Source organism: Streptomyces fildesensis, from assembly GCF_016107395.1.
Classification (GTDB): Bacteria; Actinomycetota; Actinomycetes; order Streptomycetales; family Streptomycetaceae; genus Actinacidiphila; species Actinacidiphila fildesensis.
This window is the reverse complement of the sequence record NZ_JAAIKO010000006.1, coordinates 111,891-168,775: the sequence shown is the minus strand read 5'-3', so window position 1 is coordinate 168,775 and position 56,885 is coordinate 111,891. Positions and strand designations below refer to the sequence as shown.

Annotated in this window: 51 protein-coding genes (1 of these 51 only partly in view); 28 read left to right on the top strand and 23 right to left on the bottom strand. The window is 72.0% G+C overall.

Translation table 11 applies throughout. The annotated features are described in order from the left end of the window. The 3 genes from C6N31_RS12490 to C6N31_RS12480 form a co-directional block, all read right to left on the bottom strand. A protein-coding gene (locus C6N31_RS12490) for a GNAT family N-acetyltransferase (RefSeq protein ID WP_198357521.1) crosses the window boundary here: on the bottom strand, window positions 1-360 show its 5' portion. Its footprint begins 162 nt before the window's first position; 360 of the gene's 522 nt are visible here — the first part of the coding sequence; its start codon is at window positions 358-360; its stop codon lies off the left edge, out of view. A 44-nt stretch (window positions 361-404) separates the two neighbouring features. Beyond that, entirely contained in the window at window positions 405-1,205 is an 801-nt protein-coding gene (locus C6N31_RS12485) for a putative protein N(5)-glutamine methyltransferase (RefSeq protein WP_244809633.1), read from the bottom strand. A gap of 332 nt (window positions 1,206-1,537) precedes the next feature. Continuing rightward, window positions 1,538-2,239: a phosphatase PAP2 family protein gene (locus C6N31_RS12480; RefSeq protein WP_138355634.1), complete on the bottom strand. Its 702-nt coding sequence runs from the start codon at window positions 2,237-2,239 to the stop codon at window positions 1,538-1,540. A gap of 257 nt (window positions 2,240-2,496) precedes the next feature. Between C6N31_RS12480 and C6N31_RS12475 the strand changes: the two genes are divergently transcribed. The 4 genes from C6N31_RS12475 to C6N31_RS12465 all read left to right on the top strand — a co-directional run bounded on the left by C6N31_RS12475 (window position 2,497) and on the right by C6N31_RS12465 (window position 8,514). Beyond that, window positions 2,497-2,814, top strand: coding sequence for a hypothetical protein (locus C6N31_RS12475; RefSeq protein WP_138355633.1), 318 nt, complete (start codon window positions 2,497-2,499; stop codon window positions 2,812-2,814). A 73-nt stretch (window positions 2,815-2,887) separates the two neighbouring features. Continuing rightward, the gene (locus tag C6N31_RS12470) at window positions 2,888-6,385 is read left to right on the top strand and encodes a HEAT repeat domain-containing protein (RefSeq protein ID WP_232485102.1); all 3,498 of its coding nucleotides are present in this window, start codon (window positions 2,888-2,890) and stop codon (window positions 6,383-6,385) included. Next, window positions 6,382-7,602, top strand: a complete 1,221-nt coding sequence (locus tag C6N31_RS45535; RefSeq protein ID WP_306664970.1) for a HEAT repeat domain-containing protein — start codon at window positions 6,382-6,384, stop codon at window positions 7,600-7,602. The genes C6N31_RS12470 and C6N31_RS45535 overlap by 4 nt, the downstream gene beginning before the upstream one ends. A gap of 129 nt (window positions 7,603-7,731) precedes the next feature. Next, a complete protein-coding gene (locus C6N31_RS12465) occupies window positions 7,732-8,514 on the top strand; it encodes a glucosamine-6-phosphate deaminase (RefSeq protein ID WP_198357520.1) in 783 nt (260 codons plus the stop codon). A 65-nt stretch (window positions 8,515-8,579) separates the two neighbouring features. Here C6N31_RS12465 and C6N31_RS12460 read toward each other — a convergent pair whose 3' ends face one another. Beyond that, the gene (locus tag C6N31_RS12460; protein ID WP_138355630.1) at window positions 8,580-8,990 is read right to left on the bottom strand and encodes a VOC family protein; all 411 of its coding nucleotides are present in this window, start codon (window positions 8,988-8,990) and stop codon (window positions 8,580-8,582) included. Between the two features lie 94 nt (window positions 8,991-9,084). Continuing rightward, the gene (locus C6N31_RS12455; protein WP_187145145.1) at window positions 9,085-9,477 is read right to left on the bottom strand and encodes a helix-turn-helix domain-containing protein; all 393 of its coding nucleotides are present in this window, start codon (window positions 9,475-9,477) and stop codon (window positions 9,085-9,087) included. A 230-nt stretch (window positions 9,478-9,707) separates the two neighbouring features. Here C6N31_RS12455 and C6N31_RS12450 point away from each other — a divergent pair, with 230 nt between their 5' ends. Next, a complete protein-coding gene (locus C6N31_RS12450; RefSeq protein ID WP_307811348.1) occupies window positions 9,708-10,298 on the top strand; it encodes a DNA-3-methyladenine glycosylase I in 591 nt (196 codons plus the stop codon). Here the strand turns inward: C6N31_RS12450 and C6N31_RS12445 are convergent. Beyond that, complete coding sequence (locus tag C6N31_RS12445) at window positions 10,295-10,444, bottom strand: hypothetical protein (protein ID WP_164293935.1); 150 nt, start codon at window positions 10,442-10,444, stop codon at window positions 10,295-10,297. The genes C6N31_RS12450 and C6N31_RS12445 overlap by 4 nt on opposite strands. Before the next feature lie 248 nt (window positions 10,445-10,692). Between C6N31_RS12445 and C6N31_RS12440 the strand changes: the two genes are divergently transcribed. Then, entirely contained in the window at window positions 10,693-11,082 is a 390-nt protein-coding gene (locus C6N31_RS12440; protein ID WP_164293936.1) for an STAS domain-containing protein, read from the top strand. On the opposite strand, the gene C6N31_RS12435 is transcribed toward C6N31_RS12440, so the two are convergent. Continuing rightward, on the bottom strand, window positions 11,057-12,286 hold the full coding sequence (locus C6N31_RS12435) for a phospholipase D-like domain-containing protein (protein ID WP_138355628.1): 1,230 nt from the start codon (window positions 12,284-12,286) through the stop codon (window positions 11,057-11,059). The genes C6N31_RS12440 and C6N31_RS12435 overlap by 26 nt on opposite strands. Window positions 12,287-12,494: 208 nt before the next feature. On the opposite strand from C6N31_RS12435, the gene C6N31_RS12430 reads away from it, so the two are divergent. Together C6N31_RS12430 and C6N31_RS12425 are read left to right on the top strand one after the other, a co-directional pair. After that, complete coding sequence (locus tag C6N31_RS12430) at window positions 12,495-12,890, top strand: TOBE domain-containing protein (RefSeq protein WP_138355627.1); 396 nt, start codon at window positions 12,495-12,497, stop codon at window positions 12,888-12,890. Between the two features lie 94 nt (window positions 12,891-12,984). After that, window positions 12,985-13,683, top strand: coding sequence for a hypothetical protein (locus tag C6N31_RS12425; protein ID WP_138355626.1), 699 nt, complete (start codon window positions 12,985-12,987; stop codon window positions 13,681-13,683). A gap of 33 nt (window positions 13,684-13,716) precedes the next feature. Here C6N31_RS12425 and C6N31_RS12420 read toward each other — a convergent pair whose 3' ends face one another. Both C6N31_RS12420 and C6N31_RS12415 read right to left on the bottom strand, forming a co-directional pair. Continuing rightward, entirely contained in the window at window positions 13,717-13,971 is a 255-nt protein-coding gene (locus C6N31_RS12420; RefSeq protein WP_138355625.1) for a hypothetical protein, read from the bottom strand. 132 nt (window positions 13,972-14,103) lie between these two features. Continuing rightward, complete coding sequence (locus tag C6N31_RS12415) at window positions 14,104-15,144, bottom strand: GlxA family transcriptional regulator (protein WP_244809631.1); 1,041 nt, start codon at window positions 15,142-15,144, stop codon at window positions 14,104-14,106. A 141-nt stretch (window positions 15,145-15,285) separates the two neighbouring features. On the opposite strand from C6N31_RS12415, the gene C6N31_RS12410 reads away from it, so the two are divergent. After that, entirely contained in the window at window positions 15,286-15,933 is a 648-nt protein-coding gene (locus C6N31_RS12410) for an HD domain-containing protein (RefSeq protein WP_138355624.1), read from the top strand. Window positions 15,934-16,069: 136 nt separating this feature from the next. Here C6N31_RS12410 and C6N31_RS12405 read toward each other — a convergent pair whose 3' ends face one another. Further along, window positions 16,070-16,582, bottom strand: a complete 513-nt coding sequence (locus C6N31_RS12405) for a hypothetical protein (protein ID WP_138355623.1) — start codon at window positions 16,580-16,582, stop codon at window positions 16,070-16,072. A 66-nt stretch (window positions 16,583-16,648) separates the two neighbouring features. Here C6N31_RS12405 and C6N31_RS12400 point away from each other — a divergent pair, with 66 nt between their 5' ends. Beyond that, window positions 16,649-17,266, top strand: coding sequence for a PadR family transcriptional regulator (locus C6N31_RS12400; RefSeq protein WP_138355622.1), 618 nt, complete (start codon window positions 16,649-16,651; stop codon window positions 17,264-17,266). A 17-nt stretch (window positions 17,267-17,283) separates the two neighbouring features. Here C6N31_RS12400 and C6N31_RS12395 read toward each other — a convergent pair whose 3' ends face one another. Beyond that, on the bottom strand, window positions 17,284-17,817 hold the full coding sequence (locus C6N31_RS12395; RefSeq protein WP_138355621.1) for a GNAT family N-acetyltransferase: 534 nt from the start codon (window positions 17,815-17,817) through the stop codon (window positions 17,284-17,286). A gap of 172 nt (window positions 17,818-17,989) precedes the next feature. Here C6N31_RS12395 and C6N31_RS12390 point away from each other — a divergent pair, with 172 nt between their 5' ends. Continuing rightward, complete coding sequence (locus C6N31_RS12390; RefSeq protein WP_138355620.1) at window positions 17,990-18,340, top strand: hypothetical protein; 351 nt, start codon at window positions 17,990-17,992, stop codon at window positions 18,338-18,340. 87 nt (window positions 18,341-18,427) lie between these two features. Here C6N31_RS12390 and C6N31_RS12385 read toward each other — a convergent pair whose 3' ends face one another. Both C6N31_RS12385 and C6N31_RS12380 read right to left on the bottom strand, forming a co-directional pair. After that, the gene (locus C6N31_RS12385; protein WP_138355619.1) at window positions 18,428-19,414 is read right to left on the bottom strand and encodes an aldo/keto reductase; all 987 of its coding nucleotides are present in this window, start codon (window positions 19,412-19,414) and stop codon (window positions 18,428-18,430) included. 95 nt (window positions 19,415-19,509) lie between these two features. After that, window positions 19,510-20,079 (bottom strand): sugar O-acetyltransferase, encoded by a 570-nt coding sequence (locus C6N31_RS12380; RefSeq protein ID WP_138355618.1) that lies wholly within the window; start codon window positions 20,077-20,079, stop codon window positions 19,510-19,512. 212 nt (window positions 20,080-20,291) lie between these two features. Between C6N31_RS12380 and C6N31_RS12375 the strand changes: the two genes are divergently transcribed. Further along, window positions 20,292-22,277, top strand: a complete 1,986-nt coding sequence (locus tag C6N31_RS12375; RefSeq protein WP_138355617.1) for a protein kinase domain-containing protein — start codon at window positions 20,292-20,294, stop codon at window positions 22,275-22,277. 51 nt (window positions 22,278-22,328) lie between these two features. Here the strand turns inward: C6N31_RS12375 and C6N31_RS45120 are convergent, their stop codons facing one another. Both C6N31_RS45120 and C6N31_RS43725 read right to left on the bottom strand, forming a co-directional pair. Further along, window positions 22,329-22,457: a hypothetical protein gene (locus tag C6N31_RS45120; RefSeq protein ID WP_269289141.1), complete on the bottom strand. Its 129-nt coding sequence runs from the start codon at window positions 22,455-22,457 to the stop codon at window positions 22,329-22,331. 47 nt (window positions 22,458-22,504) lie between these two features. Continuing rightward, window positions 22,505-22,750, bottom strand: coding sequence for an STAS domain-containing protein (locus C6N31_RS43725; RefSeq protein ID WP_232485101.1), 246 nt, complete (start codon window positions 22,748-22,750; stop codon window positions 22,505-22,507). A gap of 519 nt (window positions 22,751-23,269) precedes the next feature. On the opposite strand from C6N31_RS43725, the gene C6N31_RS12365 reads away from it, so the two are divergent. Continuing rightward, window positions 23,270-23,755: a hypothetical protein gene (locus C6N31_RS12365; protein WP_138355616.1), complete on the top strand. Its 486-nt coding sequence runs from the start codon at window positions 23,270-23,272 to the stop codon at window positions 23,753-23,755. Between the two features lie 112 nt (window positions 23,756-23,867). Here C6N31_RS12365 and valS read toward each other — a convergent pair whose 3' ends face one another. After that, window positions 23,868-26,441, bottom strand: a complete 2,574-nt coding sequence (gene valS, locus C6N31_RS12360; protein WP_138355615.1) for a valine--tRNA ligase — start codon at window positions 26,439-26,441, stop codon at window positions 23,868-23,870. Window positions 26,442-26,650: 209 nt separating this feature from the next. Between valS and C6N31_RS12355 the strand changes: the two genes are divergently transcribed. Both C6N31_RS12355 and C6N31_RS12350 read left to right on the top strand, forming a co-directional pair. Beyond that, window positions 26,651-27,328: a chaplin gene (locus C6N31_RS12355; RefSeq protein WP_138355614.1), complete on the top strand. Its 678-nt coding sequence runs from the start codon at window positions 26,651-26,653 to the stop codon at window positions 27,326-27,328. Between the two features lie 371 nt (window positions 27,329-27,699). Continuing rightward, window positions 27,700-31,767, top strand: coding sequence for a Pls/PosA family non-ribosomal peptide synthetase (locus C6N31_RS12350; protein ID WP_138355677.1), 4,068 nt, complete (start codon window positions 27,700-27,702; stop codon window positions 31,765-31,767). On the opposite strand, the gene C6N31_RS12345 is transcribed toward C6N31_RS12350, so the two are convergent. Next, window positions 31,764-31,913 (bottom strand): hypothetical protein, encoded by a 150-nt coding sequence (locus tag C6N31_RS12345; protein ID WP_198357519.1) that lies wholly within the window; start codon window positions 31,911-31,913, stop codon window positions 31,764-31,766. The two genes, C6N31_RS12350 and C6N31_RS12345, sit on opposite strands and share 4 nt — an antisense overlap. 150 nt (window positions 31,914-32,063) lie before the next feature. On the opposite strand from C6N31_RS12345, the gene C6N31_RS45895 reads away from it, so the two are divergent. The 6 genes from C6N31_RS45895 to C6N31_RS12315 all read left to right on the top strand — a co-directional run bounded on the left by C6N31_RS45895 (window position 32,064) and on the right by C6N31_RS12315 (window position 39,210). Next, complete coding sequence (locus tag C6N31_RS45895; protein WP_307811347.1) at window positions 32,064-32,984, top strand: CAP domain-containing protein; 921 nt, start codon at window positions 32,064-32,066, stop codon at window positions 32,982-32,984. A 56-nt stretch (window positions 32,985-33,040) separates the two neighbouring features. After that, window positions 33,041-34,597: a sigma-70 family RNA polymerase sigma factor gene (locus C6N31_RS12335; RefSeq protein WP_198357518.1), complete on the top strand. Its 1,557-nt coding sequence runs from the start codon at window positions 33,041-33,043 to the stop codon at window positions 34,595-34,597. A 122-nt stretch (window positions 34,598-34,719) separates the two neighbouring features. After that, a complete protein-coding gene (locus C6N31_RS12330; protein ID WP_138359311.1) occupies window positions 34,720-36,189 on the top strand; it encodes an MFS transporter in 1,470 nt (489 codons plus the stop codon). 132 nt (window positions 36,190-36,321) lie between these two features. Further along, window positions 36,322-37,044 (top strand): ATP-binding cassette domain-containing protein, encoded by a 723-nt coding sequence (locus tag C6N31_RS12325; protein WP_198357517.1) that lies wholly within the window; start codon window positions 36,322-36,324, stop codon window positions 37,042-37,044. Further along, entirely contained in the window at window positions 37,041-38,756 is a 1,716-nt protein-coding gene (locus C6N31_RS12320; protein WP_198357516.1) for a hypothetical protein, read from the top strand. The genes C6N31_RS12325 and C6N31_RS12320 overlap by 4 nt, the downstream gene beginning before the upstream one ends. A gap of 37 nt (window positions 38,757-38,793) precedes the next feature. Next, on the top strand, window positions 38,794-39,210 hold the full coding sequence (locus C6N31_RS12315) for a hypothetical protein (RefSeq protein WP_198357515.1): 417 nt from the start codon (window positions 38,794-38,796) through the stop codon (window positions 39,208-39,210). A 4-nt stretch (window positions 39,211-39,214) separates the two neighbouring features. On the opposite strand, the gene C6N31_RS12310 is transcribed toward C6N31_RS12315, so the two are convergent. The 5 genes from C6N31_RS12310 to C6N31_RS12290 form a co-directional block, all read right to left on the bottom strand. After that, the gene (locus C6N31_RS12310) at window positions 39,215-40,222 is read right to left on the bottom strand and encodes a sugar phosphate isomerase/epimerase family protein (RefSeq protein ID WP_198357514.1); all 1,008 of its coding nucleotides are present in this window, start codon (window positions 40,220-40,222) and stop codon (window positions 39,215-39,217) included. A 135-nt stretch (window positions 40,223-40,357) separates the two neighbouring features. After that, entirely contained in the window at window positions 40,358-41,539 is a 1,182-nt protein-coding gene (locus C6N31_RS12305) for a Gfo/Idh/MocA family protein (protein WP_198357513.1), read from the bottom strand. A 101-nt stretch (window positions 41,540-41,640) separates the two neighbouring features. Continuing rightward, the gene (locus C6N31_RS12300; RefSeq protein WP_138359321.1) at window positions 41,641-42,693 is read right to left on the bottom strand and encodes a substrate-binding domain-containing protein; all 1,053 of its coding nucleotides are present in this window, start codon (window positions 42,691-42,693) and stop codon (window positions 41,641-41,643) included. A gap of 13 nt (window positions 42,694-42,706) precedes the next feature. Beyond that, window positions 42,707-43,849, bottom strand: coding sequence for an ABC transporter permease (locus C6N31_RS12295; protein WP_198357512.1), 1,143 nt, complete (start codon window positions 43,847-43,849; stop codon window positions 42,707-42,709). Continuing rightward, window positions 43,846-45,336 (bottom strand): sugar ABC transporter ATP-binding protein, encoded by a 1,491-nt coding sequence (locus tag C6N31_RS12290; protein WP_164298876.1) that lies wholly within the window; start codon window positions 45,334-45,336, stop codon window positions 43,846-43,848. The genes C6N31_RS12295 and C6N31_RS12290 overlap by 4 nt, the downstream gene beginning before the upstream one ends. A 272-nt stretch (window positions 45,337-45,608) precedes the next feature. Here C6N31_RS12290 and C6N31_RS12285 point away from each other — a divergent pair, with 272 nt between their 5' ends. From C6N31_RS12285 to C6N31_RS12255, 7 genes are all read left to right on the top strand, one after another. Next, window positions 45,609-46,859: an ROK family transcriptional regulator gene (locus tag C6N31_RS12285; protein ID WP_198357511.1), complete on the top strand. Its 1,251-nt coding sequence runs from the start codon at window positions 45,609-45,611 to the stop codon at window positions 46,857-46,859. A 238-nt stretch (window positions 46,860-47,097) separates the two neighbouring features. Then, the gene (locus C6N31_RS12280; protein ID WP_438817415.1) at window positions 47,098-50,331 is read left to right on the top strand and encodes a carbohydrate-binding protein; all 3,234 of its coding nucleotides are present in this window, start codon (window positions 47,098-47,100) and stop codon (window positions 50,329-50,331) included. A 27-nt stretch (window positions 50,332-50,358) separates the two neighbouring features. Further along, window positions 50,359-51,960, top strand: a complete 1,602-nt coding sequence (locus tag C6N31_RS12275; RefSeq protein WP_138355275.1) for a ThuA domain-containing protein — start codon at window positions 50,359-50,361, stop codon at window positions 51,958-51,960. Window positions 51,961-52,016: 56 nt separating this feature from the next. Beyond that, window positions 52,017-52,343: a hypothetical protein gene (locus C6N31_RS46895; protein WP_381587324.1), complete on the top strand. Its 327-nt coding sequence runs from the start codon at window positions 52,017-52,019 to the stop codon at window positions 52,341-52,343. Window positions 52,344-52,722: 379 nt separating this feature from the next. Continuing rightward, window positions 52,723-53,454, top strand: a complete 732-nt coding sequence (locus C6N31_RS12265) for a glycoside hydrolase domain-containing protein (RefSeq protein WP_232485127.1) — start codon at window positions 52,723-52,725, stop codon at window positions 53,452-53,454. A 247-nt stretch (window positions 53,455-53,701) separates the two neighbouring features. Further along, the gene (locus C6N31_RS12260) at window positions 53,702-54,925 is read left to right on the top strand and encodes an FAD-dependent oxidoreductase (protein WP_138355274.1); all 1,224 of its coding nucleotides are present in this window, start codon (window positions 53,702-53,704) and stop codon (window positions 54,923-54,925) included. Window positions 54,926-55,159: 234 nt separating this feature from the next. Next, window positions 55,160-55,624, top strand: coding sequence for a hypothetical protein (locus tag C6N31_RS12255; RefSeq protein WP_138355273.1), 465 nt, complete (start codon window positions 55,160-55,162; stop codon window positions 55,622-55,624). A 139-nt stretch (window positions 55,625-55,763) separates the two neighbouring features. Here the strand turns inward: C6N31_RS12255 and C6N31_RS12250 are convergent, their stop codons facing one another. Further along, entirely contained in the window at window positions 55,764-56,732 is a 969-nt protein-coding gene (locus tag C6N31_RS12250; RefSeq protein WP_138355272.1) for an NADP-dependent oxidoreductase, read from the bottom strand. Window positions 56,733-56,885 lie beyond the last annotated feature (153 nt).

Here is a 56,885-nt window from a genome sequence, read left to right as displayed (position 1 = left end):
GGCGCGCGCGAACACCAGCAGTGCGCGCAGCGCCTCGCCCGCGTAGCCGTGCCCCCGGGCGGCCGGGACCAGGCCGTAGCCGATGGTCACGCCGCCGTTCTCGTCCGCGGGGCCGTGGAAACCCAGCCCGCCCATCACCAGATCGTCCTCGCGGCGGCGGAGCTCGTACGCGCCGAACGGCTGGGGATCCCCGCTCTGCTCACAGGTGTTCAGGAAGCGCCGGGCGCCGGCGACATCCCCCTGGTCCGGATACCCCGGCGCCCACCGGGCACCCTCCCCGGGCACTCCCGCCATCACCTGCCGCGCCTCGACGACGCTCATCGGATGCAGCACCAGCCGCGCCGTCACAAGATCTTCCATGGCATCGAGGGGTATCACGCGCGCTGCCGGGAGCACACCCGGATTTACCCCGGCGGCCTGGTGCCGATGACGACGGTGGCGTACAGCTCCTCCGAAGTTGCCACCCGTGGAATCAGTCCGTCGCGGGCGACGATGCCGACGGCCTCCGGTACCTGCCGCTCGCTGGTCTCGAAGAGCAGATGGCCGCCCGGGGCCAGCCAACGGGCCGCTTCCGCGGTCACCCGCCGCAGGACGTCCAGTCCGTCGGTACCGCCGTCGAGTGCCACCCGGGCCTCGTGGACCCGGGCCTCCGTGGGGAGCAGTTCGATCTCTTCGGTCGGTACGTACGGCACGTTCGCGAGCAGGATTCCGACCCGGCCCCGCAACGGACCGGGCAGCGGCGCGTAGAGGTCCCCTTCGTACACCTGGCCACCGACGGCGTCGACGTTGCGCCGGGCGCACCGCACCGCGGCCGGGTCGATGTCGGCGGCGTACAACTCCACCGGGCCGGGCCCGGAACCCGGGTCCCCGTTCCGGTCGGACACCAGCGCGGCGCCCAGGGCGCCCGAGCCGCAGCACAGGTCGACGACCACGGACCCCGGCCGGAGCAGGGCCGCCGCCTGATCGACGAGGAACTCGGTGCGGCGGCGGGGCACGAAGACCCCGGGGTCGACGACGAACCGGTGGCCGTGGAACTCCGCCCAGCCGAGGACGTGTTCGAGGGGCAGACCGACGACGCGCCGTTCCACCATGGCGGCGAGTTCGGCGGGGGTCCGTGCGGTGGAGACGAGCAACTCCGCCTCGTCCTCGGCGAACACACAGCCGGCGGCGCGAAGCCTGGTGACGATGGCGGGGAAGGGAAACACTGATGGTGAAGCCGGCACGATGAGCCTTTCGGAACGCCTCTGGGCGCTCCCGCGGGTCACCTATGCCTGACGGTGAGCCGCACGGCCGCGAAGGGGGAGCACCCGACCTGATACAGCGGTGATGGGTCCCACCTCCTCAGTTGATCATTGGTAACGACGGCAACACTGTACCTGACCCGGGCCGGGCGGCAGCGGCACCCCGGTGAACGCGACGGCCCGCCCGGGCGCCATGTACGAGGACGCGGTGGCACGGGCCAAGGCCGCCTTCGATCTCGTCGAGAACGGCCTGCGGGGCTACGCCGTCCGCTGACCGGCGGCAGGGTGACGCATCGTCAGTTCGGGGGCCTGCCGCCATCCAGGCCACGGCGCGCGAAGTACCGCGCGTAAAGGGTCGCGCCGAGACCGATCCACGCCGCGGCCAGTAGCCATCCGGCAAGGACGTCGCTCGGCCAGTGCATGCCGAGGTAGACCCGGGTGCCGCCGACGGCCGCGGCCCAGCACAGCAGAACGGCGCAGCACACTCGCGCGACCGCCGGGCGGCCGCGGACGGCCGCGGCCCAGGCCAGCAGACCGGCGGCCATCGCCGAGGTGGTGGCGTGCCCGGACGGGAAAGCGAAGCCGGACGCGTGGCCGGCCCAGTCGCCGACGGCCGGCCGGGCCCGGCCGATCGCTTCCATCAGGCCGTACCGGACGGCCTGCCCGACGCCGAGGAAGACCGCGGCCCCGAGTACCGCGTACATCCGCTGCCGGGTGTCACGCCCCACGATCAGCCCGGCGGCCACCGCCATCGCGTACGGCCAGAACCCCGTACCGCTCGCGGTGATCCGGCGCGCCACGGTCAACGCGAGGTGCGGCCGGTGGACCATCGACCAGGTGTGCGCGGCCCCGTCCCCGGGGAACGGCGCTCCGTGGCGGATGAGGACGAACACCGCCAGCAGGACGAAGGCCCCTGCGCAGACCGCGGCGGCGGCCAGGGAGAGCGGGAAGTGGGCGCGCGGCCGCGTATCGCCGGGGTCGACGCGGTTCGCGATCATGCCGGCCTGCCTCCTCACCCACCGAGCGCCCGGCACGGTCCGTTACCGGCGGCCCGCGGCGGAGCTGTCTGTCTACAGCACTGTAGACGATTGGAACGGCCGGACCGTTCCCGGGGAACGATCGACGCGGACTCCCGTCCATGGCCCGCCGCCTGCGGGAATGTCGCCCAGGGGCCGCCGCGCACGCTGTGCCCCGTCCGGGCGCTTCACCGGCACCGGCCTGGTGGGAAATGCCCGGCAGTGGGTAGTCGACGCTCATGAGTAATTTCGTCGTCTCCTTGCCGGGCACCCTGAAGGCGCCGCTCACCCCTGAGACCAGGGGGAAGATCCTGGCCGCTCTCCAGGGCACCGATCCCCATGAAGTCGCGGAGGGCGAGTCCGCGGATCTCGACGCGCTGAGCCTGAACCCGGACACCTCCACGTTCACCCTCCGTCTGGAAGTGGAGGCGGAGAACAGCGGTACAGCACGTGCGGAGGCCCTCGCCCTCGCCGAGAGCGCGCTGCGCGGCGCCGGTCTGGACGAGCAGTCCGCGCCCTTGGGGAATCCCGTGATCACCGCGATCGATGTGAACTAAGGCCGGGTCCTCCGGATACCTGCTACCGGAAACCGGCTGGTGGAGCCGGAATCGCCGCGGCTAGCATCCGGTGATGACGACTCCGGCAGACCAAGATTTCCACGATGCGCTCCGCCGGGCCGACATCGGCCGGTTGGCGGACCGGTTGGACGTGCGGGACTGTTCGCCGGACGTCTTCGGACGTCTCGTCCGGCACGAGAATCCCCGGGTCCGGTACCTGGGGCTGACCCTGCTGAGCGAGCGGCTCGCCTCGGACCCCCGACCCGACGACGTCGAGTCGGCCGCGTTCGCCGCGCAGCTGCCGGGATCGGCGGCCGGACCGCCGGAGGCGGCGCTCGTACTGGCAGGACTCTACGAACGGCTGGGGCCGCACCTCGACGGGCGGCCCTGGCCGTTGTGGCGTGCGGCGCCGCTGCCGGTGCGGGTGCGGATCGCCTGGCTGCGCGCGGAGCTCCTCAACGATCCGGCGGCGCTCCGCGAGGAACCGCCGGGAGAGCTGCTGTACCAGGCCGTACGGGGAGCATCCGTCGCCGACGCGCACCGACCCGGGCAGCTCGTGGACGAGCTGGCGCGCACCGACGACCCGGTGCTGACGGCCGCGGCGCTGCGACTGGCCCGGCAGGGCCTGCACGCCGGGCTGCTGGCTCCGGCGCTGGTCCGCGAACAGCTGATGCGGCTGCTCGGTGCCGGAACCACGGACGTCACCGACGTCACGGCCGACGTGCTCAAGGAGCTCGCCGAGCCATGGGCGGCGCTGGATCCGTTGCCGGCCGGGCTGCTGGCCCCCTTTCTCGGCCCGGCTTCGGCGAACGCCGGGCCGGCCGCAGCCGAGGCCGCGCTCACGACCGCGGCCCGGCACGGGCACCGCCACCACCTCCTGCGGGTCGTCGACGATCCCGACCTGTCGCCGGCTCTCCGGCGGCGCGCGATGGAACTCCTCGGCGACCTGGCCGACCGTGCTGACATCGCCCGCCTGACCGCGAGCGCCGCGCAGGACCCGCTGCTGTTCGCCGCACCGGCGGTGACGTGTCTGCGGGGTCTCCACCGGCGCGGGCACTTCCCCACGGAGACGGACGTGCCGGCCATCGTCGGCCTGGCGTTGGCCGATCACTCGATTCCGGCCGGTGAGCTCGCGACGATCATGTTCACCTGCCGTCGGACCATGGCCCATGTCCTGCTGGAGCGGGAGACAGCCGCCGCCGACCCCGACCGGCAACGGAGGATGGACCTGCTCGTCGCTCTGTCCGAGCAGGGGTCCGGGAGCGAGGAGCCGCGGATCGGGGAGGCGATCACGCGTCTGCTTCCGTCCGCTCCCGAGCCAGGACCACTGCTCGACGCGATCCGCAGGCTGCGGCACACCGACGCCGAGGACACGGTGATCGCGCACCTGACCTCGGTGCCCGCGGCTGCTCTCGACGCCCTGGAAGCCATCGGCGGGCACCGGACGGTGGCGGCGCTGCGGGAAGGGCTCGGTCTCGCCGGAGCGGAGAACCCGGGGGTCATCGCACCTCACCTGCGCGCCGTACGCGAGCGCGCCCTGGAACTGCTCTGGCTGCTGACGACCGATCCGGAGCAGCGGCGCGCTCTCCTCGGCCGTCTCGACGCCGCCGATCTCCCCCGCCGTATCGCGGCCGACCTCGGCGGCCCGGACGAACAGGAGTTGGCGCTCCTGAGCTCCCATCTGGACCCGGACGAGCCGGTCGCCTCCCTGTGCAGACTGGCCGCCCACGCGGCCGTCGGCACCCTGCCGGTCGTCGCGGACCTCCTGCTGCGCGTCGTGGCCGATCTCGCGGCCGAGGAGGCGAGCGGCGCGGCGCGGCCCGTCCGCGACCGGCCGCCGGCCGGCGAGCCTGCGGTTCCCGACGAAGTCCTCAATGCCGTGTGTGCTCTGGGGGTTCGTCTCCACGAACGCGGGAGGATCCGGCCTGCCTGTCTGCTCGACGCCACGACCGCGCGGGCGGCCGGTCATGCGCTGGTCGCGAGCATGGCGCTCGATCTGCTGGACCGGCCGGGCGTGTCGGACGGTGAGCGGACGATCCTGCTCGAACTGCTGCTGCGGGTGCCCTACGCGCGCACCCGCCGACGGGTGCACCGCCTGCTGCGGAATCGCGACCCGCAGGTGCGCAAGCACGTGATCGCGCTGCTCGCCCGTGACACCACCGGCGACGACGCCCAGGCGCTGTCGGCGTCGTTGATCGCGCTGACCGCCACCCGGGACGTCCAGGACATCCAGACGGTACGGCAGGCGCTGCTGGCCCTGGGCCATGCGCGGGCCCGCGGGGCCGCCGGTGCGGTCGCCGCGTGTCTCGACCATCCGAACATGAACATCAAGAAGACCGCCGCCGGGGTCCTGGCCCTGGTGGGCACGCCGGCGACGGTGCCGAAACTGCTGTTCCGGCTCGGCCACCACGACAATCCGGGGCTACGTGACGCACTGGTCGCAGCGTTGCGCGCCATCCTCGGCGCCGCGTACGCGGCGACCGTCCTCGCCGCCGCCGAGCACCCTCCGGAGGACGATTCCGGGCACGACTCCGGGCCCCGATCCGGTCACCACGGGGAAGACCGCACCCGGGGACTGCTGCTGGCGGGCCTCGACGGCGAGTTGTCCGCACGCGCGGTCCGCGCGCTGGAGCACCAGGCCTCCCCTGTCGCACCCGCTCTGCTCGCCCTGGTGGCAGCCGGCCGGGTCCACCTCACGGCCGGAACCGTCGAGGATCTGGCAACGGCCATGACCCGGCACGGAATCGACGTACCTCCCGGCAGCCGGCCGGCGGGGGACGGCCAACCGGACCGCGACGTACGGTCGTTGACGACCCGGGGCTGGGACCCCTCGGTCGCCCTCCGTATCGCCGAGCGGCCGGATCCGCCGACCGCCGGGCAGTTGACGGCGCTGCGCCCGTTGTTGGCTGACTGGCTCCGGCTGGCCACCGCGGAACCCCGCGTCCGAGGCCCTGTCCTGCGGTTCACCCTGCGCCTGTGCCCGGCGCCGTGGACGGACGACGAGCTGACGGTCCTGTCCCGCTCCACCGGAGTCGTGCTCGACGAACTCGCCGGCGGACCCGGCGCCCTCGCGGCCGCCGATCGCGACGCCCTCCTCGCCGTTCTCGAAGCCCTCGCACCGAAGCTGTCCGCCGTCGGGAGGTCGGTTCTCGCCGACGCGGTGCGCGCGCTGCCGCCCGCTCCGGCAGGCGACCGCTGCACGCTGACGCTGCTGCGCCGGTGCGGAGCGGTACTGCTGCGCACCGACCTCGACCAGGCGCTCGCCGCGGCCCGGCTCGGTGCCGACGCCTGGCAGGCCGAGTCCGCTGTCCTGCGGGAGGCATTCACCGTCCTTCCGGACCCTCACTCCCCCGCCCGGGCCGGCACCCGGGAGGCCGCCGAGGCATCCGCCGAGGTCGCCGCATGGCAGGGCGCGCTGGACTCCGCGTACGCGCCCCGAGCACCCTGGCACTGGAGGAGCTGCGCCACCGCAACGACGACGTCCCTGGCTCCCGGCAGCGGCTGGCCGCGCTGGTCGACGCGTACGCCTTCGCCCGCCCCTGCGCGCGCGATGCGCTCCTCGACTGGATGACGGATCTCCAGCCGCTCGACGCACCGGCCTGGACCCTCGCCGAGACCGCCCGCGAGGCAGTCCCCGCACCGCGCACCGTACGGGTCGACGACCTGGACCAGCCCCGTTCGACCGCCCTTCGGGAGCGCCTGCTGACCCTGCTGGACTCCGCCGACCGGGACCGTCGGGACACCGCCGCGGGGGCGCTCCTGGAGTGGCCCGAGCCGGAGACCCGGCTTCTCGTACTGCGGGCGTTCCTCCGTGGCCGTGTCACGGTGCGGGTAGGCGGTGAGGTGGCGCGTCTGCTGACCGGCATCGGCCTGGTCGAACTGCGCGGCCCGGAGATCCTGCCCGACCGGGTGGCCCGCGTGGCCGGGCAGCTCCACCAGGGGGATCTGCTTCCGCTGGTCCCGCTGCTGCTGGAGTACTGGGAGCAAGGCTCGCCCGCGTTCCGTCCGACCGCCCGTGACCTGCTCCGCCGGGTGCCCGCCGATGCGCTGGCCGAGCACCTGGCCGGCCGTCTGGACGCCGGCGCCTGGGGATTCCTCGATCTGCTCACCGGCCGTGCGCCGCTGCGCACCCCCGCGCTGGAACGGATCTGCCGGCGGCTGCGCGCCGAGGGCCACGACGCTCTCGCTGACGGGCTCCTTCTCGTCGAGGGCCCCCTGCGCGGCCCGGACGCCGGGCCGCAGGACGCCGCCGCTCTGGCGGCGCTCCGCGCCCGCGCCCAGGACACGCCGGGAGGAGCCGTGCCCGGTCCGTCCCGGGACGAGATGATGAACCTGGCCCGTACCGGTACCCCCGACCAGATCCGCCGGGCGCTCACCCGGCTGGCCGGGGCACACCCCGACGATGCCGAACTGACGGAACTGATCGGCGAGTTGCTGCGCCATCCCCGGCCCAGGGTGCGCCTGCACGCCCACCGGACCTCACGGACGGTGCTCGACCGGCGGACGTATCTGCGGCACACCTCGGTGCTGCTGGACGACCCCGAGCCGAATGTCGTCCGCACGGCGGTCCTGGCCCTGAGCCACGCGCGCTGGGAGCCCGCGATCCCCGCCATCACCGGACTGCTGGAGCACGCCCATCCCGTTGTCCGGAAGACAGCGGCCGAGGGGCTGATCGTCATGGGCGCACCGGCGGTCCCCGCTCTGCGGTACGCGGCCGACCACGCCCGACCGGACCGGCGGACGCGCTATGCCGACGTGCTGGAACGGATCCTGGCGGCCGGCGGATAGCGCGTGACCTGGTCGTGAACCTTTGCCGTACCGCGGGTTCCGAGTGCTGGACCGCCGCCCCGTCCGCCGCCCTCCTCCGGTAAATTGGTCTACACCACGATATGTATGCCTCAGAACGGTGGAATCAGCATGGAAGTAGTGATCGTTCCGGACGCCGAAGCGGGCGGCGAACTCATCGCCTCCGCGATCGCCGGCCTGCTCGCCCGCAAGCCCGACGCCCTGCTCGGCGTTGCCACCGGATCGACGCCGCTGCCGATCTACCAAGCGCTGGCCGCCCGGGTCCGCGCCGCCACCCTCGACGCCTCGCGGGCACGCATCTGCCAGCTCGACGAGTACGTGGGCCTCCCCAAGGGGCACCCCGAGTCCTACCGCTCGGTGGTGCTTCGCGAGGTCGTCGAGCCGCTCGGACTGACCGAGGCGTCCTTCATCGGCCCCGACGGCACCGCCGAGGACGTCGCCGCCGCCAGCTCCGACTACGACCGCGCGCTGGCCGCCGCGGGCGGTGTCGACCTGCAGCTGCTCGGCATCGGCACGGACGGGCACATCGGGTTCAACGAGCCCTGCTCCTCGCTCGCTTCCCGCACCCGCATCAAGACGCTCACCCAGCAGACCCGCGTGGACAACGCCCGGTTCTTCGACTCGCTGGACGAGGTTCCGCACCACGTCATCACCCAGGGCATCGGCACCATCCTGGAAGCGCGCCACCTGGTGCTGCTGGCGACCGGCGAGGCCAAGGCCGAGGCCGTGGCGCTCTCCGTGGAGGGCCCGCTGTCCGCGATGGTGCCGGCCTCGGCGCTGCAGCTGCACCCGCATGCCACCGTCGTCATCGACGAAGCGGCCGCGTCCGGCCTCAAGCTCGCGGACTACTTCCGCGCCACGTACGCGGCGAAGCCCACCCGGCAGTTCCTCTAGTCCGTGCCATTCCAGCGGCTGCTGTCCGACAGCAGCCGCTGGAGCGGTCGTGGCCCGGAGGGGCCTCAGGCCTTCGGCTGGGTGAAGCGGATGCTGTTGCCGAAGGGGTCGCGCAGGCCGCAGTCGATTCCGTACGGGCGGTCGGTGGGTTCCTCGGTGAACTCGACGCCCCGGCTCAGCAGCGTCTCGTACGTCTTGCGGCAGTCGTCCGTGCTGAAGATGAGGTGGCCGCCCATGGCGCCCTTGGTCACCAGCTCGCGGACCTGCTGTGCCGTCTCCTCGGACATCGCCGGAGTGCCCGGCCTCTCCAGCAGGATCTGCCGCTCGGGGTGACCCGGGATGCTGACGGTCAGCCAGCGCATGAAGCCCATGTCGATGTCGGCGCCGACCTCCAGGCCGAGCTTACCGACGTAGAAGTCGAGGGCTTCGTCCTGGTCGAGGACGTAGATCTGTGAGTGCGTGATTGCGGTGAACATGTGCATCACGCTACCGAGCGGGCCGGGCGAAAACTTATCCAAAACTGCTCGGTCTCCGGAGGGGCCCGACAGCGCCGACGGGCAGTGACTGCGGTCAGGCGCTCGGCCGCGTCCACGCCATCGTGAAGCACGTCGGTACGTTCGCGGCCGCCGCCTCCTTGCGGTACGTCCTCGGTGACCGGCCGACGATGTCCCGGAACGTGCGGCTGAAGGTCCCCGGGCTGCCGAAGCCGACCTCGAAGCAGATGTCCGTCACGCTGTGGTCGGTCTCCCGCAGCAGGAACATCGCGCGCTCGACCCGGCGGCGCTGCAGATAGCGGTGCGGCGTCTCCCCGAACGTGGCCCGGAAGGTGCGGGCGAAGTGGGCCTGCGACACATGGGCGATCCGGGCCAGGGCCGCGACGTCCAGCGGCTGCGCGTAGGCACGGTCCATCGCGTCCCGGGCCCGCAGCATGCGGCGGTTGGTCTCTTCTGCTGCGCTGCTCACGGCGCCATCACACCACGGTTCCGCGGCGTCCGGAGAAGATCCGGCGGCCCGTGCGCGCCACCACCCCGCAGTGCGGTGTCGCGCACCCGCGACTGTCAGTGCCCCGCAGTAGCATCCGGTGTATCCGGACCACCGGCGGCCGCCCCGGGCCGGCAGTTCCGGGGCGGCGGCCGAGTCCGTATGCCCTGCCCGACATTCCCTGCCCGACCCAGCAGCCCCGAGGACAGCCCGTGAGCGCAGCGACCGCCGGTACCGTCAACCGTTGTGCCTGGTCCGAGGGCTCCGAGCTCATGGCCGACTATCACGACACCGAATGGGGCGTCCCGTCCCATGACGACGCCTATCTGTTCGAGCTGCTGCTCCTGGAAGGCGCCCAGGCGGGTCTGTCCTGGTCCACGGTGCTGAACAAGCGCGAGAACTACCGCAAGGCCCTCGACGGTTTCGACTACTGGAAGATCGTCCGGTACGAGCAGGCCAAGCTGGACGACCTGATGACCGATGCGGGTATCGTCCGCAACCGTCTCAAGGTCGCCTCCACGGTGAAGAACGCCCGCGCCTTCATCGCGACACGCGAGGAGTTCGGCTCCTTCGACACCTACCTGTGGCAGTGGGTCGACGGCACGCCCGTGGTCAACCGTCCCCGGCCCACGGATCCGCTGCCGGCGCGCACCGATCTCTCCGACCGGCTGAGCAAGGACCTGAAGCGGCGTGGTTTCACCTTCGTCGGCACCACCATCACCTATGCCTATCTCCAGGCGGTCGGCGTCGTGAACGACCACGCCACGACGTGCACGGCCCAGGGCCGGCCCACGTCTCGCTAGGCGCGGATCTCCCCTTCGTCGTCGAGCGGGCAGGCCGTGGGCCTGCCGTCGTCGTCACCGTGGTAGATACGCCCATCGTCCTGATCGGTTTCGGTCCCGCTCGGGAGGCCGATGTTGTCGCCGCAGTGACACACAATGGTGATCATCGCTTCTCCTCGGATGTGCTCTGGACACTGTTCTGGGACGTGCTCCGGGAAAGGCTCCCGAAAGGTCTCCCGGAAGGCCGGGGGACCACTCACCACTCCATCCCAGTCCCCGGCCCCGGTCCTGTTCTGCTGGTCCGGCCGGGTTCCATCGGTGCACGAGGGCACAAGTGTGCGAAGCGCCTGACCGGAGGCGGACCGCCTGGCAGAATGACGGCACGGGGCAGTCGATCTTCGAGTGGGAGTGCTCCATGACGCGCTTGCAGGCGCGACGGATACACCGTCATGACGGCGTGGCCGTCCTGGCGGTCGTCGGTGAACTGGACCTGGACAGCGAGCAGGTGCTGGCCGATGCCACCGCATCGGTGCTGGACACCGGCCAGGTGCGGCTGATCCTGGACTGCGGCCAACTCAGCTTCTGCGATTCACGCGGACTGGGGCTGCTGCTCAGCCTGCGGCAGACCCTGGACGACCGCGGGGGCTCCCTGGTCCTGGCCGCGCCGAGCGATCAGCTGCTGCGCACCCTCGAACTCACCGGCGCCGACCAGGTCCTCACGCTGACCGACGGCGTCGAGGAGGCCGCCGGACTCCTGCTGCCTCCCGGCGCCACCGGCATCACAGGAAACGCCGGATCGGGATGACCGCGACTTCCTGAAGCCGCTGCATGGAGGAACGCCGGTTCCACGAGCCGGATTCGATCAGTTCGCTGACCGCCCGGTCCTCCTCGAAGTGCCCGTCGAGGGTGGCGGTGAAGGTCTCGTCGAGAACGGCCAGCATGACCTCTTCGTCATGGTCCAGCGAGCGCCGGTTGAAGTTCGTCGACCCGATGAGCGAGGCGACATGGTCGATGGTGATCACCTTGGCGTGCATCATCGTCGGCTGGTACTGCCAGATCTTCACTCCGGCCGCGACCAGCTCCTCGTAGAAGTTCTGCCCCGCCAGCTGGCACACCCGCTTGTCGGTGTGAGGTCCTGGCAGCAGGATCTCCACCTCCACCCCACGCCGGGCCGCCTCGCACAGCAGATGGATGAAGAAGGCGTCGGGTGCGAAATACGCGGTGGCCAGGCGCAGACGTTCCTGGGCCGACTCGATGACCACTCGGATCAGGGTCTGCATGTCCTGCCAGCCGAAGCTGGCGGAGCCGCGCACCACCTGGACGATCGCGTCGCCCTGCGGAGCGTGTTCGATGAAGCGGTCACGGTCGTCGAAGAGGTCGGCGTGGCACTCGGCCCAGTTCTGGGCGAACGCCGCCGCGATACCGTCCACCGCCGGGCCGCGCACCTGCACATGGGTGTCGCGCCACTCCTTCTCGTCGCGGGCGTCGCCGCACCACTCCTCGGCGATGCCCACGCCGCCGGTGTACCCGGTCGACTCGTCGACGACCAGGACCTTGCGGTGGCAGCGGTGGTTCTGCTTGAGCGGTGAGAGCCACAGCGGCTTGCGGAACCAGGCGACCTGCACCCCGGCCTGCTCCATCTCGTCCAGCAGTTCCTGCTCGATGAGCCGGCTGCCGAATCCGTCCAGCAGCAGCCGGACCCGCACGCCCTCGCGGGCCCGGCCGGCGAGCGCGGCCGCGAACTCCCGGGCGATCGCACCGCGCCAGTAGACGAAGGTCATCATGTCGACCGTGTACCGCGCCGCCCGGATGCTGCCCAGCATCGCCGCGAAGATCTCGTCACCGTTGCGCAGCGGCACCAGGGCGTTGTTCTCGGTCGCCGCGATACCGATGAGCCGCTCCAGCCGGCGCCGTATCCGCTGCTTCCGTTCCGGGTACGACAGCTCGCCCGGCACCGTTGGCGCACCGGCCCCGGGCAGCGTCTGCTCGTGGTCCTCGACGGTCGTCATGCGGATTCTCCTGCGTAGAGAGCTGCTGAGGTGTGTGCTGCCCCGCCGTACGGCACCGATGTCCGGATCTCGGAGCGAAGTGAGCCGTTTGGACTGGGCCAACGTACACACCTGCCGGTGCTGCCGCCGAAGTTGGCCGTGCCGTGGCGCGTCCGGGATCCGGCGGATCGGAAGCCGCCGGCGCGCGGCGCACGGGTATCGTGCGGACGTGTCGTCCTACAGCATTGGCCAGGCAGCGAGAGTGCTGGGTGTGAGTCCCGAGACGGTCCGGCGATGGGCCGACGGTGGCCAGATCCGGATGGACCGGCACGGCCCGGGGAACCGGGTGATCGACGGGGTGAGTCTGGCCGCGTTCGCCGGGGAGCGGGCCGCCGGGGTACCGACGGGGCCCGACGCGGTCGCGACGTCCCTGCGGAACGCGTTCAGCGGGATCGTGACGGGCGTGACGCTCGACGATGTGGCCGCTCAGGTGGAGATCCAGGCCGGGCCGCACCGGATCGTGTCGGTGGTGACGCGGGAGGCCGTGGAGGAGCTGGGGCTGGCGGTCGGGGTGACCGTCACCGCCCGGGTGAAGTCGACCGACGTGCACATCGACAAGCGCTAGTCGTATCCGGAAGCGGTCAGCGGCACGGCAGCGCGGCGCGCAGATCGGGACCGCAGCGCGGCGCGCAACGCTTCCGGCCGGGTACGGTCCTGCCATGTCTGCATCATCGGAAGCCTCACCGTCGCCCTCCGCCGCCGCGTCGCCGTCCGCCGCACCGTCATCCGCGCCTTCCGCCGTGACTGCGGACGATCTCGACCGGTCGGTCCAGCTCGCCGTCGCCGCCCTGCGGAACGCGCCCACGACGGCTTGGGACGGTAAGGCCGGTTCGCTGGAGTGGGATTGCTGGGAGACCGTCGAGCACCTGAGCGACGATCTGTTCGCCTACGCGGCTCAACTGGGCCCCAGGACACCGCCTTTGGAGGGTGAGGTGCCGTTCGTCTGGGAGAGCCGGCGACCCGGTGGCCCGGCGAACGCCGTCCACGCGGACCGTACGGCGGGACCTGACGGACTGCTGCAGGTGCTGGAGGCGTGCGGTGCCCTGCTGGTCGCCATGGTGCGCACGACGCCATCGCGGACTCGCGCCTTCCACGGCTTCGGCGTGTCGGATCCGGAAGGGTTCGCCGCGATGGGGATCGTGGAGACCCTGGTGCACACCCACGATCTGGCAGAGGGACTCGGCCTCGCCTGGACCCCGCCCACCGACATCTGCTCGCGCGTGCTCGACCGGCTCTTCCCGGAGGCGCCGCGGACCACCCACCCCTGGCCCACCCTGCTGTGGGCGACCGGGCGAGCCGAACTGCCCGGCCACCCCCGCGTGACCACATGGCGCTGGTTCGGCGAGCCCCGGCCGTAACTCGCCCGCCTCCCCGGCCCGCCACCGCTCACCTCACCCGATCCGCACCTCGTACGGAGCGCCGGTGCTGATGGCTTCGGCCTGTTCCAGCAGGTCGGCCGGGGAGAAGCCGAGCCTCGCGTTCTCGGCCGCCCGGCGCAGCAGGGGAAGTATCTCGGCGACGGGCCGGCCGCGGTGGGATCGGCTGAGGGAGGCGAAGTCGCGCTGGTAGGACGTGCCGTAGACGTCTCCCCATTGGGTCAGTGACCGGCCCAGGCCCTGCCGGTCGACCGTGATCCTGTTTCCCATCGTGGTCCTCCTCAGCCATACGCCGTCCGCCGGTTCACGGACCGGTTTTCGACGCTACCGCGGAGGTCTGACACTGCCCGTGGGGCCGGCCCCGGACGGGACCGGCCCCACAGGCGTTCACGAGGCGTTACGTCAGGTTGCCGGAGCCGGCGGAACCTCGGTGCGCGTGCTGCGGAAGCGCGCGGCGTAGGCGGAGGGCGTGGTTCCCAGGTGGCGGGCGAAGGTCCTGCGGAGGGTCTCGTCGCTGCCCAGTCCACTGTGGCGGGCCGCGGAAGTCACGCTCTCGCCGCGTTCCAGCAGCATCCGGGCGGCTTCCAGCCGCATGGTCTCCACGTACGCGGCCGGGGTGCTGCCGGTGTGATCGCGGAACAGCCGGGACAGATGACGCGGGCTCACACCGGCCTGCCCGGCCAGGGCCTGCGGGCTGTGGTCGGACGCCGGGTCGGCCGCGATGGCGTCCAACAGCGGACGCACGACGGGGTGGAGCGTCGCGGTGATGCGGGAGGCGGCGGAGAACTGGGACTGCCCTCCCGGCCGTTGCAGGAAAACCACCAGGTCACGCGCGACCCGGCGGGCCTCTTCCGGGCCGTGGTCCTGTTCGACCATCGCCAGGCAGACGTCGATGCCGGCCGTCACCCCGGCCGAGGTGAGGACGGTCCCGTCCTGGACGTGGATGGCATCGGGCGTGACCCGGATGTCCGGGTACCGGCGGGCGAGTTCCGCCGCGTGCTCCCAGTGCGTCGTCGCCCTGCGGCCGTGCAGCAGGCCGGCCGCCGCGAGCGCGAACGCCCCGGTGCAGACCGCCGCCACGCGCTGCGCCCGCGCCGCCAGCCGAGCCACCTGCTCGACCAGGGCGGGTTCCCTCCGGAGGGTGTCGAGTTCGGCGGGGCCGGGGACGATGAGCGTGACCTCCTGGCCCGCCCGCTCCCCGGGGCCAACCGCTTCCGCCGGGGCGTCCCCGTCCGTCCACCGAGTGCGTTCGGCCTGCTCCGCGGAGAGGTCGGCCGCGATCCGCAGGCCGGTGGAGGTGATGACGTCCCGTCCCCCGGGGGTGCACACCCGCACGGCGTAGGCGCCCGTGTCCCGCGCGGCGGTGGCGAAGACCTCCAGCGGAGCGGCGACGTCCATCAGCCGCACCCCGTCGAAGGCAAAGACGATCACTTGGCGCTGCACCCGTCCACGGTAGCCGCATGTCCGCATCTGTGGGGTTCCTGTCTTCAGCGACATGGCGCGGCGTCCGGCACCGCGAGCAGGCTGGAACAGTCACCAGGGCCGGTCGGGCCCGTTCCCCGAGCAGAGGAGAGGAGCCGTTCCATGACGGTCCAGGAGTCCAGCGCCGCCGGAGTGTCCGTTCCGGACACCAAACTCGCAGCCGAGGCCACCGAGCTGGTGCGCGACACGGTCGGCGAGCTGATCTACCACCACTCCCGCCGCGTCTACTGGTTCGGCAGCCTGCAGGGAGCCAACCGCGGTCTGCGGTTCGACGCGGAACTGCTCTACGTCGCAGCGATGTTCCACGACTTGGGCCTCGGCGAAACCTTCCGTGGCAGCGGGCGCCGCTTCGAGGTGGACAGCGCCGACGAGGCACGCCGCTTCCTGCTCGGCCACGGTCTCCCCGAGGACGGCATCCGGCGGGTCTGGACGGCCATCGCCCTGCACACCACCCCCGGCATCCCCGGCTTCATGGAGCCTGAGGTCGCGCTGCTCACCGCCGGCGTCGAGTACGACGTCCTGGGCATCGGATACCGGGACATCCGTGACAGCGACCGCGCCGAGATCACCGCGCTGCACCCCCGCCCGGACTTCAAGCGGCGGATCCTGGAGGCGTTCACCGCGGGCATCGCCCCGAAGCCGGAGACGACGTTCGGGAACGTGAAGGCCGATGTCCTCCAGCACTTCGTCCCGGGGTTCGAGCGCGGCGACTTCGTGGAGACCATCCAGAACTCGCCCTGGCCCGAGTAGACCGGCTCCCCGGCTGCCCGACTGCCCGGAAGCGGTCTGCAAAGCAATGAGGGCGGCGCGGATCCGTGGAGGATCCGCGCCGCCCTCACCATGTTCGTGGAACGGAATTCTTGACTACTGACGTGGCGGCACCGGGTCACCGATCGGTGGTGCCGGAGACGGAGCGGGTCGGGTCGTCGACGGTGGGCAGGACGCCTTCGCGGCGGGCGCGCTTGGCGTCTTCGAGGAAGGCGCGGGAGAAGATCGCGGACAGGTGCGCCATGCCGTTGCGGTGAACGCGGATCTCACCGCCGTGCACCTTGCCACTGATGTGGATCCGGCGGCCGCTGGGGGTCGCCGAGGCGCTCTCGAGGTCCTTGACGCGGCCGCGGCCGACCCAGGACAGGCTCCCGAAGTGGTCGATGGTCGCGTCGGAGGGCACGAGCAGCTTGAGCATGCCGTGGTCGATGTCGACGTGGACGTGGATGTCGCCGTCGGCGATCTCGGGAGAGCGCAGGTCCAGGACGACCGCGCCGCGCCGGGTGCGGATCTGGAAGCGGTTGGCCTTGGTCCAGTTGCCGAGGTGCTTGGTCATCGTGTGGTCCGCGTCGATGCAGACCGGGCCGTTGTCGGGAGTGAAGTCTTCGCGGAGGTTCTCTGTGTTCGCCATGGCTTCATAGTGGCACACCCTCTAGTGTTCCGGCAACTAGTAGGAGGGCGGTGTACATTTATCTCTGTGACCACTAAGTTCCGGCGCTCCCCGTTGGCCCTGGCGATCCTCAGCCTTCTGGAGAACGGCCCGATGCATCCGTACGGCATCCAGCGCCTCATCAAGCAGTGGGGCAAGGACCAGGTCGTCAACGTCGGCCAGCGCGCGACCCTCTACAAGATGATCAGCCGGCTCCAGGAGGCAGGGCTGATCCAAGTCCAGGACACCGACCGCGATCACCGGTATCCCGAGCGCACGACCTACCAGGTCACCGACAGCGGCCGGGACGCCGCACGCCAGTGGCTCGCGGAGATCCTCTCCACGCCACGCAACGAGTTCCCGGAGTTCCCCGCCGCGCTCTCCTTCTTCCTGATGCTCACCCCGGAGACCGCTCAGAAGCTGCTCACCGAGCGCCGGGACCTGCTGCTCCGGGAGATCGCCGAACTGGACGCGGCACTGGCCACCGAGGCCGAGGGCTTCCAACTTCCCCGCGTGACCATGCTGGAGACCGAATACGTCCGCACGATCACCGGCGCCGAACTGGCATGGGTCACCGGCGTCCTCGACTCCCTGCGCGACGGCTCTCTCACCTGGGACTACGAGGAGCTCCGGAAGCTCGCCACGGCCTCGATCCCTGGCGTCTGATCCGGGGCCCGTTCGCGTCAGGCGTGGTACTCGGTGAGGTCGATGCTGTGCACGCGAAGCGGCGTCCCGTACTCCGGGTGCACGGTCTCACGCTCCACGACCATGCCGAGCTTCCGCATGACGTTCTCGGAGGCGTCGTTGCCCACCGCGGCGATGCTGATGACGCGGTCCAGGCCGCGATCCTGGAGCGCGAACTCCAGCGTGGCGTGGGCGGCCTCCGACGCGTAGCCCTGGCCCCAGAACTGCCGGCCGAGCCGCCAGCCGATCTCCACGGCGGGCAGCACCTCCGGCAGGAAGCTGGGCACGGACAGCCCGGTGAATCCGGCCAGTTCACCGGAGGCGAGCAGCTCGACGGCGAAGAGCCCGAAGCCTTCCTCGTCCCACTCCTCCTCCCAGCGCTCGATGGCCTCTGCGGTGCTCTCCAGATCACGGACCGAGCCGTCCGCGATGTAGCGCATCACCTGCGGGTCGGCGTTGATCTCCGCCATGGGCGCGAGGTCGTCGTCATGCCAGCGACGGAGGATGAGGCGGGGGGTACGGATTTCGGTCATACCCGCATCCTGCCGAACGCGGCGGCCCCAGCGGTAATCGGCACTCCCGGCGCACGGGCCCCGGCCCCGGCCCCGGAGAACTCCCTGGCCGCCCGACGCGCGGCGCCGCTATCCTGCACTCTCCTGACCAGCGGAATCACCGACTTCCGCCCCTCCGCAGAAGGCACTCACCATGACCGGCCGACCGACGACAACCCTCTGGCGCCCGACCGGTCCGAAGGAGCTGGAGCTGGTCCGGGAGCTGGAGTGGCGTGCCTGGCCGCCGCGCCTGCCGGAGCAGCCGATCTTCTACCCGGTGCTCAACGAGGACTACGCGGTCAGGATCGCCCGGGACTGGAACGTCAAGCACGACGGCGCGGGCTTCGTCACCCGCTTCGAGGTCGACTCCGACTTCGTGGCCCGGTACCCCGTCCAGCAGGCCGGCGGCCGGACGATCCTCGAACTGTGGGTCCCGGCCGAGGAGCTCGACAAGTTCAACGCCCACATCGCCGGCACGATCGACGTGGTCCACGAGTTCCGCTGAGCCGCAACGCCGTGGCCGTCGGTCCTGCATCGGGGCGGGGTCGGAGATCACACCGGCGGTACGAGGGTGCCCGCCGCAGGCGACGGGTTACCGCGCCGCGTCCAGCCGCTCGCGCTGTTCCGCCGTCAGCTCCAGGTCGACCGCGGCCAGACTCTCGTCCAGCTGCGCCACCGAGGAGGCGCCGACCAGCGGGATCGCCGGGATCTCGGATCCGATCAGCCAGGACAGCACCACCTGGTTGGCGGTCGCCCCGGTCTCCTTGGCCACCTGCCGCAGTGCGGCGAGCCGGACCGGCGTGCCCGAGTGGTCGAACTCGGGGCCCAGCGGCTTGTCCTCACGGACGTAGGCACCGCCCAGCAGTGGCGAGTAGGCGACGAGCGCGAGTTCGGGGTCGGAGCGCAGATAGCTGAGATGGTCGCCGCTGAGCACGCCCTCCTGGCCGTCCGGGGAGCGCCGGCTCGGGAAGTCGGTGCGCTGCCGCAGATAGCTGTGGTGGAACTGCAGGACCTCGTACCCCGGCAGGCCGGCCGCCGCGGCCAGGCTGCGGGCCTGCTCCACCCGCCACGCGTAGTGGTTGCTCGCCCCGAGCAGACCGACGGCGCCCTCGGCGACCAGTTCGGCGAAGCTCTCGACGATCTCCTGCGTCGGTACGCTCGTGATCTGGGTGTGCGCGTACAGCAGGTCCAGCTTCTCCATACCGAGCCGCTCCCGGCTGCGCTCCGCGGACTCCCGGATCGTCTTGGCCGACAGGCCTTCGACGTCGAGGGCCATGGTGGCGCTGGGGGCGAGCGGCCGCCCCCCGAGCTTGGTGGCGATGGTCAGCTCGTCACCGGCACCGCGGCTGCGGCGCCAACGGCCGAGCAGTTCCTCGCTCTCGCCGCCCTGGGTGCCGTTGACCCAGTAGGCGTAGTTGTTGGACGTGTCGATGAAGGTGCCGCCGGCTTCGACGAACCGGTCGAGGATCGCGAACGATGTCGCCTCATCGGTGATCGTGCCGAACAGCATGGCGCCGAGACTCAGCACGCTCACCTCGCGGCGGGTCGCCGGGTCCTTGCCGATCGTGCGGTACCGCATGTGCGTTCCCCTCGTCGAGCCCATCGGTGCCGGGCTTTGAGCAGGAGTCTGCATCCTGGAGAGCGCTCTAAGTCAACCCCCTCCGACCAGGGCGGTCAGGTGTCCAGCGAGCGGATGACCCGGGCCGGATTGCCGACCGCCAGGACGCCGGCCGGCAGGTCCTTGGTGACCACCGCACCGGCGCCGACCACGGTGTTCTCGCCGATGGTCACTCCGGGGCAGACGATCACCCCGCCGCCGAGCCAGACGTTGTCGCCGATCGTGATCGGCACCGCCTTCTCCCAGCCGGCCCGCCGCCGCTCGGTGTCCAGCTCATGGGCCGGCGTCAGCAGTTGGACGTTAGGACCGATCTGCACGTCGGCTCCGATGGTGATGGGCGCCGCGTCGAGGAAGACCGCACCGAAGTTCACGAACGTCCGGGCGCCGACAGTGATCTGACGCCCGTAGTCGCACTGGAACGGCGCACGGATCACCACCCCTTCGCCCACCGCGCCGAGCAGGTGCTCCAGGAGCTTGCGACGCTCGGCCGGTGCGGGCCGCGCACCCGGGTCGACCGAGTTGTAGGCCGCGCACAGCTCGGCTCGCCGCTCGGAATCCGCACCCAGGTCGGGGTCGTCCGGGAGGTACCAGTCGCCTGCCAGCATGCGTTCCTTGTTCTCGCCCACAGGGGTCCTCTCTCCCAGATCAGCCACGATAGCCAACAGCGCGGGCGGGCAGGCGGGGCTCGACAGCCCCGCCGGATCCGGCGGCACGCCGACTTGCGCGACACACCCCACCGCGGGCCGCGCGGCTCTACTCTGATCGTGGGCCGGATGCGACGTCGGCGGGGGAGCTTGCGGCGCCCGGCCGGCACGGGTTCCGGAGGGGGTGCGGCACGGTGGAACAACTGGGGCCCGGGGATCCGCGGCAGGTGGCGCAGTACCGGATCAGCGCACGGCTCGGCGCGGGCGGCATGGGGCAGGTCTATCTGGCGCGCTCACCGGGCGGCCGGTCCGTCGCGGTGAAGGTGGTCCGGGCCGATCTGGCCCAGGACCCGCAGTTCCGCATCAGGTTCGCCCGTGAGGTCGAGGCCGCGAAACGGGTCAGCGGGGTCTTCACGGCACCGGTCATCGACGCCGATCCGAACGCGGACCCGCCGTGGCTGGCCACCGGCTACGTCCCCGGACCGTCCCTCACCAGCGCCGTGACGGAGTTCGGCCCGCTGCCCGAGGACTCCGTGCGCATGCTCGTCGCCGGGCTCGCCGAGGCACTGGTCGCCATCCACCGGGCGGGGCTGGTCCACCGGGACCTCAAGCCGTCGAATGTGCTGCTCGCCCTGGACGGTCCCAAGGTCATCGACTTCGGCATCGCCAAGGCGCTGGAGTCCGTGGGGCTGACGATGGCCGGATCGGCGATCGGCTCACCGGGATTCATGGCGCCCGAGCAGGTCACCGGTGGCGAGGTCACCTTCGCCACCGACATCTTCGCGCTGGGCGCGGTGCTGGTCTTCGCCGCGACCGGCCGGTCCCCCTTCGGCACCGGCCCCACCCCCGCGCTGCTCTACCGGGTGGTCAACGACGAGGTCGAGGTGGACGACCTGCCGGGCGGACTGCGCCCGCTGGCTCGGAGCTGTCTGGCCAAGAACCCGTGGGAACGGCCCAGCGCGGCGCAGATCCTGGACGGGCTGGACTCCCCCGATCAGGCGCCGACCGCGGCGTTCGCGTCGGGCGGGCGCTGGCTGCCCGCGCCGCTGACCCGGGCGATCCTGCGGCAGTCGGGGATGCTCGACGAGGAACGGACCGTGCTGGACCCCCCTCCGGCCCCCACCGCTCCGCTCACCGCACCGGCGCCGTCCGGCTACGGCTATCCCGGTCCGGCGGAGGGATCGGGTCGTGCGGAGGGAGCCGGCCCGCCCGCGGGGTTCGGCCCGCCGCCGTTCGTCCCGGCCTCCGGCGGGACCGGGTACAACGGACCCGGCAGCCACAGCGCGTACTCCACCGTCCCGGCCCCGCAGGCCCCGCAGCATCCCGGAGTCCAGCGGCCGCCGAAGCGCCGCCGCGCGATCCTCGCGGTGGCCGTCGCGGTGCTGCTGATCGGCGGCGGTGTGGCCATCGCGCTGAACCAGTTGGGGAACAAGGACGACACGGGTGGGGACAGCAAGGCTTCGGGCGCGCCGAGCACGGCCTCACCCGCCCCGGACGGCCCGGCCACCGCGCTGCCCTGCGGCGGCATCAACGACCCCTTCACCTCGAACGTGAGCGCCGCCGGCTGGCATCCGATCAACAAGATGGAAGACACCATCGCGCTCCCCGGCGGCAAGCTCGACATCACCGCCGCCGACGGCGCCGATCTGCGCGCCGACATCCCCTCGATCGGTGCCAGGGCGCCCATGTTCTACCGGGAGGTGAACGGGAACTTCACCGCCGAGACCGAAGTGAACGCGTCCCCGCATTACACCTACCAGGGAGCCGGCCTCTTCCTCAGCGCGGCCGACTTCGGGTACATCCGCCTGGAGCGCGGCTACGGCGACACCGGCGGCATCACCTTCGAGTACTTCAGGGACGACGGGAAGTACGTCACCGTGGACTACGCCTTCACCACCGCGGCGGCCAAGGGCAGGACGCTCGTCAGGACGGACGCCACCAGCCTCCAACTGCGGCTGCGGCGCGCCGGAGATACGGTGACCGCGTCCTGGCGGGCGAGCGGTGCGGCGGACTGGCAGCAGCTGGGGCAGGCGCCGACTCCGGGCACGTCGGGAGGCAAGGGGACACCGGAACTCCGGATCGGCCTCTCCGTCGTCAACCGCGCCCAGTCGCCCCAGGGTGATCCGCAGAAGCGGCCCTTCACGGCGTCCTTCGACCACGCCAACATCACCTGCGGCTGAGCCCGTCCGACTCCGGGCCGCCGTACCGCCGGCGTCACTGCGGGCGCTGCGTCAGTCCGGGCGCTTGCGCGGTGCGCGGGCGCAGGCGGCCTCCACCGTCGCGACGGGGCGCAGGTCCATCGTGAGGCCGGCCAGCCGCAGGATCCGCAGATGCCAGGGATGGGTGCAGACCAGCCCCATCCAGCCGTCGTGCTCCAGAAGCCGGCGGTGGGTGCGGACCAGCAGCGTCAGGCGGCGCAGTCGAAGAACTGGGCGGGCCGCAGGTCCACGACCACCAGGGCGCCCGGCGACTCCGTCACGGCGGACACGCCCGCGCCGACCTCCTCGATCGTGGACAGGTCGATCTCCCCGCGTAACTCCACCACGGTGAACTCGCCCCGCTCGTAGGTGTGGACGAGCCGGCGCCGCGACAGCGCGGAGTCCGACCGGAGGGAGGTCTGGCCCGCGGTGGCGGGCTGGGTGTCCTCATCCATGCGCGGTCCCCTGTCCAACAGCTTCCGGATCGACGGAAGCACTCAGCCATACGGACTACCACCGGAGTCCCGGGCGACATCCCTGAACTCTAAGGGACCGTGGGAAAAGCAGAAACGTGCAGGCAGCTGGCGGTTCAGTCCTGTGGGTGAATTTCGCCGAACGCCTTGCCGGTCGGCACATTTTGTGCAGGTGCGGCCTGTGTCGCGGCGACCGATCCCGCCCCGGTCCCACCCCGGTCCGAACCCGCCCGGTCGCCCCTCCGGTCGCCGAGTGGCGCCCCGGCCGTGGCGCTCCCACTCGTTCGGCGGTGCGCCGGGCAGCGGCCGTCCCTCCCGCCCATGATGCTGTGACCTGCCGGATCGCTGCCCAGGACGACGTCGGGTGCCGCCGTCCGAGGGACGCTCGGGCCCCGGCGAGGATGCGCGGGCCGATACATATCCCCTTTGGATGGATCTCAGGCATGGAGTCGACTGCGTGCACATCGTGCGCTCCCCGTGTCGGTGAACGGAGTTCGCACCATGCGTCGCATAGCCACGGTCCTGGCTGCCACCGCCCTCGCCTCCGTCGCGATCGGAGCCGGTGCCAGTGCCGCGTACGCCGCGGACCAGCCCTCGCTGAGCGTCACCCCGAGCCCGGCCATGCCCGGCTCCACCGTCGTCATCTCCGTCAGCGGCGGCTGCACCGCCTCCTCGGCCTCGGCCACGTCGGAGGCCTTCACCGGCAAGGTCGAGCTCTCCACCGGCTCGGCGCGCATCTACACCGGCACCGCGACGATCAGGTCCGCCATCAAGGCCGGCACGTACTCGATCGACGTCGCGTGTCCCGGTGGCGCCACCAGCACCTACCAGTTCGAGGTCGGCACGGCGAGCAAGGGTGCCAGGACCGGTCTGGGCGGTTCGGTCGGCGGGATGAACACCGGCCGGATCACGGGCGGCATCGCCCTCCTCGGCGTCGCGGCCGGCGGCGTCGTGATGCTGCGCCGCCGCCGGGCCGACCACAACTGACCGCTCCCCCCCGGCGTGTGATCGCGCCCCGCAGCCGCGGCTGCCCCGGTTCATGGGCCCGGGGCAGCCGCTTCGGTCCGTCCGGTCGGTCACGGACTGGCCGTCCGGCCGGTCACAGACTGACGCGCACCGCCAAGGGTCCGGCGTCCTCCTGCTGTTCCACGGCGCCGATCCGGCCGGCGGCACGCACATCGGCGTCGACGAGGGCGTAGCGGTCGAGCACCTCACGCGGACCGGAGACCACGGCCTCCTTCACCTCGGCGCGCATGGACACCTTCGCCTCCGACTTGGCCTTGCGGACCGCCGCGATGACCTCGGCCGCCGTCGCCAGCAGCTCTCCGTCCCCGTCGGCGGCCAGGGCGCGGATCTCCGCCGCCGCGGGCCAGGCCGCACGGTGGACCGAGCCCTCGGCGTGCCAGGACCACACTTCCTCCGTGACGAACGGCAGCACGGGGGCGAAGAGCCGCAGCAGCGTGTCGAGGGCAGTGGTCAGGGCCGCGCGGGCCGAGTGCGTCCCGTCGATGTCCCATGATCCGTTGGCACTGCCCTCGGCGCCGTAGGCACGGTCCTTGACCAGTTCGACGTAGTCGTCGCAGAAGCGCCAGAAGAAGTGCTCCGTTCGCTCCAGGGCGCGCGCGTAGTTGAAGTCCTCGAACGCGGCGGTGACCTCCTCGACCGCCGCGGCGAGTTCGGCGAGCATCGCGCGGTCCAGGGGACCGGTGACGGGGGTCCCGTCGGGCACCTCGCCGAAGCCGCGGACGAACTTGCTGGCGTTGAGGATCTTCACCGCGAGCCGGCGGCCGATCTTCATCTGGCCGGTGTCGAAGGCCGTGTCGGTGCCGGGACGGCCGCTGGCGGCCCAGTAGCGGACGGCGTCGGAACCGTGCTGGACGAGGAGGTCGGCGGGGGTGACCACATTGCCCTTGGACTTCGACATCTTCTTGCGGTCCGGATCGAGGATCCACCCGGAGATCGTGGCGTGCTTCCAGGGCAGTACGCCGTGTTCGGCGTGCGAGCGGACGACGGTGGAGAACAGCCAGGTACGGATGATCTCGTGGGCCTGCGGGCGGAGGTCCATGGGGAAGACCCGCTCGAACAGATCCGGGTCCTTCAGCCACCGGCCGGCGATCTGCGGGGTGAGCGACGAGGTGGCCCAGGTGTCCATGATGTCGGGGTCGCCGGTGAACCCGCCGGGCGCGCCGCGCTGTTGCTCGGTGTATCCCGCGGGCGCCTCGGTGCTGGGGTCGACCGGCAGCGCCGCCGGGTCCGGGGCGATCGGCCGGTCGTACTCCGGGTTGCCCTCCTGGTCCAGCGGATACCAGACCGGGATCGGCACGCCGAAGAACCGCTGGCGGCTGACGAGCCAGTCACCGTTGAGTCCGCTCACCCAGTTCTCGTAGCGCACCCGCATGTGTTCGGGGTGCCAGCGCAGTTCGGCGCCGCGCCGGAGCAGTTCCTCACGCAGCGGGACGTCGCGCCCGCCGTTGCGCAGGTACCACTGGCGGGTGGTGACGATCTCCAGGGGCTTGTCGCCCTTCTCGAAGAACTTCACCGTGTGGGTGACCGGCCGCGGGTCGCCCTCCATCTCGCCGCCGGCCCGCAGCATCTCCACGACGCGCTCGCGGGCGGTGTGCGCGGTGGCTCCGGCCAGCCGGCCGTAGGCGGCGCGCGCCGCTTCGGAGTCGACGCCCGGGGGCGGATCCGCGGTGAAGCGGCCGTCCCAGCCGATCACCGGGCGGGTGTCGAGCCGGAGTTCGCGCCACCAGGTGACGTCGGTGGTGTCGCCGAAGGTGCACACCATGGCGATGCCCGAGCCCTTCTCCGGGTCGGCCAGCTGGTGCGCCAGCACGGGCACGGCGACATCGAAGAGCGGGGTGCGGACCGTCGTGCCGAACAGGTCCTGGTAGCGGGCGTCGTCGGGGTGGGCGACGAGCGCGACGCAGGCGGGGAGCAGTTCGGGGCGGGTGGTGTCGATCAGGACGCGGCGGCCGTCGGCGCCGTGGAACACCAGCCGGTGGTAAGCGGCCGGCCGCTCGCGGTCCTCCAGTTCGGCCTGGGCGACGGCGGTGCGGAAGGTGACGTCCCACAGCGTCGGTGCCTCGGCCATGTACGCCTCGCCGCGGGCGAGGCAGTTGAGGAAAGCGAGCTGCGAGGTGGCACGGGCCTCGTCGTTGATCGTCTGGTACGTCCGCGTCCAGTCCACCGACAGGCCGAGCCGGCGCCACAGGTCCTCGAACGCCTTCTCGTCCTCGACGGTCAGCCGCTCGCACAGTTCGATGAAGTTGCGCCGGGAGACGGGGAGCTGCTGCTTCCCCGGGTTCTCGGGCGGGGTGAACTCCGGGTCATAGGGCAGCGCCGGGTCGCACCGGACACCGAAGTAGTTCTGCACGCGCCGCTCGGTCGGCAGGCCGTTGTCGTCCCACCCCATCGGGTAGAAGACCTCCTTGCCGCACATGCGCTGGTACCGCGCGATCGCGTCGGTGTGCGTGTACGAGAAGACATGGCCGACGTGCAGCGAACCGCTGACGGTGGGCGGCGGGGTGTCGATGGAGAACACCTGCTCGCGCGTCCTGGAGCGGTCAAATACGTATACGCCTGACGTGTCCCACCGTTGAGACCACTTCTCTTCCAGCCCGTCGAGGACGGGCCTCTCGGGAACGCCGCTCGGGCGGTGGGTGAACGTCATGCTCCGACATGCTAAAGGACGTGCGGTTCGCCGCTTCGGGCCGGGTGCTCCGCCGCGCGCGAGGCCGGAACCCCAGGCCACTTGGGCCGGGCCGTACACGACCACTCGAAGGGAGTGAAATACATATGAGCCATAACCCGAATGCCTCCGGTGCGTTGTGACGGGTGCGGACGTTCGGTCCGCGTGGAATTCCGGAAGGCAGGAAACCTATGAAACAGGTCGCCAGAAAGGGACTGCTCACCGCCATGGTCGCCGGCGGAGCACTGGCCAGTGCCGGATACGCGCACGCCGACGCGGGCGCCGGTGGTGACTCGGTGGGATCTCCCGGGGTGCTGTCGGGCAACTCGGTGCAGATCCCGGTGCACGTTCCGGTCAACCTGTGCGGGAACACGGTCAGTGTGGTCGGCCTGCTCAACCCGTCGTCCGGCAACGGATGTGCCGACGTCTCGCACGGTGGCGGTCCTGCCGCGGGTCCGGCCGCCGGCCAGGGCACCGGAGGCGCCCGGTCCACGACCACCGGCGACTCGGCCGCGCACGGCGCGACGAAGGGCTCGCCGGGGCTCCTGTCGGGCAACGGCCTGCAGTTGCCGATCGATCTGCCGGTGAACATCACGGGGAACGCGGTCAGCGTCGTGGGTATCGGGAACCCGTCGAGCGGAAACGTCTCTTCAAACCGGCCGGACACGCCTCCCGTCCGCACCCTCCCCGCGCCTCCGCGGCTGACCGTGCCGGTACCGGCGGGTCATCAGGCCCCGCTCGTCCAGGCCGAGGCCGGCGAGTCGCTCGCGCACACGGGCACGGACTCCCTGGGCTTCACCGTACCGGCGGGCGCTGCCCTGCTGATCGGCGGCACCGTGCTGTACCGGAGGTCACGTCCGCGGACGTGACGGGCTCCTGGGCCGGCCCGGGCCGGCGGCCGAACTCCCCTGGCCCCGGCCCCCGGCCGCGGCACGTCGGCCGCAGCAGCCGGCCGACCGCCCCATCACATCAGTGAATGACATCATTTGGGTGCATACAAGGCGTTCCCCTGCGTGGGACACCGCGGGAACGTGCATCCACCACCAGTGTCGTCTCACGGTCTCGCGGGGCCGTGCGGGCCCCGACTCCCGCGGCGGCGGGACCGGGCGCCGCGCACCGATATCTGAGCCACACTGCGAGAGCAAGGTAAGTGAAAGCACCGGAACAACGTGGCGAAGTCCCAGCCAGAACCGGCACCGGCGGCTTCGGTGGCGGCGCCCCAGGACTCGCGGCCGGGGCGGTGTGGCCGGTGGCCGGGGCGGCACCGGCCAGAACTCTGCTCGATGTGCTGGAGGCGTCGGCCCGGGCGCATCCCGACGCGCCCGCTCTGGACACCAGCACGGGCTCGCGGGCCGATGGCGGTTCCGGGCTGCTCGACTACCGCGCCCTGACGGCCCGGGTCACGGAACTGGCCGACCGACTGGCGGCCGCGGGCATCGGCAGGGGCGACCGGGTCGGGGTGCGCGTCCCGTCGGGCACGGCGGAGCTATATCTGGCGATCCTGGCAGTGCTGCACACCGGGGCGGCCTACGTACCGGTGGACGCCGACGATCCGGACGAGCGCGCGGAGCTGATCTGGGCCGACGCCGCGGTGTGCGCGGTGATCGGCGCAGGATGCGAGATCGTGCCGCGCCCCGCGCAGCGGCCCGGTGGCCGGCCGGGCCGCCCGGGACCCGACGACGACGCCTGGATCATCTTCACCTCCGGCACCACCGGCCGTCCCAAGGGAGTGGCGGTCAGCCACCGTTCGGCCGCCGCGTTCGTCGACGCCGAGGCGCGGATCTTCCTCACGGACGCGCCGCTGGGCCCGGGCGACCGGGTGCTGGCGGGGCTGTCCGTCGCGTTCGACGCCTCGTGCGAGGAGATGTGGCTGGCCTGGCGGCACGGGGCGTGCCTCGTACCGGCCCCCCGGTCGCTGGTGCGGGCCGGCGTCGACCTGGGGCCCTGGCTGGTCGAACGGGGCGTCACCGTCGCCTCCACGGTGCCGACGCTGGTGGCGCTGTGGCCCGTGGAGTCGCTGGCCCGGGTGCGGCTGCTGATCCTCGGCGGTGAGGCGTGCCCGGCCGGACTCGTCGACCGGCTGGCAGCGCCGGGCCGCGAGCTGTGGAACACCTACGGGCCGACGGAGACCACCGTGGTCGCGTGCGCCGCGCTGCTGACGCCGGGGCAGCCGGTCCGGATCGGCACACCGCTGGACGGCTGGGAGATCGCCGTCGTCAACAGTGAGGGCAAGCCCGTCGCCTGGCACGAGACGGGAGAACTGCTGATCGGCGGGGTCGGCGCCGCCCGGTACCTCGACCCCGCCAAGGACGCCGAGAAGTTCTGTCCGCACCCGTGGCTGCGCGGCCCGCGCGTCTATCGCAGCGGTGACCTGGTGGTGGCGGAACCTGAGGGCCTGGTCTTCGTCGGGCGCGCCGACGAGCAGGTGAAGCTGGCCGGCCGCCGGGTCGAACTCGGTGAGATCGACGCGGCGTTGCGGGCGCTGTCCGGGGTGCGCTCCGCCGCGGCGGCCGTGCGGAACACGGCGGCGGGCGGCCAGGTACTGGTCGGCTACCTCGTCCTGGACCCACCGGACGGGGAGAAGGGACAGGACGGCGGAGACGCGACCGCCCAGCAGGACCCGCCGCGGTTCGACTCGGCTGCGGCGCGTGCCCTGCTGCTCGAACGGCTTCCGGCGACGCTGGTCCCCGCCCTGGCCGTGGTGGACGAACTGCCGACCCGCACCTCGGGAAAAGTCGACCGCGACGCCCTGCCCTGGCCGCTGCCGACGACCGCCGGTACCGGAGCGGACCCGTCGGGCGACGGCGCCACGCTCGGGGAGACGGCGGCCTGGCTCGCCGGGAAGTGGCGGGAGGCGCTCGGCCTGCCCGTCACCGGTGACAGCGACTTCTTCGCGCTCGGCGGCACCAGCCTGGCCGCCGCGCGACTCGTCTCGGTCCTGCGGGAGCGGTACCCCGGGGTCTCGGTGGCGGAGGTCTACGGCCGCCCCCGGCTGCGCGACCTCGCCGCCCACCTCGACGAACTCGGCGGCGGCCCGCGCGAGGAACGGCAGGTCCGGCCGACGCCGCGCCGCGCCGGAGCCGTTCAACTGCTGGTGCTGTCCGTGCTGTACACGCTCGGCGGACTGCGGTGGATGCTCGGCCTCGCGACGGTCGACAACCTGATCGGGCCGCTGCCCTGGGCGCCGCACACCTCCTGGTGGCTGATCCTGGGCGGCTGGATGGTGCTGTCGAGCGCCGCCGGCCGGGTCGCCATCGGCTCGGCGGCGGCCCGGCTGCTCACCGCCGGGATGCGACCGGGTTCCTATCCGCGCGGCGGCCGGTTCCATCTGCGGCTGTGGGCGGCGGAGCGGACGGTGGCCATGTTCAACATCGCCTCGCTGCTCGGCACACCCTGGGCCCGGCACTACGCCCGCGCGCTGGGCTGCAGGGTCGGGCGGGACGTCGATCTGCACACCGCGCCGCCGGTGACGGGCATGGCCCGGTTCGGCGACGGATGCGCCGTCGAACCGGAGGCCGACGTGGCCGGGTGGTGGCTGGACGGCGATGTCCTGCACCTGGGCGCCGTCGAGATCGGGGCCGGTGCCCGCGTCGGCACCCGGAGCACCCTGATGCCCGGTGCCAGGATCGGCGACGGCGCCGACATCGCGCCCGGCAGCTGCGTCCTCGGCGACGTCCCGGACCACCGGCAGTGGCACGGCTCCCCCGCCCGCCCCGTCACCGGCGCACCGCAGGCCGGCGACGGCTGGCCGCTCCCCGACCACCGCCGTGCACGCCGCTGGGACCTCGCCTACGCGCTCGCCCTGCCGGTCTTCAACCTGCTGCCGCTGATCGCGGCGGCGCCCGCGCTGTGGATGACGTACCAGGCGGTCCGCGGCGAGGGGACGCTCACCGGGGTCCTGGTGCGGCTGCTGGGGCTGACCCCGCTGCTCATGGTGGTGGGCGTCGTGGCGTACGCGGGGCTGATCGTCGTCCTCGTGCGGCTGTTCGGCATCCCGGTGAAGCCCGGTCATCACCGCGCGCACGGCGGTGTCGCCTTCTGCACCTGGATCGTGTCGGGTCTGATGACCACGGCGCGCGGCTCGCTCTTCCCGTTCTACGCCAGCCTGTTCACCCCGGTCTGGCTGCGGCTGCTCGGCGCCCGGGTGGGCCGCCGGGTCGAGGCGTCCACCGTGCTGGCGCTGCCCGGACTGCTGCGCGCCGACGACGGCGCGTTCCTGGCCGACGACTCGCTCGTCGCCCCGTTCGAGATCCGTGGCGGCTGGTTGCGGCTCGGCGCCGCACGGGTCGGCCGCCGGGCCTTCGTCGGGAACTCCGGCATCGTCGGCCCGGGACGGGAGCTGCCCGACCACGCCCTCATCGGAGTGCTGTCCGACGCCCCCGAGCACGCGGAGCCGGGCTCGTCCTGGACCGGACGGCCGGGCTTCCCGCTGCCCCGCGTCCCGGACCACGCCGATCCCGGGCGTACCTACGACCCGCCCCGCCGGCTGGTGCTGGCCCGCTCGGCGGTGGAACTGTGCCGTGTCGTCCCGGTGCTGTGCTCCGCGCTGCTGGGCGCCGGGTCCCTCGCGGTGCTGCAGGCCGTCTTCACCACGTACGGGCTGCTGGTCGGCGCGGCCGTCTCCGGTCTGGTGAGCGTGGGCGCCGGCATCGTCGCGCTGCTCCTCACGACCGCGGCCAAGTGGATGCTGGTGGGCCGCTTCCGCACGGGCGAGCACCCGTTGTGGTCGTCCTTCGTCTGGCGCAACGAGCTGTACGACAACTTCGTGGAAGAGCTGGCCATGCCCTGGATCGGCACGACCCTGACGGGCACACCGTTCCTGAACATCTGGCTGCGCAGCCTGGGTGCGCGCATCGGCCGTGGGGTGTGGTGCGAGAGCCACTGGCTGCCCGAGGCGGATCTGGTGCGGCTGGACGACGGCGTCAGCGTCAACCGCGGGTGCGTCCTGCAGACGCATCTGTTCCACGACCGGCTGATGCGTCTCGACGCGGTCCACGTCGGGGCGGGCGCCACGCTCGGCCCGCACTCCATCGTGCTGCCCGGCTCGGTGCTCGGCGCCGGATCCTGCGTCGGCGCCGCCTCGCTGGTCATGCGCGGCGAGGGTGTGCCGGCGGGGTCCCGGTGGGTGGGCAATCCGGTGGCTCCGTGGCCGCGGGAGGATCCCGGCACGCCGCCCGGAGCCGGCGCGGGCACCGGACGCCTCAGGTCCCCGGGCCGGCCCCGTGGTCCGGAGGACGGAGCGTCCGGTTACGAGGCCGGCGTCCCCACGGACACCAGCCGCTCGGCCGCTTCGGGGTCGAGGGCCTAGGGGGCGACCCCACTGCAGCTGCCCGGCTCGTTCGGTGCGGCTTCGTTGCAGTCCTCGAAGTACCGGCCGCCGATGCCGTCGAGCAGCGGCGAGGTCGCGACCAGCACGGAGGTGGCCGTGCCCTGCTCCGGTGTCTTCCACCGCATGCCGCCGCCAATGCTCTGGGCGCGGAGCCGCACCCCCGCCTGACGGCCTGCCGGAACTCGTCCGCGGATTTCTGTTATCGGCCTCCGCCCGCCGGATCTCCTGTGTGTGCACCCGCACCCAGCAGACCCCGCACCGGAAAGTGAAGCCGCGTGAACCGTGAGACCCAGCCCCCGACGTCCACCCCGGAACCGGGCGCGAGCAGCGCCCCGTACCAGCAGCGCCCGGACGGCCGGGGCACGCATTCGGCCGCCGGGCGGGGCCGCAGCGCCGGGCGGCACAGCGGGCGGAGCGGGCAGCACCGGGGGCGCCGCTCGCGGTGGGCGGCGACCGTCGGTGGCGCCGCCGCGCTCATAGCCGTCGCGGGCGGCGGGTACACCGTGGTCCAGTCGACGACGGACCGGACCGACGAGACGCGTGCGGCCGCCGGACCCGCGCCGGTCACGGACGCCCCCGATCCGGCCGGCACCCCGGGCGGCGCCTCGGCCGCCACGGGATCCGCGGCCCCCGCCACCCCTTCCCACAGCGCCTCCGCCACGGCGACCCCCTCCGCGCAGCGGCCGGGCACCCACCCGGCCACCACCGTGCCGCACACCACCGGAACGGGCACCGGCACCGGGGGGACCGGCACGGGCGTCGGCTCCCGTAAGGCACCCTCCTCGGGCACGCTGTCCGGCGGCGGAACCACCGCCCGGTACGCGCAGCAGGTCGTGGACATGGTCAACACCGAACGCGCCCGACAGGGCTGCAAACCCGTCACCGTCAACGCGAAGCTCCAGGCCGCGGCCCAGGCGCACTCCGATGACATGGCCGCCCGCAACTACTACGAGCACGACACCCCTGAGGGCGTCGGGCCGGGCGCGCGGATGACGGCCGCCGGCTACCACTGGAGCACATGGGGCGAAAACATCTACAAGAGCCCCAAGGACGCCCAAACCGCGATGGACGGCTGGATGAAGAGCCCGGGACACCGTGACAACATCCTCAACTGCGCCTTCAAAGAGATCGGCGTCGGCATCAACATGAGTGCGAACGGTCCCTGGTGGACCCAGGACTTCGGCGCGGCCTCCTGAGGTCACGGACGGTGCGGGGCAACACGGCACGAGACGGTGGACGGGAGCGGTCGGACGTGGAGCGGGACAGCGGGGCCGCGCTGGTGGCGGCCGCCAGGGCCGGGGACGAAGGGGCCCGCGAGGAGCTGGTCGCGGCGTATCTGCCGCTGGTCTACAACATCGTGGGCCGGGCGCTGGACGGGCATGCCGATGTCGACGACGTCGTGCAGGAGACGATGCTGCGCGTCCTGAGCTCCCTGCCCGACCTCCGCGATCCGGCGGCCTTCCGCTCCTGGCTCGTCGCCATCGCCATGAACCAGGTCCGCCGGCTGCGGTCGGCGAGCGGTACGCCCCGCGCCGATGGGCTCGACCAGGCGCGGGAGATCGCCGACCCGACGGCCGACTTCACCGACCTGACGATCTGGCGGCTCGGCCTGTCCGGGCAGCGCCGGGAGGTGGCCGAGGCCACCCGCTGGCTCGACGCCGACGACCGGGAGCTGCTGTCCCTGTGGTGGCTGGAGGCGGCCGACGTCATCACCCGCGAGGAGCTGGCCGCCGGGCTCGGGGTCCCGGCACGGCACGCGGCGGTGCGCGTCCAGCGGATGAAGGAGCAGCTGGAGACCGGCCGGCTCGTGGTGCGGGCGCTGGCCGCCGTACCGCGCTGCCCCGAGCTGGGCTACCTCGTCGCGCCCTGGGACCAGATACCGTCCGCGCTGTGGCGCAAGCGCATCGCCCGGCACGCCCGCGACTGCCCGGACTGCTCCGGGCGCGCCGCCGACCTGGTACCGGCCGAGGGGCTGCTCGCCCGGCTCAGCCTGGTGCCCGTCCTCCACTCCCCCGGCCTCGGCTCCCCGGCCGGCCTGCCGGTGGCCCCGACCGGCTCACCGCTCGCAGCACACGGCTCGGGTGGTTCAAGCGGTGCCCATGGTCCCGCCGGTGCGCACGGCTCCGGCGGTTCGCACCGCTCCGGTGGCGGCTCGGGAGGCTCACGCGGCTCGGGCTCGCGCGGAAAACCGCCGCGCTCCCGGCGGCCCCGTACGCCAGCCGTCGTCGCCGGCGTGCTGCTGGTGACGGGCACAGCGGTGGTGGCCGCGCTGCGGTGGGGACCCGGTCAGGCGTCCCCCGCGCCGGCTGCCGCGCCCTCCCTGGCGGCCACCGCACCCGTGACCACCGCGCCCGCCCCCCTATCTCCGACGCCGACCGCGACGCCGGCTCCGACCACCAAGCCCGCGGCGCCGCCCGCCCGTCCCCGGCCCACCCTCGAACAGCAGGTCACCGAGCTGGTCAACGCGCAGCGGGCGCTGCACGGCTGCCGCCCGGTGCGCGCGGACGCGAAGCTGCATGCGGCGGCACAGGCACACTCCGACGACATGGCCGCCCGTGGCTACTACGAGCACGACACCCCGGAGGGGGTGGGCCCGGACGCGAGGATCACCGCCGCGGGCTACACGTGGAGCAGATGGGGCGAGAACATCGACCGCGGCCCGTCGACCGCCTCCCGTGCCGTCGCCGACTGGATGAGCGATGCCGCACACCGGGACAACATCCTCAACTGCCAGTTCACGCACATCGGAGTGGGCGCCCACCTCGGTTCCGGCGGCCCTTGGTGGACCCAGGACTTCGCCGCCCACTGACGTCCGGCCCGGACCGCATCCGGGCCTGATCGCTTCGGCGGTCCGGGAGTCTCAAGCGATGCTGGAGCGCTTCGGGGAACCCTGCTCGCAGTTGCCTGCGCAGTTCTTCGAAGGGATCCCTCATGGCTGTCGTCGCGGAGGCCACCACCACCGCCGTCCCGGCAAGGCACCGCCTGCGCTGGTACGCGCTGGCCGCGGTCCTGGCCACCCACTGCATGGACCTGCTCGACTCCATGATGGTCAGCACCGCCGGCCCGACGATCCGCACCGGACTGCACGGCAGCTACTCCGATCTCCAGTGGATGACCGCCGGCTACACCCTCGCCTTCGCCACGATGCTGATCACCGGGGGGCGGATGGGCGACATCTTCGGCCTCAAGCGGGTGTTCCTGGTCGGCACCGCCGGCTTCACCGTCGCGTCGGTGGTCGCCGGACTCTCCGTGAACACCGACATGCTCATCGGGATGCGCAGCCTGCAGGGGTTCTTCGTCGCCATCATGGTCCCGCAGGGCCTCGGCATCATGCGGGAGCTGTTCCCGGGGCGTGAACTCCCGAAGGCGATCGGCATGATGGGCCCGGTCGTGGGTATGGCGGCGATCATCGGACCCATCCTGGGCGGCGCTCTGGCCAGTGGCGACCTGTTCGGCCTGGGCTGGCGCGCGGTGTTCTTCGTCAACGCACCGATCGGTCTCGCCGCGGTCATCGGCGGGATCAAACTCATCCCCGGCACCGGCCCCACCGACCGAGGCCGATCGCGCCGGCTGGACGGAGTGGGTACGGCGCTGGCGGCGGCGGCGATGCTCCTGCTCGCCTACCCCCTGATGCAGGGACGCGACAAGGGCTGGCCCGCCTGGTGCTTCATCAGCATGGCCGCCGCACTACCCGTGCTCGTCGTCTTCGGGATGCACCAGCGGCGCCGTGCCGCGGCAGGGCGCACCCCGCTCGTGGAACTCGGGCTGTTCAACAACATGCGGTTCGTCGTCGCGCTGCTGCTGGGCATGCTGTACTACGTGGCGCTGAGCGGCATGATGTTCGCGCTCATCGTTCAGCTGCAGCTCGGCCACGGGTTCTCGGCCCTGGACGCCGGGCTGGTGATGATGCCCTGGACACTCGGCTCGGCCATCGGTGCGGCCCTCGCCGGAGCGGTGCTGGTGCGCCGGTGGGGTGACCGGGCGACCCTGCAGGCGGGGCTGGGGGCCCTGGCCGTCGGGGCGGTGGCCCTGACCGTCGTCGTCGCCAACATCCACTCCAGCGATCAAACGGTGACAGCGTGGCAGCTGCTGCCGGCGCTGCTGGTGATCGGACTGGGTATGGGCGGCGTACTGACGCCCTACTACAACATCGCCATCGGGAGCGTGGCCATCAAGGAGACCGGCTCGGCCTCCGGACTGCTGAACGCCTTCCAGCAGGTGGGCAACAGTATCGGGGTGGCAGCTCTGGGCACGGTCTTCCTGAGCTGCCTCACCCACGGGGGCACCGGAGGATTCGACGGGGCCATGCAGGTGACCTTCTGGATCGCGGCCGGGCTGCTGACCGCGGCCTTCGCGTCAGCCTTCCTGCTCCCGAGCCGGACGCACCATCGGGAGGACTGACACCCCCTTGGTGTACGCCCGGCAACCGGACGGGTGTCTCCCGCAGCGCCCCCGTCGCTGCGGGAGACACCTTCGTGTTCGGATACCGTTCGCCTCAGCAAGGTGAAGGACACGTTCTGAGGAGCACGGCCGATGGGCGCACCGCTACTGCAACTCACCGGCGTGAGCCGCTCCTACGGAAAGCGCACGGTGCTGCATCCGGTGGACCTCTCGCTGGACGGCGGCCAGTGCGTCGCGCTGCTCGGCCACAACGGGTCGGGGAAGTCCACACTGCTGCGGATCGCCGCCGGGCGGGACAAGCCCACCAAGGGCAAGGTCACCTTCGACGGCCGGCCCATGACGGAGAACGCCGCCCGGGTGCGGGCCCGGGTGGCGGTGGTCGGGGACACCGTGGCGTGCTACCCGGACCTCACCGTGCGCCAGCACCTGCAGCTCGTCGCCGTCGCGCACGGGGTGGAGGGGGCGGACGCGTGGATCGATCACGTACTCGCCGACCGGCTGCTGAGCGAGCACGCCAGGTCGCTGCCCTCGGGCCTCTCCTCCGGGCAGCTGCAGTCGCTGCTGCTGGCGTCCGCGCTCGTGCGGCCGCGGGATCTGCTGCTGCTGGACGAGCCCGAGCAGCGGCTCGACCCCGACGCGCGGCGGCGGCTGGCCGACCTGATCGCCGCGGAGGCGGCCGACGGGGTGGGCGTCCTGCTGGTCACCCACCACGCCGAGCTGGCGCGCGCGGTCGCGGACCGGGTGCTGGTGCTGCGCGAGGGCAAGCTGGTCGCCGACGGCACACCCGATGAGGTGCTCTCCGACGACGCGGCCGACACCACGTGGCAGACCGGCGTCGCGGGCGCGGCCCGGTGAGTACGACGACACGGCACACCGGGGAACAGGCCGGAAACGACGGAGCCGACGGCGGCCTCGACGATGAGCGGGACGCCTCCTGGGACGAGGAGGAGGACGACTGGACCGCCGAGGCGCTGCTGCTGTTGCGCAATCTGCGCTCCCCGCACCGCCGCAAGCGGGCCGGCCAGGTCGGCTTCGCGGTCTACTGCGTCCTGCTGATCCTGGTCGTGTGGGGTGTGCTCCCCGGCTTCAGTCTGTTCATCAAGAGCTCCATGGGCGCGGACTACACCGTGCACGGCGCGGCGATCCTCGCCGCCGTCCCGTCGGGGGTCTGCGCGCTGGCACTCGGCGCGCTACTGGTCGCCGCGCGCGACGCGCTGTGGCGGGGACCGGTGGTGCCGCCACGCGACACCGCGGACTGGCTGCTGACCCAGCCGGTGCGGATCTCCCGCATCCTGCTGCCGTGGTTCTGGGTGTCCTGCGGGGTGTCGCTCTCGGTCGGGCTGCTGGCCTCCGTGATCGGCATGGTGACGCTGGGACTGACGGTCAAGACCGGGCTCGCGGCCGCCTTCGCCTGGTGCGGGGTCGGCGGCGTGTGCGTACCGCTGCTCGCCACCGCGCTCGCCGTGGCCGTCGAAGCCCGCGAGTCCGTGGCCCGGTGGGTGCGGACCGCGACCCCGTACGCGGGTCTCCTCGTACTGGCCCTCGCCGCGCAGAGCGCGCTGGCGGCGGCAGGTCACCGGGTGACCTGGCTGGAACGGATCGAGCTGTGGTCGGGGCCGTGGGGCTGGAGCGGTATCGCCGCCCTGTCGCCGACCCCGGCAGCCGTGCCGGGCGGTCCGGTCGCGGCGCTGCTGGCGCTGGCCGTCACGGCGGCGGCGATCGAGCTGGCGCGGCGGGCGGTGGGTTCGCTACCGCTGGCCACCGTGCGGCAGCGGTCCCGCACCACGACCGGTGTGCTGGCCGCTTTGCAGACGGTGGAACTGCGCACCGCCCGCCAGGTCGCCGCGGGCGCCTCCGGGACGCCGCGCCCCGCGCGGCTGCAGCTGCCCGCCCCGCGCCACGCGGCCCTGGCCGTGCCGTGGCGCGACGCGCTCGCGCTGATCCACGCCCCCGGCCGGATCGGGCGTTCCGTTCTGCTGTCCGTGCTCGCGGTCCTGAGCGCGGTCGTGGCCGCCGACTCACGGCACGCCGGGGGCGTCGCTGCCACGGCCGCCGCACTGGTCTTCGGCTACTGGGCCGTCGCACAGCTTCTGGAACCGGCCCGGCTGGAGACCGACGACACCCGGCGCGGTTCGTGGTCCCCGTACCCGTACGGCGGCCTCATGCTGCGGCACACCATCGTGCCCGTGGTCCTGGGGCTGGTGTTCGCCCTGGTCGCGGGGGTCTGCGTGGTGCTGCTCGGCGGCGGGGTGCGCGTCGCGCTGGCGCCGGCCGTGGTGCCGGCGTTCGTCGCCGCCGGCCTGGTGAACGCCTGCCGGGGTGTGTCCAAGCAGCATCTGCTGCTGTCGCCCGCGCAGAGTCCGACCGGCAGCGTCGGCCCGGTGCTCTTCCTGGCCTGGTACCTGTCGGGACCGCTGGTGGCGATCGCCGCGCTGATCGTTCCCTTCGTGCTCGCCCTGCACACACCGACGGCTGAGCATCTCCTCCTCACGGTGTGTGTGAGCGCGGCCGTCACCGCGGGTCTGCTGCAGTGGGCGTACGCGCGGGCCGGCAAGCTCCTCGCATGACCGACGGGGTGGTACCGCGTCGGGCAGGCTGGGCGGCATGAACGTTCCCACCCGCGGCGCGTGGCTGCGCGCCGGAATCAGCCGCGACGGCGGACCGCTGCGCGAGGACCACCATGTGGTGTGGTTGCAGGCCGGCGCGTACTACGCGGACAGCCGCGGTTTCGCCGGCCGTACCTCGTACGACGGTGAGCAGGTCCGCTTCCACCATGACGTGGGCGAGGCCGGCGACGACACCGGCACGCTCAGGCCGGACGGCGAGAACCTGACCGAGACCGGCACCAACCCCGACGGCAGCACCTTCCGGGAGATCTGGGGACCTCTCCCGGACGGCGGCGGCCCGTGCGGCGCCTGGCGGGCAGGACCGGGCCAGGTCGTCCGGGTCGGCGCACATGTCGTGCACGTCGACGGCACCGGCGGTGCCTACCTGCTGCTGCCGTCGCCCGGCTCCCGCTGAGCGTTCACTTCGCGGAGAACGCCGCGTCGAACGAGGCGGCGGGGGGTTCGATCGCCGCCAGGCGGCGCACGAAGGCCAGCGCTTCGGGGGCACCGAACAGCCGGTCCATGCCCGCGTCCTCCCATTCGACGCTGAGCGGTCCGGTGTAGCCGATGGCGTTCAGCGCCCGGAAACTGTCCTCCCAGGGCACGTCGCCGTGCCCGGTGGAGATGAAGTCCCAGCCGCGCCGGAGGTCGGACCACGGGAGGTGCGAGGAGAGCCTGCCGCGCCGCCCGTCCCCGGTGCGGACCTTGGCGTCCTTGCAGTCGACGTGGTAGATCCGGTCGGCGAAGTCGAGGATGAAGTTCACCGGGTCGAGGTCCTGCCAGACGAAGTGCGAGGGGTCCCAGTTGAGACCGAACGCGGGCCGGTGGCCGATGGCCTCCAGCGCGCGGACCGTCGTGTAGTAGTCGTAGGCGATCTCCGACGGGTGCACCTCGTGGGCGAACCGGACGCCCTCGGTGTCGAAGACGTCGAGGATCGGGTTCCAGCGGTCGGCGAAGTCCTGGTAGCCCGCTTCGATCATGGCGGCGGGCGCGGGCGGGAACATGGCGACGGTGTGCCAGATCGACGAGCCGGTGAATCCGACCACGGTGTCGACGCCCAGCAGTGCGGCGGCGCGGGCGGTGTCCTTCAACTCCTGCGCCGCACGGCGGCGTACCCCTTCGCCGTCGCCGTCGGCCCAGATGCGGGCCGGGAGGATGTCTTGGTGGCGCTGGTCAATGGGGTGGTCGCAGACGGCCTGGCCGACGAGGTGTGTGGAGATCGCCCACACCTTGAGGTGGTGCTTCTCCAGAATCTCCAGCCGCCGCGGTACGTAACTGCTGTCGGCGAGCGCGCGGTCGACCTCGAAGTGGTCGCCCCAGCAGGCGATCTCCAGGCCGTCGTATCCCCAGCCGGAGGCGAGCGCGCAGACCTCCTCGAAGGGCAGGTCCGCCCACTGGCCGGTGAAGAGGGTGACGGGACGGGGCATGGCGGTCCTCCGGCGGGAAGCGGGTCGGTCCGGTCGTCGGCTGTCGGACGGCCGGTGGAAAGCGGGGCGGCGGCGCCTGTCGGCGGCAGGAGCCACCACCCCGCGCTGAGGGGGGCGGTCGAACGAGGTCCTGGGTCAGCCGACCGGTGTCCACCGGCTGTCGTCGCGCGCGCTGGCCTCGACGGCGGCCAGCACCCGCTGCACCTGCAGTCCGTCGGCGAACGACGGTGCGGGATCGGAACCGTCCCCGATCGCCTGCACGAAGTCCCGGATCTCATGGGTGAAGCTGTGCTCGTAGCCCAGGAGATGGCCGGGCGGCCACCAGGCGCCGGCGTAGGGGTGGTCGGGTTCGGTGACGAGGATGCGGCGGAAACCGGCGGTCCGCGCGTTCTCGGTGTGGTCGTGGAACCAGAGGTCGTTCATCGACTCGAAGTCGAAGGCCAGTGACCCCTCGGATCCGTTGAGTTCGATCCGCAGGGCGTTCTTACGGCCCGCGGCGAACCGGGTGGCCTCGAACGAGGCGAGCGCGCCGGCCGCGGTGCGCGCGGTGAACAGGGCGGCGTCGTCGACCGTCACCGGACCCGTCCCGCCGGCCGCCGCTCCCGGGGTGAGCCCGTCCGAGGTGCCGGCGAGCGGGCGTTCCTTGACGAAGGTCTCGGTCACCGCCGAGACGCCGGTGATCCGGGAGCCGCCGACGAACTGCGCCAGGTCGATGATGTGCGCGCCGATGTCGCCGAGGGCGCCGGAGCCCGCCCGTTCCTTCTGCAGCCGCCACACCAGCGGGAACAGCGGATCGGTGATCCAGTCCTGGAGGTACTGGGCGCGGATGTGCCGGATCCGCCCCAGTCTGCCGTCGGCCACCAGCCGGCGGGCGAGCGCGATGGCCGGCACCCGCCGGTAGTTGAAGCCGACCATGGAGCGGACACCGCGGGCGGCGGCCCGTTCGGCGGCCGCCGTCATCGCCTCGGCCTCGGCGACGGTGTTGGCGAGCGGCTTCTCGCACAGCACGTGCTTGCCGGCCTCCAGCGCGGCGACGGCCAGCTCGGCATGACTGTCGCCGGGAGTGCAGATGTCCAGGACGTGGATGTCGTCGCGGACCAGCAGCTCCTTCACATCGGTGACGGCCTCGGCCCAGCCGAGCTGTTCCGCTGCGCGCGCCACATCGGGACCCGACCGGCCGGCGACGGCCACCATCGCGGGGCGGCGAGGCAGCTCGAAGAACGCGCCCACGGACCGCCAGGCCTGGGAGTGGGCGCGCCCCATGAAGGAGTACCCGACCAGGCCGACGCCGAGGGCCGGTGGCTGTGCTGGGGACATCGTCGTCGATCCCTTTCCGTCGTTCGTTTCCGTCGTTCGTTTCCGTCGTTCGTTTCCGTCGTTCGTTTCCGGAACGGCCGTGCCGCCGTCCGGCCGGGTGGTTACGAGAAGCCGACGGCCATGTACTGGTCGACGTTCTCCTTCGTCACCACCGCCGAGAAGGTGGTGACCGAGGCCGGTACCTCGTGCTCGACGAGGTCGGCCATGCCATGGCCCTGGGCGATGAGCCGGGCCACGGTGATCGAGGACGACGCCATGCTCGGGCTGTAGAGCACGGTGGCCTTCACCGGGCTGTCGTCGGCCTTGATCGACTCCATGGCCTTGCGGGATCCGGCGCCCCCGACCACGACGAACTCCTTGTCGCGCTGCGCCTGCTTGATCGCCGCGAGCACGCCGATCCCCTGGTCGTCGTCGTGGTTCCACATCGCGTCGATCTTCGGAGTGGCCTGCAGCAGCTGCGCGGTGACCCGCTGGCCGGTGGCGGCGGTGAAGTCGGCGGCCTGCCGGGCCGCCAGCCGCAGCCCGTTGGCGGCCAGCGCGTCCTTGAAGCCCTTGCTGCGCTGCTGGGTGAGTTCGAGGTTGTCGATCCCGGCGACCTCGACGATGACCGGGTCGCTCTTGCCCGCCGCCTTCATCCGGCGGGCGATGAAGTTGCCTGCGTTCACGCCCATGCCGTAGTTGTCGCCGCCGATCCAGGTCCGGTAGGCCAGTCCGCTGGCGAAGATCCGGTCCAGGTTGATCACCGGAATACCGGACGCCATCGCCTTCTTGGCGATCTCGGTGAGGGCCTTGCCGTCGAAGGGCAGGATGACGAGCGCGTCCACCTTGGCGTCGATCAGCGACTGCACCTGCTGGATCTGCGCGGCGACGTCGTTGGTGCCCTCGGTCGCCTTGAGGGTGACGTCGGAGTACTGCTGGGCCTGTGCCTTGGCGTTGATGGTGATCGCGGCGGTCCAGCCGTGGTCGGCGGCCGGGGCCGAGAACCCGATGGTGACCGCCTTGCCCGCGGTCGCTCCCGACGAGGACGCGCCGGCCTTCACCTGCGGGGCGCTCTTGTCGTTGTCGCTGCTGTTGGTGCATCCGGTGAGGAGGGCGCCCGCGCCGATCGCCGCCCCGCCGAAGAGGACGTGTCTGCGGTCCAAGCTGGTGCTCATATCGGTCTCCGAATCAGGTGGTGACGGACCGGCCACGGCCCCAGCGCTGGATGAGCAGGACGGCGATGATGATCGCGCCCTGGGCGATCTCCTGGATGGGGGTGGTGAGGTTGTTGAGGATGAACAGGTCGGTGATGGTCGTGAAGACCAGGACGCCGAGGATCGAGCCGAGCACGGAGCCGAAGCCGCCGGTCAGCAGCGTCCCGCCGACGACGACCGCGGCGATGGCGTTGAGTTCGTAGAGCATGCCGTGGGTGCTCGCACCGGTGTTGGCCTGCGCGGTGAGCATCACGGCGGCGATTCCGCAGCAGAAACCGGAGACCACGTAGAGCAGACAGGTGTGCAGCCGGACGTTGATGCCCGCCAGCCGGGCGGCCTCCGGGTTGCCGCCGACGGCGAAGGTGCGGCGGCCGAACGTGGTGCGGTTCAGCACCAGCCAGCCCAGCACGACGACCGCGGCGAAGATGTAGACCAGCAGCGGCATGCCCAGCCAGCGGGTCTCGGCGATGGACAGGAACGTGTCCGCGGTGACGATCTGCGACTTGCGGTCGGAGAGCTGTTCGGCCAGACCGCGGGTGGCGACCATCGTCGCCAGCGTCACGATGAACGCGACCAGCCGCCCGTAGGCGATCAGCAGACCGTTCAGCAACCCGCAGAGCGTGCCGACCAGTACGGAGGTGAAGATCATGACGGCCGGGCCCTGGGCCTGGCTGCCGGTGGTGGTCGACCACACCGACGCGAGCGCGATCAGCGCGCCGACCGACAGGTCGATGCCGCCGCCGATGATGACGAACGTCATCCCGACGGTGACCACCCCGATCACCGCGGCGAGGCTGAGGATCAGCACCATGTTGCTGGTGGTCGCGAAGCTGCTGCCCTTGGTGACGGCCCCGATGCCGCACAGGATGCCGAGGGCGATCACCAGCGCCAGATGCCGCAGCGCGCCGGCGCCCCGGCCGCCGCCGGATCCCCCGCCGCGTCCCCCGAGCCCGCCGATCCCGCCCAGGGAGGCGAACGGCCCGGTGCGTACGCCCTCCTTGGCGGCGTGCGCGGCGAGCTCCTCCACCCGGCGGTGCTCGTCCGCCTCGGGAACGGCGGTGGGGATGTCGGCGGGAGCGGAGAGGCCCGGGGCGGGGGCGTGTGGTGTGTCGCTCATAGCGCGCTTCCTTCCATCACCAGGTCGAGGACCCCGTGTTCGTCGATGTCCACCGCGTCACAGGCGTGGATCACCCGGCCTTCGCGGAGCACGAGGATCCGGTCGGCCAGACCGAGTACCTCCGGCACCTCGCTGGACACCAGCACGATCGCGAGACCCGCGTCGGCCAGCGCTCTCATCTGCGCGTACAGCTCGCTGCGGGCGCCGACGTCGACGCCCCGGGTCGGTTCGTCCAGCAGCAGCACCTTGCAGCGGCGCAGCAGCCAGCGGGCCAGCACCGCCTTCTGCTGGTTGCCGCCCGACAGGGTGCGTACCGGCCGCTCCGGATCGTCGGGGCGCAGCTGTACGGCGGCGATCTGCTGGGCCGCGTCGGCCGATTCGCGGCGGCGGTCGAACCAGCCGTAGCGGGTGTAGCGGCTGAGCGAGGCGACGGTGATGTTGCGTCCGACGCTCTCCAACATGAGGAGCGCCTGCGACTTGCGTTCTTCCGGGGCGAAGCCCATGCCCCGGCGGACGGCCGCCGTGGTGCTGCCGGGGCGCAGGGGCGCACCGCCGAGCAGGACGCGGCCGGCCAGCGGGGTACGGGCGCCGTAGATCCCCTCCAGGATCTCGGAGCGGCCGGAGCCCACCAGCCCCGCGATCCCGACGATCTCGCCGGCCCGGACGCTGAACGAGACGTCGTGGACGCGGCCCGCCACCGACAGCCCCTCGACGCGCAGCACTTCGGGACCGCCCTTGCGCATTCCCGGCGCGGGCCGGCGCGGGAAGGTGTGCTCCACGGCGCGGCCGGTCATCAGGGCGACCACGTCGGCGGTCGGGGTGGTGCGGGCGGGCAGTCCGACGGCCCGGGTGCGGCCGTCCTTGAGGACGGTGATGCGGTCGCCGATCTCGCGGATCTCCTCCAGCCGGTGCGAGATGTAGACGACGGCCACCCCGGTGGCGGCGAGCTCGCGGATGATCCGGAAGAGGTTGGTGACCTCGTCGTGCGCGAGGGCGGCGGAGGGTTCGTCCATCACGATCAGCCGGGCGTCGTGCGACAGCGCGCGGGCCATGCTGACGACCTGCTGCGCCGCCGCGGGCAGTTGGCCGACCGGCTTCCACGGCGGGATCTCGGCGTGGCCGAGGCGTCCGAGCAGTTCACGGGCGTTGCGGTGCATCTCGCCGCGCCGGGTGACACCGAAGGAAGCCGGTTCATGGCCGAGGAAGATGTTCTCGGCCACGCTGAGGCCGGGCACGAGGTCGAGTTCCTGATAGATGGTGGCGACGCCGAGCCGCATGGCGGCGGTGGGGTGGGAGAGCCGTACCGGCTCGCCCTGCCACAGCAGTTCGCCCGCGTCGGGGTGGTGAGCGCCGGACAGCACCTTGATCAGCGTGGACTTGCCGGCCCCGTTCTGCCCCAGCAGACAGTGCACTTCGCCGGCGCGGACCTCGAGGTCCACCCCGTCCAGGGCGCGGACGCCCGGGAACTCCTTGACGATTCCCCGCATCGCGAGCAGGGGTGGATCTGCGGTGGCGGTCACGGGGACCTCCTCGGTGGCGCCAGAAAGCGGCGGTACGTAAGCGGCTGTGGTGCTGAGCGGCGGTACGTGTGCGGCTGTGCGGCGGAGCGGCACCGGTCCTGGCGCACCTCTGTGACCTGCGATTACCGGTCGATTAAGGTGACGTGAGGGGCAGTCGGAACCTTGACGCCCCGGTGCGGTGCGACTTAGTTTGTGGTCGCGACTAACGACTGTCAATGCTTCGCACAAAGGGGTGTGCCATGCGGCCCGTCAGCAGCGGAGCTGTCGACTTCATCGATGTCCGGGAGACCAATCTCGCCGTCGTCCTGCGCTTCATCCGCCGCGAAGCACCGTGTTCGCGGGCCGAAGTGGCCGCCGGTACCGGGCTGAACAAGGCCACCATCTCCAACATCGTCGCCGAGCTGATCACCCGTGGCATCGTCGTCGAAGTGGGGGCGAGCGAGGAGCGGCGGATCGGCCGGCCCGCCGTCATGCTCACCCTCGACGGCCGGCGTTTCACCGCGCTCGGCCTGGAGGTGAACGTCGACTATCTGTCGGCGGTCATGGTCGACCTGGCCGAACGCGACGTCCTGACCTGGCACGAGCCGGTCCAGGCAGCCGAGTTGGGCGCCGAGGGCTGTGTCGTCCGACTGGCCGACCTGGCCCGCCGGGCGATGGGCGAGATGGCACGCCAGCACCGCGAGGTGCTCGGCATCACCATCGCGGTCCCCGGTCTGATCGGCACCTCCGACGGCGAGGTGGCCGAGGCGCCGAACCTCGGCTGGCACGAGTTCCCGCTCGTCGACCGCTTCCGGGAGCAACTCGACGACAGCAGCGTCGCCCTGTCGCTGGACAACGACGCCAACCTCGGGGCGGTCGGCGAGTACCGGCGCGGTGCCCTGGCGCACACCCAGAACCTCGTCTATCTGACCGGCGAGGTCGGCGTGGGCGGCGGCGTGATCATCAACGGCGCGCTGATGCGCGGCTCTTCGGGGTACGGCGGCGAGGTCGGGCACATCACGCTGATGCAGGACGGTCCGCTGTGCGGTTGCGGCCGCAGAGGCTGCTTCGAAGCGCTGGTCGGCATCGGCTCGATCATCCAGCAGGCGGCTCCGGACCTGGCCGGCAGTACGGCGCAGCCGCTGACCGACCTGGCCGCGAAGGTCGCCGAGGTGGCCCGCCGGGCCGAGGCCGGCGACGCGCGGACGACCGCCGCGCTGGTCCGGGTCGGCGAGTGGCTGGGCCGCGGATCGGCGATCCTGCTCAATCTGTTCAACCCTCAGGCCCTCATCCTCGGCGGCTACTTCGTGACGCTGGCGCCCTGGATCATGCCGCCCGCCCGGCGGACGCTCGCCGCGCACACCATCGCGCCGAACCTCGGCGGCTGCCAGGTCGCACTGTCCACGCTCGGCTTCACCGCGGCGGCCAGGGGCGGAGCGTCGTCGATCATCGACGCCATCGACACCGCGCGGCTCCCGCTGCCGCGCAGCGGCTCCGCGGCGCACCGATAACCGGTGCGGGACCTCTTGACGACTGCTCCCGGCCCACTTACTTTCTCCCCTCAACTAACGAACGCCTCCTGAGAGTTCAGGAGGACCGGTCACCGGACGCCTCGGCGGGGCGTCCTTTCCGCAAGGCGGCTTCGCGCTGCCCTGGAAGGGGAACCCCGTGCGTTCAGTCCTGCCCGCAAGCCTCCTACCCGCAAGGCCCGCGAGACGTCCACGTCCACGCCGCGTCCGGTTCCGCACCCTGTTCACCGCTCTCCTCGCCTCGGCGCTGCTCCTGCTGGGCGCCACCGGAGCCATCACCCCGGCGGCCGCGCACGACGGCCCGCACCCGGACGCCGCAGCCGCCGCGGCCGCCTTCCAGCAGGTCCAGCTCGCGCGGGGCACCGCGCAGACCGGCGAGCCGATGAGCCTGGCGGTGCTCCCCGACCGCACGGTCCTGCACACCGACCGGCGCGGCACCATCTTCAAGACCGACGCCGGCGGCACCACGTCCGTCGCGGGCACGCTGCCCGTCTACACCCATGACGAGGAGGGCATCCAGGGCATCACCACCGACCCGGCCGTCGCCACCAACCACTGGATCTACGTCTACTACTCCCCCGTCCTGAACACCCCGGCGGCCGACGCCCCCTCCGACGGGACCGCCGCCGACTTCGCACCCTTCGCCGGGCACAACCAGCTCTCCCGCTTCACCCTGCGGGCCGACAACACCATCGACCCGGCCAGCGAGAAGCAGCTCCTGCAGATCGCCACCAACCGCGGCATGTGCTGCCACGTCGGCGGCGACCTGGACTTCGACGCCGCGGGCAACCTCTTCATGACCACCGGCGACGACTCCAACCCCTTCTCCTCCGACGGCTACAGCCCGCTGGACACCCGCGCGTCACGCAATCCCGCCTACGACGCCCAGCGCTCCGCCGCCAACAGCAACGACCTGCGCGGCAAGCTGCTGCGCATCCACCCCGAGGCCAACGGGACCTACACCGTCCCGGCCGGGAACCTGTTCGCGCCGGGCACGGCGAAGACCCGGCCCGAGATCTACGCGATGGGCTTCCGCAACCCGTTCCGTATGAGCGTCGACCGCCCCACCGGCACCGTCTACATCGGCGACTACGGGCCCGACGCCGGCGCGCTGAACGCCACCCGGGGACCGGGCGGCCAGGTCGAGTTCGACCGGGTGACCTCGCCCGGCTTCTACGGATGGCCGTACTGCACCGGCACCAACGCCACCAACGAGACGTACAACGCCTTCGACTTCGGCACCAGCACCTCGGGCGCGAAGTTCGACTGCGCGGGCGGCCCCGTCAACAGCTCGCCCAACAACACCGGCATCAGCAAGCTGCCGGCCGCCCGGTCGTCCTGGATCAAGTACGACGACTGCAGCGTCGCCCAGTTCGGCTGCGGCAGCGAGTCACCCATGGGCGGCCCGGTCTACCACTACGACCCGAACCTCTCCTCCTCGGTGAAGTTCCCGCAGTCCTACGACGGGCATGCCTTCATCGGCGAGTTCGGCCGCCGCTGGATCAAGGACGTGCAGGTCAACGCGGACGGCAGCGCGGGCACCATCACCGACTTCCCCTGGACCGGCACCCAGGTGATGGACATGGCCTTCGGCCCGGACGGCGCCCTGTACGTCCTGGACTACGGCACCGGCTTCGGTGACGGCGACTCCTTCTCCGGGCTGTACCGCATCGAGGCGATCGGCGCCGGCGGCCGCGCACCCGTCGCCCAGGCCGCCGCCACCCCGTCCTCGGGCCGGGCGCCACTCGCGGTCACCTTCTCCTCCGCCGGCACCACCGACCCCGACGGCGACGCGCTCACCTACGCCTGGGACTTCGACGGCAACGGCAGCACCGACTCCACCGCCGCGGACCCGTCGCACACCTACGCCGCCAACGGCCAGTACCCGGCGAAGCTCACCGTCACCGACACCCACGGGCTGACCGGCACCGCGAGCGTCACGGTCACCGTCGGCAACACCGCGCCGGTGCTGACCGTCACCGCGCCCGCCAACGGCCAGATCTTCCACTTCGGCGACGCCGTCCCCTTCCGGGTCACCGTCACCGACGCCGAGGACAGCGCCGTCGACTGCTCCCGGGTGCAGGTCCAGTACCTGCTCGGGCACGACAGCCACGCGCATGCCATGACCGACGCGACCGGCTGCTCGGGCACCATCCAGACCGTCGTCGACGGTGAACACGCAGGCTCCGCCAACCTGTTCGGCGTCTGGCGCGCCTCGTACACCGACAACGGCGCGAACGGCCAGCCCGCGCTGACCGGCACCGCCACCAACGTCACACCCACCGCGACCAAGCAGGCCGAGTACTACACCGGCTCCAGCGGCGTCCAGCCCGCCGGCCATGACGCGGCCGGGGGCGGCACGACCGTCGGCTACATCGAGAACGGCGACTGGATCTCGTTCACCCCCTACAACCTGGCCGGCATCACCACCTTCACCGCCCGCGCCTCCTCGGCCGGCTCCGGCGGCACCCTCGAACTGCGGGCCGACTCCCCCACCGGCACGCTCATCGGATCCGCCACGGTCCCGGTCACCGGCGACTGGAACACCTTCACCGACGTCACCGGAACCGTCACCGCCCCGACCGGCACCCACACCCTGTACTGGGTGTTCAAGGGCGGTACGGGGAACCTCTACGACCTCGACCAGTTCACGTTCGGCGGGTCCGGCACGGTGCCGGGCGCCGTCCAGGGTGAGGCGTTCACCAGTTCCGCCGGCGTGCAGATCGCCCCGCACGCCACCGCGCACGGCGGCCAGACCCTCGGCTACATCGACAACAACGACTGGGCAGGATACGGCGGAACCGACCTCACACATGCCAACGGGCTGACCGTACGGGTCGCCTCCGGCGGCATCGGCGGCACCCTCGAAGCCCGTGCCGGATCGGCCACCGGACCGCTGCTCGGCAGTGTCACCGTCCCCGTCACCGGCGGCTGGGAGAACTACACCAGCCTGACGTTCCCACTGACCCCCTCCACGACGAGCGGGCTCTTCCTGGTCTTCCACGGCGGCACCGGCGGTTCGCTCTTCGATGTCGACGACTTCACCGTCACCAACGGTGCCGCCCTCACCACCGTCACCCAGGCGGAGAGCTGGACCGCCACCGGCGGACTGCAGCCCGCCGACCACGCGGCCGCGCACGGCGGGAAGACCGCCGGCTACATCAACAGCGGCGACTGGGCAACGTACGCCGGCACCGACCTGTCCAAGGTCACCGGTTTCAGCGCCCGGGTCGCCTCCGCCGGAGCCGGCGGCACCCTCCAGATCCGGGCCGGATCGGCCACCGGAACGGTCCTGGGCACCGTGGCCGTCACCGGCACCGGCGGCTGGGAGACCTTCGCCGACGTCTCCACGACGCTCACCGCCAACCCCGCCACGACGCTCTGCCTGACCTTCACCGGCGGCAGCGACTACCTCTTCGACGTGGACGACTTCACCCTCACCCGCAGCGCCTGACTCACCTATCTTGCGGAAAGGCACTCCATGTACCCATCCATCCGGTTCCGCCGCACGCACGGCGCGCCCCGCCGGCCGCTGCTGCCGGCCCTGGCCGCCGCGCTGCTCGGCCTGCTCGCCCCCTTCGCCCTGACCTGCTCCGCCCAGGCCGCTCCGGCCTTCAAGGTGCTGGTCTTCTCCAAGACCGCCGGCTTCCGGCACGACTCCATACCGGCCGGGATCGCCGCCATCCAGAAACTCGGCCAGGACAACGGCTTCGGTGTCGACGCCACCGAGGACAGCGCCGCCTTCACCACCGCCAACCTCGGCCAGTACCAGGCGGTGATCTGGCTCAGCACCACCGGGGACGTCCTCGACGCCGCCCAGCAGTCCGCGTTCGAGCAGTACATCCGCTCGGGCGGCGGCTACGCGGGAGTGCACGCCGCGGCCGACACCGAGTACGACTGGCCCTGGTACGGAAGCCTGGTCGGGGCGTACTTCGACTCGCATCCCGCCATCCAGCAGGCCGCCGTCGCCGTCGAGGACCGCACCGACCCGGCCACCGCGCACCTTCCGGCCCGCTGGACCCGCACCGACGAGTGGTACAACTACCGCGCCAACCCCCGGGCGCAGGTGCACGTCCTGACCGCGCTCGACGAGAGCAGCTACTCCGGCGGCACCATGGGCGGCGACCATCCCAACACCTGGTGCCACCCCTACGACGGCGGACGCGCCTGGTACACCGGCATGGGCCACACCCAGGAGAGCTGGGCCGATCCCGCGTTCACCACGCTGGTCCTGGGCGGCATCCGCACCGTCGCGGGAGCCGTCAGCTCCGCCTGCGACAACCCCATCGGCACCCCCGTCGGCACCACCGTGCAAGGGGAGGCCTGGAGCAGCCAGAGCGGGGTCCAGGCCGCCGCGCACGCGGCGGCGCACGGCGGAGCGACCGCCGGCTACATCGACAACGGTGACTGGAGCGGCTACGCCGCCCTCGACCCGCGGACCGCTTCGACGGTGACGGTGCGGGTCGCCTCCGCGGGCGCGGGCGGCACCATCGGATTCCACTCCGGTTCCGCCACGGGTCCGCTCCTCGGTTCCGTCGCCGTGCCGGTGACCGGGAGTTGGGAGACGTTCACGAACGTGTCGACGCCCCTGACGTCCGGCACCGCACCGGGCCTGTACCTGACCTACTCCGGAGGCCAGGGCGCGCTGTTCGACGTCGACGACATCACCCTCACCCCCGGCTCGACGGCCCCCACCACGACCACGCTCCAGGCCGAGAACTGGACCAGCCAGAACGGAGTCCAGGCCGCCGACCACGCGGGAGCCCACGGCGCTCGCACCGCCGGCTACATCGAGGCCGGCGACTGGATCGGCTTCGCCGCCGAGGACACCTCCCACCTCACCCGGATCTCCCTGCGGGTCGCCTCGGCGGGCTCCGGCGGCACCACCGCCGTCCACGCCGGATCCCCCACCGGACCGCTGCTCGGCACCGTCACCGTCCCGGTCACCGGCAGCTGGGACACCTTCACCGATACCGCCGCGTCTCTCACCCCGAGGGCGGGCACCGGCCTGTTCCTCGTCTTCAACGGCGGCGGCGGATTCCTGTTCGACGTCGACGACCTCACGCTGACCCGGACCGGCTGACCGGCCGACCGGGTGGCCGACTGCCCGGACCGGCTGACCGGTTCGGGCGGGCGGGAGTGCGCACGCACCGGCCCCGCAAGGTCCTGGCACTCACCTACGCCCGGCTCCCGCTGGAGCGCGCGGACCTCGCCGCGCTCACCGAACGCCCGCACCCCGGCTGCCGGCTGGTCTCCTGGGCCGGAACCGTCCCCGACGACCTCGCCGGGACGTTCGCCGCGTCGCGCCGCGCCATGGACGACGGACTGGGCTACGTGCCGACCCACCGGTCCGCCGAATACCAGCTCGACCTCCAGGGTTTTGGTGACACGGCGGAGAAAGTGATATGTACTCAGTCGATCACCGAACCGCCGGTCCTGATCCGGGCCGTCCCGCCCACCTGTTGAGGACTCCGTGCCGAACCGTCGCCAGCCCAAGCAGCGCCGCTACATAGCGCTGTCCGTCGCCAGCCTGATCCTGCTCGCGGGCGGCGGCGCCGTTGCGGCCGAGGCCGTGTCCTCGCGGGGGCACGACGGCACGCAGCAGTCCAAGAACCTCGCCGACGGGACGGCGCCGGACGGCGCCACCGGCACCGGCTCCACCGCCGGAACCGCCAAGCCGTCCGCCTCAGGAGCGGCCGAGCCGGCAGCGGGTGCCTCCTCCCCCGGAGGCACCACGCCGCCGGCCGGAGCCCCGGGCGGCCCGTCCGCCCACGCCACCCCGGCCGCCACCACGGCCGCGGGCACGCACTCCGGTGTCAAGCAGCCGCCGGGGCAGTCCAACAGCCTGGTGCAGCTGCCGGCGTCGCGGGTGTTCACCGGTCAGGCCTTCGACACCTGCACCGCCCCGAACCTGACCACCATGAACGCCTGGCGCAAGAGCTCGCCGTACGGCGCCGCCGCCGTCTACATCGGCGGGAAGAACCGCGGCTGTGCGCAGCCGCAGCTCACCAACTCCTGGGTACGGTCCGTGCACGCGGCCGGCTGGCAGCTGATCCCGCTGTACGTCGGGGCGCAGCCGCCGTGCCAGACGAGCAACAACCCCGAGCGGATCACCGCCGCCAACGCCGCCTCGCTGGGCACGTCGGACGGCGCGGACGCCGTCGCGAAGGCGTCCGCGCTGGGGATGCGCTCCGGCAGTGCGATCTATCTGGACATGGAGGCGTACGACATCAGCAACGCCTCGTGCGTCCAGTCCGTGCTGACCTATGTGCAGGCCTGGGACCGGGCGGCGCACGCGAAGGGCTACTGGGCCGGTTTCTACGGGTTCAGCCAGTCCAGTGCCGCCGCGATCGCCACCGCCGCCGGCAACCACACGGCGGACCTCCCGAACGCCCTCTGGTACGCCCGCTACGACAACAACGCCGACACCACGACCGGCTTCCCCTTCGCCTCCACCCTGTGGACCGGCCACCGCCGCGGCCACCAGTACGCGGTGAACAAGAAGGAGACCTTCGGCGGGGCCACGGTCACCGTCGACCACAACGCCTGGGACGCCCCCGTCGCCGTGGTCGGCTGACCGGCCGCAACCAGGGTGCCCGCTCCCAGGTCCCCGACGACCGGACGCTCCCTCCGAAGAACTCCGCCCGAAAACCTCCGCTGCCGTGACGGCGCGGGGGTTTTCGCGTTTTGAGCGGGAAGGCTTCGCCTGCGCTCCTTGTGAACCATGAACCGATGCATAGGTTCATATCCACTAGTTGACTTGCAACTAGTGGATATGCGATGCTTGCGGTGTCCGCACAAACCCGCTGGGAAAGGACCACGTCATGCGCTCCACCATCCGAACCGCCCTCGTCATCGGCGGCGGCATCGGCGGCCCGGTTGCCGCGATCGCCCTGCACCAAGCCGGTATCGAAGCCACCGTGTACGAGGCCTACGACAGCAGGGCGGACGGTGTGGGAGGCGGGCTGGGCCTGGCGCCCAACGGTCTGGGCGCCCTCGACGTCATCGGAGTCGGCGACCTCGTACGCGCCATCGGCACGCCCACCACGCACATCGTGCTGCAGAGCTGGAACGGCAAGCGGCTCGGCGAGTTCGGCAGCCCGCCCGGCGTCGAGTCGTCGCAGTTCGTCTGGCGCGCCGATCTGTACCGGGTGCTCTACGACGAGGCGGCCCGCCGCGGTGTCCGCACCGTGCACGGCAAGCGGCTGGTCTCCGCGCAGGAGAGCGACGACGGTGTGACCGCGCACTTCGCGGACGGGACGACGGCCACGGCCGATGTGCTGATCGGGGCGGACGGCATCCGCTCCACGGTGCGCTCGCTGATCGACTCGGACGCGCCCCAACCCAACTACGGCGGCCTGGTCAGCTTCGGCGCCCCGGTGAGGAACACCGGACTGCCCCCGACCGGCGGCAAGATGTACATGATGTTCGGCAAGCGCGCCTTCCTCGGCTACCAGGTGCACGAGGACTCGTCGGGTGTGTGGTTCGTGAACCTGCCGCACCCCGAGCCGATGACCGTGGCCGAAGCCGGGCGGACCGGCGCCGAGGAGTGGCTGCGCGTGCTGGCCGGATCGTTCACCGGCGATCGCGTCCCCGCTGCGGACCTGCTGCTGAAGACCGACCCCGCCGACCTGCTGATCGCCGGCCCCATGGAGAACATGCCGAGGGTCCCGGCCTGGAGCCGGGGGCGGATGGTGCTGATCGGCGACGCGGCGCACGCGGCCTCGTCCAGTTCGGGACAGGGCGCCTCGCTCGCCATGGAAAGCGCCGTCCAGCTGGCCCGCTGCCTGCGTGACCTGCCGCACGAGGAGGCGTTCGCGGCCTACGAGGACCTGCGCAGGCCCCGCGTCGAGCGGATCATCAAGGAAGCCAACCGCACCAACAGCAACAAGGCCGCAGGACCGGTCGGCCGGGTGCTGCGGGATCTGCTCCTCCCCCTGGTCATGAAGTTGAACAAGCCGGAGAAGTCGGCCTGGCAGGCCGGCTACCGCATCGACTGGGACGCCCCGGTCACCGCCGTCCCGCACCCGGACGGAGCCGCGGCGTAACCGGCGCCGGCCCACCACCGCCCGTCCCCCGCCGTGGCACCGCCACGGCGGGGGAAATCGGCGTGACCGATTCCGGGTACCGTGGAGGACGGCAGCCGCGTCTGCCTGTTCCGAGCCTGGGCCCGCGCTGGTGGGTCACGAGGGCGAGGACAAGGGTCATCGACTCACGCCATCGCCTCAGTCCGGTCTTCCCGGCCTTCTGCGGGACCGCGTGGAAAACCGCTGGAGGACTGTATGACGACGAACCGTGCCCGCAAGGACGTCATCCGCGACCGGATGACCGCGACGGGCGAGACGTACAACGTCGCCGCCCGCAACATCCTGGCGATGCGCCACACCTCGCAGACGGCGGAGGCGTGCCGCGTCCAGCGTTGGCAGCCCCCCGTCCGGCTCGACCTCCCGTGCCCGTGCGGCAGCACCTGCGAGCCCGGCGAGAAGTGCGGCCGCTGCCACGCCCTGCACAAGCACGTCGCGCGCAACCCCGGCAGCCTGGTCGACGTGGAGGTCTGGGAGGACCAGTACGACTGCGTCGGCTGCTCGGCCTCGTACGTGATCCCGGTGCTCCTGCCGGACAGCCCCTGGGGCGTCGTCGAGATGGTGCCGCAGGGCGGCGTCGCCGAGCCGGTGGCCAAGGCCCGGCTCTACCCCGGCGTGCTCCACCCGCGGATGGCCTCCGAGGTCAACCACGACCCGTCCTGATCCAGGCCGCCTCGTCACCGGCCCTTCTGGCTCCCCGTCGGGAATGCGGGGAGAGGCCCGGGTTGATTCACGGAGCCCCACCCCTCAACCCTTGATATCCCTCAGGGTTGACGTTCACTTTGAACGCCTTTCCGACCCTTTACGCGACGTGGAGGGTGAGCTTGCCCCGCGTGCGGCCCTGCTCGCCGCGACGGTGCGCCTCGGCGGCCTCCGCCAGCGGCAGGACGTCCTCGACCTCGACGGTGACGCCGCCCTTGTCGATCAGTTCGGCGATCGTGGCCAGCGAGGCCCCGTCGGGCTCCACGAGATACGCCGCGGCCCGCACTCCGCGATCCCGCGCCGCCTCCATGAGCGCGGGTGAGACACCCGACGGGACGGCGACGACGATCCCGCCGGGGTGCAGCCTGTCCAGCGAGCGGGTACTCGTACGGTCGTGCTCGTCGCCGATCAGGTCGAGGACGACGTCGATGTCGCGCACCACGTCCTCGAAGCGGACCGCGGTGTAGTCGACCAGTTCGTCGGCGCCCAGTTCGCGCAGCCAGGCGTGCTTCGGCGCGCGGGCGGTCCCGGTGACGTGCGCTCCCAGATGCTTGGCGAACTGCACGGCGAAGTGCCCGACCCCGCCCGCCGCGCCATGGATCAGTACCCGCTGACCTGCGGTGACTCCGGCGGTGACGGTCAGGGCCTGCCAGGCGGTCAGCGCGGCGAGCGGTACCGCGGCGGCGTGGTCGTGGTCGAGCGTGGCGGGCTTGCGGGCGAAGTGCCGGGCCGGGGCGGTCACGTACTCGGCGTACGCGCCGGCCTCCCGGGGGAACGACGGCATCCCGTACACCTCGTCACCGACCTCCAGGGTGTGCACGCCGAACCCCACCTGCTCCACGACGCCGGAGACGTCCCAGCCGAGCACGAACGGCGGCGCGCCCAGCGCACCGGCCATGCCGCCGCCCTCCCGGGTCTTCCAGTCGACCGGGTTGACCCCGGCGGCACGCACCCGCACCAGCACCTCGTGCGGTACCGGCTCCGGGCGCGGCAGCTCGGTGAGATGCAGCACCTCCGGGCCGCCGAAGGTGTCCTGGGTGATCGCGCGCATGGTCGGCTTCTCGTTCATCTGATGGCTCCCGGTGGGGGGGGTGGGGCCGGCGCGCACACAGCGCGCCGACCGGTTATCGTCAACACCGTGGACGCTACCCATGGGGTAGTGGTTACCTGCAAGGGCTACTACTATCTTTTGGAAAGCATCACAGGTGGGAGCCGTGAGCGG

Excerpts from the sequence above, each read along its gene's own strand:
- C6N31_RS12275 (WP_138355275.1), top strand. The coding sequence starts at position 50,359 with ATGTACCCATCCATCCGGTTCCGCCGCACGCACGGCGCGCCCCGCCGG.
- C6N31_RS12385 (WP_138355619.1), bottom strand. The coding sequence starts at position 19,414 with ATGCGGTACCGCACGATCGGCAAGGACCCGGCGACCCGCCGCGAGGTG.
- C6N31_RS12395 (WP_138355621.1), bottom strand. The coding sequence starts at position 17,817 with ATGACCGAAATCCGTACCCCCCGCCTCATCCTCCGTCGCTGGCATGAC.
- C6N31_RS12330 (WP_138359311.1), top strand. The coding sequence starts at position 34,720 with ATGGCTGTCGTCGCGGAGGCCACCACCACCGCCGTCCCGGCAAGGCAC.
- C6N31_RS12480 (WP_138355634.1), bottom strand. The coding sequence starts at position 2,239 with ATGATCGCGAACCGCGTCGACCCCGGCGATACGCGGCCGCGCGCCCAC.
- C6N31_RS45120 (WP_269289141.1), bottom strand. The coding sequence starts at position 22,457 with ATGGGGCTGGTCTGCACCCATCCCTGGCATCTGCGGATCCTGCGGCTG.
- C6N31_RS12470 (WP_232485102.1), top strand. The coding sequence starts at position 2,888 with ATGACGACTCCGGCAGACCAAGATTTCCACGATGCGCTCCGCCGGGCC.
- C6N31_RS12405 (WP_138355623.1), bottom strand. The coding sequence starts at position 16,582 with ATGGCGAACACAGAGAACCTCCGCGAAGACTTCACTCCCGACAACGGC.
- C6N31_RS12250 (WP_138355272.1), bottom strand. The coding sequence starts at position 56,732 with ATGAACGAGAAGCCGACCATGCGCGCGATCACCCAGGACACCTTCGGC.
- C6N31_RS12420 (WP_138355625.1), bottom strand. The coding sequence starts at position 13,971 with ATGGGAAACAGGATCACGGTCGACCGGCAGGGCCTGGGCCGGTCACTG.
- C6N31_RS12365 (WP_138355616.1), top strand. The coding sequence starts at position 23,270 with ATGCGTCGCATAGCCACGGTCCTGGCTGCCACCGCCCTCGCCTCCGTC.
- C6N31_RS12315 (WP_198357515.1), top strand. The coding sequence starts at position 38,794 with ATGAACGTTCCCACCCGCGGCGCGTGGCTGCGCGCCGGAATCAGCCGC.
- C6N31_RS12260 (WP_138355274.1), top strand. The coding sequence starts at position 53,702 with ATGCGCTCCACCATCCGAACCGCCCTCGTCATCGGCGGCGGCATCGGC.
- C6N31_RS12255 (WP_138355273.1), top strand. The coding sequence starts at position 55,160 with ATGACGACGAACCGTGCCCGCAAGGACGTCATCCGCGACCGGATGACC.
- C6N31_RS12285 (WP_198357511.1), top strand. The coding sequence starts at position 45,609 with ATGCGGCCCGTCAGCAGCGGAGCTGTCGACTTCATCGATGTCCGGGAG.
- C6N31_RS12410 (WP_138355624.1), top strand. The coding sequence starts at position 15,286 with ATGACGGTCCAGGAGTCCAGCGCCGCCGGAGTGTCCGTTCCGGACACC.
- C6N31_RS12390 (WP_138355620.1), top strand. The coding sequence starts at position 17,990 with ATGACCGGCCGACCGACGACAACCCTCTGGCGCCCGACCGGTCCGAAG.
- C6N31_RS45535 (WP_306664970.1), top strand. The coding sequence starts at position 6,382 with ATGACGGATCTCCAGCCGCTCGACGCACCGGCCTGGACCCTCGCCGAG.
- C6N31_RS12325 (WP_198357517.1), top strand. The coding sequence starts at position 36,322 with ATGGGCGCACCGCTACTGCAACTCACCGGCGTGAGCCGCTCCTACGGA.
- C6N31_RS12440 (WP_164293936.1), top strand. The coding sequence starts at position 10,693 with ATGACGCGCTTGCAGGCGCGACGGATACACCGTCATGACGGCGTGGCC.
- C6N31_RS12345 (WP_198357519.1), bottom strand. The coding sequence starts at position 31,913 with ATGCGGTGGAAGACACCGGAGCAGGGCACGGCCACCTCCGTGCTGGTC.
- C6N31_RS12460 (WP_138355630.1), bottom strand. The coding sequence starts at position 8,990 with ATGTTCACCGCAATCACGCACTCACAGATCTACGTCCTCGACCAGGAC.
- C6N31_RS12425 (WP_138355626.1), top strand. The coding sequence starts at position 12,985 with ATGTCTGCATCATCGGAAGCCTCACCGTCGCCCTCCGCCGCCGCGTCG.
- C6N31_RS43725 (WP_232485101.1), bottom strand. The coding sequence starts at position 22,750 with ATGGATGAGGACACCCAGCCCGCCACCGCGGGCCAGACCTCCCTCCGG.
- C6N31_RS12300 (WP_138359321.1), bottom strand. The coding sequence starts at position 42,693 with ATGAGCACCAGCTTGGACCGCAGACACGTCCTCTTCGGCGGGGCGGCG.
- C6N31_RS12435 (WP_138355628.1), bottom strand. The coding sequence starts at position 12,286 with ATGACGACCGTCGAGGACCACGAGCAGACGCTGCCCGGGGCCGGTGCG.
- C6N31_RS12290 (WP_164298876.1), bottom strand. The coding sequence starts at position 45,336 with ATGCGGGGAATCGTCAAGGAGTTCCCGGGCGTCCGCGCCCTGGACGGG.
- C6N31_RS12355 (WP_138355614.1), top strand. The coding sequence starts at position 26,651 with ATGAAACAGGTCGCCAGAAAGGGACTGCTCACCGCCATGGTCGCCGGC.
- C6N31_RS12305 (WP_198357513.1), bottom strand. The coding sequence starts at position 41,539 with ATGTCCCCAGCACAGCCACCGGCCCTCGGCGTCGGCCTGGTCGGGTAC.
- C6N31_RS12445 (WP_164293935.1), bottom strand. The coding sequence starts at position 10,444 with ATGATCACCATTGTGTGTCACTGCGGCGACAACATCGGCCTCCCGAGC.
- C6N31_RS12310 (WP_198357514.1), bottom strand. The coding sequence starts at position 40,222 with ATGCCCCGTCCCGTCACCCTCTTCACCGGCCAGTGGGCGGACCTGCCC.
- C6N31_RS12295 (WP_198357512.1), bottom strand. The coding sequence starts at position 43,849 with ATGAGCGACACACCACACGCCCCCGCCCCGGGCCTCTCCGCTCCCGCC.
- valS (WP_138355615.1), bottom strand. The coding sequence starts at position 26,441 with ATGACGTTCACCCACCGCCCGAGCGGCGTTCCCGAGAGGCCCGTCCTC.
- C6N31_RS12465 (WP_198357520.1), top strand. The coding sequence starts at position 7,732 with ATGGAAGTAGTGATCGTTCCGGACGCCGAAGCGGGCGGCGAACTCATC.
- C6N31_RS12475 (WP_138355633.1), top strand. The coding sequence starts at position 2,497 with ATGAGTAATTTCGTCGTCTCCTTGCCGGGCACCCTGAAGGCGCCGCTC.